Annotated in this window: 47 protein-coding genes and 1 tRNA gene; 36 read left to right on the top strand and 12 right to left on the bottom strand. The window is 60.0% G+C overall.

All coding sequences use genetic code 11. The features are described from left to right. The first annotated feature begins 97 nt into the window (after positions 1–97). Entirely contained in the window at positions 98–4,825 is a 4,728-nt protein-coding gene (locus tag AMM33_RS07770; RefSeq protein WP_228768010.1) for a beta strand repeat-containing protein, read from the top strand. A 660-nt stretch (positions 4,826–5,485) separates the two neighbouring features. Here the strand turns inward: AMM33_RS07770 and AMM33_RS07765 are convergent. Both AMM33_RS07765 and AMM33_RS07760 read right to left on the bottom strand, forming a co-directional pair. Next, entirely contained in the window at positions 5,486–7,000 is a 1,515-nt protein-coding gene (locus AMM33_RS07765; protein WP_090140145.1) for an acetyl-CoA hydrolase/transferase family protein, read from the bottom strand. Between the two features lie 213 nt (positions 7,001–7,213). Further along, a tRNA-Lys gene (locus AMM33_RS07760) sits at positions 7,214–7,289 on the bottom strand. A gap of 270 nt (positions 7,290–7,559) precedes the next feature. On the opposite strand from AMM33_RS07760, the gene AMM33_RS07755 reads away from it, so the two are divergent. From AMM33_RS07755 to AMM33_RS07740, 4 genes are all read left to right on the top strand, one after another. After that, the gene (locus tag AMM33_RS07755; protein ID WP_090140143.1) at positions 7,560–7,889 is read left to right on the top strand and encodes an ArsR/SmtB family transcription factor; all 330 of its coding nucleotides are present in this window, start codon (positions 7,560–7,562) and stop codon (positions 7,887–7,889) included. Positions 7,890–7,974: 85 nt separating this feature from the next. Next, entirely contained in the window at positions 7,975–8,385 is a 411-nt protein-coding gene (locus AMM33_RS07750; RefSeq protein ID WP_090140141.1) for a DsrE family protein, read from the top strand. 50 nt (positions 8,386–8,435) lie between these two features. Next, positions 8,436–8,744, top strand: coding sequence for a c-type cytochrome (locus AMM33_RS07745; protein ID WP_090140139.1), 309 nt, complete (start codon positions 8,436–8,438; stop codon positions 8,742–8,744). 12 nt (positions 8,745–8,756) lie between these two features. Then, positions 8,757–10,031, top strand: a complete 1,275-nt coding sequence (locus AMM33_RS07740; protein ID WP_090140137.1) for an FCSD flavin-binding domain-containing protein — start codon at positions 8,757–8,759, stop codon at positions 10,029–10,031. 99 nt (positions 10,032–10,130) lie between these two features. On the opposite strand, the gene AMM33_RS07735 is transcribed toward AMM33_RS07740, so the two are convergent. Beyond that, positions 10,131–11,195 (bottom strand): YeeE/YedE family protein, encoded by a 1,065-nt coding sequence (locus AMM33_RS07735; protein ID WP_228768009.1) that lies wholly within the window; start codon positions 11,193–11,195, stop codon positions 10,131–10,133. Positions 11,196–11,298: 103 nt separating this feature from the next. On the opposite strand from AMM33_RS07735, the gene AMM33_RS07730 reads away from it, so the two are divergent. Together AMM33_RS07730 and AMM33_RS07725 are read left to right on the top strand one after the other, a co-directional pair. Beyond that, entirely contained in the window at positions 11,299–11,808 is a 510-nt protein-coding gene (locus AMM33_RS07730; protein ID WP_228768008.1) for a thioredoxin fold domain-containing protein, read from the top strand. Positions 11,809–11,876: 68 nt separating this feature from the next. Beyond that, positions 11,877–12,581, top strand: a complete 705-nt coding sequence (locus AMM33_RS07725; RefSeq protein WP_090140135.1) for a Crp/Fnr family transcriptional regulator — start codon at positions 11,877–11,879, stop codon at positions 12,579–12,581. Positions 12,582–12,600: 19 nt separating this feature from the next. Here the strand turns inward: AMM33_RS07725 and AMM33_RS07720 are convergent, their stop codons facing one another. Further along, the gene (locus tag AMM33_RS07720; RefSeq protein ID WP_090140133.1) at positions 12,601–13,179 is read right to left on the bottom strand and encodes a rhodanese-like domain-containing protein; all 579 of its coding nucleotides are present in this window, start codon (positions 13,177–13,179) and stop codon (positions 12,601–12,603) included. Positions 13,180–13,413: 234 nt separating this feature from the next. Here AMM33_RS07720 and AMM33_RS07715 point away from each other — a divergent pair, with 234 nt between their 5' ends. Genes AMM33_RS07715 through AMM33_RS07710 form a run of 3 tightly spaced genes read left to right on the top strand, consistent with a single transcriptional unit; the run spans position 13,414 to position 15,091 of the window. Continuing rightward, positions 13,414–14,559, top strand: coding sequence for an NAD(P)/FAD-dependent oxidoreductase (locus AMM33_RS07715; protein ID WP_228768007.1), 1,146 nt, complete (start codon positions 13,414–13,416; stop codon positions 14,557–14,559). A 36-nt stretch (positions 14,560–14,595) separates the two neighbouring features. Beyond that, complete coding sequence (locus AMM33_RS22395; protein WP_228768006.1) at positions 14,596–14,739, top strand: hypothetical protein; 144 nt, start codon at positions 14,596–14,598, stop codon at positions 14,737–14,739. A gap of 28 nt (positions 14,740–14,767) precedes the next feature. Continuing rightward, complete coding sequence (locus AMM33_RS07710) at positions 14,768–15,091, top strand: hypothetical protein (protein WP_090140132.1); 324 nt, start codon at positions 14,768–14,770, stop codon at positions 15,089–15,091. A gap of 13 nt (positions 15,092–15,104) precedes the next feature. On the opposite strand, the gene AMM33_RS07705 is transcribed toward AMM33_RS07710, so the two are convergent. Beyond that, on the bottom strand, positions 15,105–16,040 hold the full coding sequence (locus tag AMM33_RS07705) for a LysR family transcriptional regulator (protein ID WP_090140130.1): 936 nt from the start codon (positions 16,038–16,040) through the stop codon (positions 15,105–15,107). Between the two features lie 108 nt (positions 16,041–16,148). Between AMM33_RS07705 and AMM33_RS07700 the strand changes: the two genes are divergently transcribed. From AMM33_RS07700 to AMM33_RS07690, 3 genes are read left to right on the top strand one after another with little or no spacing between them, the layout of a single operon-like run. Beyond that, positions 16,149–17,528 carry a ribulose-bisphosphate carboxylase gene (locus AMM33_RS07700; RefSeq protein WP_090140128.1) on the top strand — a complete coding sequence of 460 codons (1,380 nt, stop codon included), beginning with the start codon at positions 16,149–16,151 and terminating at the stop codon, positions 17,526–17,528. Positions 17,529–17,560: 32 nt separating this feature from the next. Next, positions 17,561–18,340 carry a CbbQ/NirQ/NorQ/GpvN family protein gene (locus tag AMM33_RS07695; RefSeq protein WP_090140126.1) on the top strand — a complete coding sequence of 260 codons (780 nt, stop codon included), beginning with the start codon at positions 17,561–17,563 and terminating at the stop codon, positions 18,338–18,340. Continuing rightward, positions 18,324–20,699: a nitric oxide reductase activation protein NorD gene (locus tag AMM33_RS07690; RefSeq protein WP_090140124.1), complete on the top strand. Its 2,376-nt coding sequence runs from the start codon at positions 18,324–18,326 to the stop codon at positions 20,697–20,699. The genes AMM33_RS07695 and AMM33_RS07690 overlap by 17 nt, the downstream gene beginning before the upstream one ends. A gap of 33 nt (positions 20,700–20,732) precedes the next feature. Here AMM33_RS07690 and AMM33_RS07685 read toward each other — a convergent pair whose 3' ends face one another. Beyond that, complete coding sequence (locus tag AMM33_RS07685; protein ID WP_090140122.1) at positions 20,733–21,593, bottom strand: energy transducer TonB family protein; 861 nt, start codon at positions 21,591–21,593, stop codon at positions 20,733–20,735. Positions 21,594–21,681: 88 nt separating this feature from the next. Between AMM33_RS07685 and AMM33_RS07680 the strand changes: the two genes are divergently transcribed. From AMM33_RS07680 to AMM33_RS07610, 15 genes are all read left to right on the top strand, one after another. Then, positions 21,682–22,146, top strand: coding sequence for a rhodanese-like domain-containing protein (locus AMM33_RS07680; RefSeq protein ID WP_090140120.1), 465 nt, complete (start codon positions 21,682–21,684; stop codon positions 22,144–22,146). Between the two features lie 205 nt (positions 22,147–22,351). Next, positions 22,352–22,978, top strand: coding sequence for a peroxiredoxin (locus tag AMM33_RS07675; RefSeq protein WP_090140118.1), 627 nt, complete (start codon positions 22,352–22,354; stop codon positions 22,976–22,978). Positions 22,979–23,071: 93 nt separating this feature from the next. Next, a complete protein-coding gene (locus AMM33_RS07670; protein WP_090140154.1) occupies positions 23,072–23,950 on the top strand; it encodes an MBL fold metallo-hydrolase in 879 nt (292 codons plus the stop codon). Beyond that, the gene (locus AMM33_RS07665) at positions 23,947–24,234 is read left to right on the top strand and encodes a DUF3817 domain-containing protein (protein WP_199233435.1); all 288 of its coding nucleotides are present in this window, start codon (positions 23,947–23,949) and stop codon (positions 24,232–24,234) included. Before AMM33_RS07670 ends, AMM33_RS07665 begins: the two co-directional genes overlap by 4 nt. A 3-nt stretch (positions 24,235–24,237) precedes the next feature. Further along, positions 24,238–26,016, top strand: coding sequence for a SulP family inorganic anion transporter (locus tag AMM33_RS07660; RefSeq protein ID WP_090140116.1), 1,779 nt, complete (start codon positions 24,238–24,240; stop codon positions 26,014–26,016). A 181-nt stretch (positions 26,017–26,197) separates the two neighbouring features. Further along, a complete protein-coding gene (locus AMM33_RS07655) occupies positions 26,198–26,923 on the top strand; it encodes an HAD-IA family hydrolase (RefSeq protein ID WP_090140114.1) in 726 nt (241 codons plus the stop codon). Then, complete coding sequence (rpe, locus tag AMM33_RS07650; protein WP_090140112.1) at positions 26,920–27,606, top strand: ribulose-phosphate 3-epimerase; 687 nt, start codon at positions 26,920–26,922, stop codon at positions 27,604–27,606. Before AMM33_RS07655 ends, rpe begins: the two co-directional genes overlap by 4 nt. Positions 27,607–27,664: 58 nt before the next feature. Next, complete coding sequence (locus tag AMM33_RS07645) at positions 27,665–28,762, top strand: class 1 fructose-bisphosphatase (RefSeq protein ID WP_090140110.1); 1,098 nt, start codon at positions 27,665–27,667, stop codon at positions 28,760–28,762. Between the two features lie 76 nt (positions 28,763–28,838). Beyond that, complete coding sequence (locus tag AMM33_RS07640; RefSeq protein ID WP_090140107.1) at positions 28,839–29,723, top strand: phosphoribulokinase; 885 nt, start codon at positions 28,839–28,841, stop codon at positions 29,721–29,723. Positions 29,724–29,740: 17 nt separating this feature from the next. Continuing rightward, positions 29,741–31,846, top strand: a complete 2,106-nt coding sequence (gene tkt / locus AMM33_RS07635) for a transketolase (protein WP_228768005.1) — start codon at positions 29,741–29,743, stop codon at positions 31,844–31,846. Positions 31,847–31,874: 28 nt separating this feature from the next. Next, positions 31,875–32,540 (top strand): phosphoglycolate phosphatase, encoded by a 666-nt coding sequence (gph, locus tag AMM33_RS07630; RefSeq protein ID WP_090140105.1) that lies wholly within the window; start codon positions 31,875–31,877, stop codon positions 32,538–32,540. A 135-nt stretch (positions 32,541–32,675) separates the two neighbouring features. Next, entirely contained in the window at positions 32,676–33,692 is a 1,017-nt protein-coding gene (gap, locus tag AMM33_RS07625) for a type I glyceraldehyde-3-phosphate dehydrogenase (protein WP_090140150.1), read from the top strand. Further along, complete coding sequence (locus AMM33_RS07620) at positions 33,689–34,897, top strand: phosphoglycerate kinase (RefSeq protein ID WP_090140103.1); 1,209 nt, start codon at positions 33,689–33,691, stop codon at positions 34,895–34,897. The genes gap and AMM33_RS07620 overlap by 4 nt, the downstream gene beginning before the upstream one ends. A gap of 36 nt (positions 34,898–34,933) precedes the next feature. Beyond that, positions 34,934–35,974, top strand: coding sequence for a class II fructose-bisphosphate aldolase (gene fba / locus AMM33_RS07615; RefSeq protein ID WP_090140100.1), 1,041 nt, complete (start codon positions 34,934–34,936; stop codon positions 35,972–35,974). Between the two features lie 228 nt (positions 35,975–36,202). Next, positions 36,203–36,691 carry an RrF2 family transcriptional regulator gene (locus AMM33_RS07610; protein ID WP_194945323.1) on the top strand — a complete coding sequence of 163 codons (489 nt, stop codon included), beginning with the start codon at positions 36,203–36,205 and terminating at the stop codon, positions 36,689–36,691. On the opposite strand, the gene AMM33_RS07605 is transcribed toward AMM33_RS07610, so the two are convergent. The 4 genes from AMM33_RS07605 to AMM33_RS07590 all read right to left on the bottom strand — a co-directional run bounded on the left by AMM33_RS07605 (position 36,610) and on the right by AMM33_RS07590 (position 39,602). Beyond that, positions 36,610–37,230 (bottom strand): class I SAM-dependent methyltransferase, encoded by a 621-nt coding sequence (locus AMM33_RS07605; protein WP_090140095.1) that lies wholly within the window; start codon positions 37,228–37,230, stop codon positions 36,610–36,612. The genes AMM33_RS07610 and AMM33_RS07605 overlap by 82 nt on opposite strands. A gap of 222 nt (positions 37,231–37,452) precedes the next feature. After that, positions 37,453–37,962, bottom strand: coding sequence for a demethoxyubiquinone hydroxylase family protein (locus tag AMM33_RS07600; protein WP_090140093.1), 510 nt, complete (start codon positions 37,960–37,962; stop codon positions 37,453–37,455). Positions 37,963–38,172: 210 nt separating this feature from the next. Further along, complete coding sequence (locus AMM33_RS07595) at positions 38,173–38,646, bottom strand: Dps family protein (protein ID WP_090140092.1); 474 nt, start codon at positions 38,644–38,646, stop codon at positions 38,173–38,175. 26 nt (positions 38,647–38,672) lie between these two features. After that, on the bottom strand, positions 38,673–39,602 hold the full coding sequence (locus AMM33_RS07590) for a ZIP family metal transporter (RefSeq protein WP_090140090.1): 930 nt from the start codon (positions 39,600–39,602) through the stop codon (positions 38,673–38,675). Positions 39,603–39,814: 212 nt separating this feature from the next. Between AMM33_RS07590 and AMM33_RS07585 the strand changes: the two genes are divergently transcribed. Beyond that, positions 39,815–40,249 (top strand): rhodanese-like domain-containing protein, encoded by a 435-nt coding sequence (locus tag AMM33_RS07585; RefSeq protein ID WP_090140088.1) that lies wholly within the window; start codon positions 39,815–39,817, stop codon positions 40,247–40,249. A gap of 189 nt (positions 40,250–40,438) precedes the next feature. Beyond that, positions 40,439–40,888 carry an OsmC family protein gene (locus AMM33_RS07580; protein WP_090140148.1) on the top strand — a complete coding sequence of 150 codons (450 nt, stop codon included), beginning with the start codon at positions 40,439–40,441 and terminating at the stop codon, positions 40,886–40,888. A gap of 137 nt (positions 40,889–41,025) precedes the next feature. Here AMM33_RS07580 and AMM33_RS07575 read toward each other — a convergent pair whose 3' ends face one another. Beyond that, complete coding sequence (locus AMM33_RS07575; protein ID WP_090140086.1) at positions 41,026–41,361, bottom strand: ArsR/SmtB family transcription factor; 336 nt, start codon at positions 41,359–41,361, stop codon at positions 41,026–41,028. A gap of 134 nt (positions 41,362–41,495) precedes the next feature. Between AMM33_RS07575 and AMM33_RS07570 the strand changes: the two genes are divergently transcribed. From AMM33_RS07570 to AMM33_RS07545, 6 genes are all read left to right on the top strand, one after another. Next, positions 41,496–42,572: an efflux RND transporter periplasmic adaptor subunit gene (locus AMM33_RS07570; RefSeq protein ID WP_090140084.1), complete on the top strand. Its 1,077-nt coding sequence runs from the start codon at positions 41,496–41,498 to the stop codon at positions 42,570–42,572. Positions 42,573–42,583: 11 nt separating this feature from the next. Then, positions 42,584–45,799 (top strand): efflux RND transporter permease subunit, encoded by a 3,216-nt coding sequence (locus tag AMM33_RS07565; protein WP_090140082.1) that lies wholly within the window; start codon positions 42,584–42,586, stop codon positions 45,797–45,799. 31 nt (positions 45,800–45,830) lie between these two features. Continuing rightward, positions 45,831–46,040: a YgaP family membrane protein gene (locus AMM33_RS07560; protein WP_090140080.1), complete on the top strand. Its 210-nt coding sequence runs from the start codon at positions 45,831–45,833 to the stop codon at positions 46,038–46,040. A gap of 18 nt (positions 46,041–46,058) precedes the next feature. Then, the gene (locus AMM33_RS07555; RefSeq protein WP_090140077.1) at positions 46,059–47,441 is read left to right on the top strand and encodes a TolC family protein; all 1,383 of its coding nucleotides are present in this window, start codon (positions 46,059–46,061) and stop codon (positions 47,439–47,441) included. 29 nt (positions 47,442–47,470) lie between these two features. After that, complete coding sequence (locus AMM33_RS07550) at positions 47,471–47,851, top strand: rhodanese-like domain-containing protein (RefSeq protein WP_090140074.1); 381 nt, start codon at positions 47,471–47,473, stop codon at positions 47,849–47,851. Between the two features lie 168 nt (positions 47,852–48,019). Further along, the gene (locus tag AMM33_RS07545) at positions 48,020–48,328 is read left to right on the top strand and encodes a c-type cytochrome (RefSeq protein ID WP_090140072.1); all 309 of its coding nucleotides are present in this window, start codon (positions 48,020–48,022) and stop codon (positions 48,326–48,328) included. 120 nt (positions 48,329–48,448) lie between these two features. On the opposite strand, the gene AMM33_RS07540 is transcribed toward AMM33_RS07545, so the two are convergent. Then, on the bottom strand, positions 48,449–48,838 hold a 390-nt coding region (locus AMM33_RS07540; RefSeq protein ID WP_194945322.1), incomplete at its 5' end, for a transposase.

The following is a 48,838-nucleotide window of genomic DNA, read 5'->3' as shown; positions in this document are numbered from 1 at the left end:
CACTGTGTGAATGGAGTTCAAGTGTGCTCTTCCGATCTACGAGGATGTGGCAGCACCCGCAAACGGTGACACCTCTGCAGGAATTGCCGTGAGCGATATGTTCAGTGTGATCAGTGATGTCGATGCGGCTGCGACCAAGGGCATTGCCATCACCAGCGTCAACGCCAACGGAAGCTTGTTCTTCAGCACGGACAATGGGGCAAACTGGCAAAGCGCGGGAGTTGTCAGCAACAGCAGCGCCGTGTTGCTGGATGCCAGCAGCCGAGTGTTCTTCAAGCCCAATGCCAACTGGAACGGGACTGTGGACAACGCCTTCTTGTACCTGGCATGGGACCAGACCAATTCACCGGCAGCCACAGTGGGGACAAAGGTTAATGTTGCTGCAACCGGCACATCTACGCCTTATTCTTTGGAAGTCGGCAAGGTTGGCATCAGCGTCACGGCGGTGAATGATGCGCCCTCCGTGTCTGGTGGCCCAGTGAGCGGGCTGGAGGAAGACAAGGGCGCGATCCTGACCACCGCGCTCAAATTCAACTATGCCGATGTCGACGGCCACACACAAGCAGGGGTGATCTTCACCGAGCTGCCCGATGCGGCCAAGGCCACCTTGTTGCTCAACGGCGTGGCGATCACCGCCAACACCTTGGTCACCATTGCGGACATTGATGCGCTTAAAGTCGAACTCAAACCAGTGGCCAACTTCAATGGTGCGGTGGATCTGAAGTTCAAGGCGGTGGACACCAGCGCGACTCACAACGAGTCTGCGGTGGTGACAAGCACCTTCAACTTCAACAACGTCAATGACACGCCTGTTGGGGTGAATGACACGGCCACCATCGATGAAGCCGGTGGCACGGCCAACGCCATTACGGGCGCAGCCTTGACCTCCACCACCAGCGGCGTGAGCGCCCTGAACGTGTTGACCAACGACACCGACGCCGACAGCGGCGACACCAAAGTGGTGCAGGACATCAAGGCCGGCACCGCCGCGGGTGCCGGCACGGCAGTGATCGCCGCCACCACCAGCGCCAACGGCACGGAAGTGGTGGGCAGCTTTGGCACGATCAAGATCGGCGCTGACGGCAGCTACAGCTACGTGGTGGACCAAGCCAACGCCACGGTCAAAGCCTTGGCGGTGGGCAGCACGGCCATCAACGACGTGTTCACTTACACCGTCAAAGACACGGCCGGTGCCACCAGTACGGCCACCGTCACGGTGTCCATCACTGGTGCGAACGACGCACCCGTCATCTCGGGCGGTACCGTCAATGGTCTGACTGAAGACATGGGCGCGATCCTGAAATCTTCACTCAAGTTCAATTACGCCGACGACGACGGCCACGCACAAAAGGGCGTGATCTACACCGAGTTGCCCGATGCCTCCAAGGCCACCTTGCTGCTCAATGGCACGCCCATCACTTCCGGCACCTTGATCACGATTGAGGACATCAATGCCGACAAGGTTTTACTCATGCCTGTGGCCAACTTCAATGGGGCTGTGAGCCTGAAGTTCAAGGCGGTGGACACGAGCGCGACCAATAACGAGTCTGCGGAGGTGACCAGCACCTACAACTTCAACAGTGCCAACGATGCGCCTGTCATTGGCGCGGGCACCTTGAACTTGCCAACGGTGGACGAGGATGTGGCAGCACCCGCAAACGGTGACACCTCTGCAGGAATTGCCGTGAGCGATATGTTCAGTGTGATCAGTGATGTCGATGCGGCTGCGACCAAGGGCATTGCCATCACCAGCGTCAACGCCAACGGAAGCTTGTTCTTCAGCACGGACAATGGGGCAAACTGGCAAAGCGCGGGAGTTGTCAGCAACAGCAGCGCCGTGTTGCTGGATGCCAGCAGCCGAGTGTTCTTCAAGCCCAATGCCAACTGGAACGGGACTGTGGACAACGCCTTCTTGTACCTGGCATGGGACCAGACCAATTCACCGGCAGCCACAGTGGGGACAAAGGTTAATGTTGCTGCAACCGGCACATCTACCCCTTATTCTTTGGAAGTCGGCAAGGTTGGCATCAGCGTCACGGCGGTGAATGATGCGCCCTCCGTGTCTGGTGGCCCAGTGAGCGGGCTGGAGGAAGACAAGGGCGCGATCCTGACCACCGCGCTCAAATTCAACTATGCCGATGTCGACGGCCACACACAAGCAGGGGTGATCTTCACCGAGCTGCCCGATGCGGCCAAGGCCACCTTGTTGCTCAACGGCGTGGCGATCACCGCCAACACCTTGGTCACCATTGCGGACATTGATGCGCTTAAAGTCGAACTCAAACCAGTGGCCAACTTCAATGGTGCGGTGGATCTGAAGTTCAAGGCGGTGGACACCAGCGCGACTAGCAACGAGTCTGCGGTGGTGACAAGCACCTTCAACTTCGGCAACGTCAACGATGCACCGGTGTTGGCCGACACGACGCTGGCTTTGTCGGCTGTGGCGCAAGATGCACCCGTGCCAACGGGTGCTGTCGGCAGTTTGGTCAGCAGTTTGGTGGGGGGTGTCAGTGACGTTGACGCCTCGGCTTTGAAAGGGGTTGCGATCACAGGTGTGGGCAATGGCACCTTGTACTTCAGCACCAATGGCGGCAGCACCTGGACGGCGGTCACGGGAGCCAGCAATACCAATGCCTTGCTGTTGGGCTCGGATACGGATAACCGGCTTTACTTCAAGCCTGCATCGGGCTACTTCGGGACATTGAACGACGCAGTCACCATCAGAGCCTGGGACCAGACCAGCGGAACCGAGGGCAGCTACGTCAGCACAGCGACTAACGGCGGTGCCACTGCCTTCTCGAACACGACAGACACCATCAGTCAGCAGGTGGTTCGTCCTGTCACGGTCAATACGGTTTCAAGCGACAGCCAGATTGTGATGAACGAAGCTGTTCCCTTAACGGGAACAGCCGACCCCAATGCCACTGTGAACCTCAACATCAACGGCACCATGCGCACTGTGGTGGCCGATGGTTCTGGCAATTGGTCTTACAGCTCCAAGCTGGTACCTTTGATACGCTATGTGATGGTGCGCGATGTGCTCGATGGCACGTCTGGGTCAAGCAGCACGGGATTTTTGTCGCTGTCAGAGCTTCGCGTCATGGTCGATGGTGTGGATGTCGCAGCTGGGCGGGCTGTGACTCACGGAACAGGCAAGGTCTTGGCTGGTGCCACTTTGCCGACGACCAGCCTTTTGACTGATGGTAGCACTGGAACTCATACCGAATATGGAGGCGGTGCAAATGCGGAGGTGTGGGTCGAAGTTGATTTGGGTGATTACTACCGTGTGGACACGGTGGAGGTGATCCATCGTCTCACCTGGCCGGACCGCTTGAATGGTGCCAAAATTTACACGGCCTTGACGCAGCAAAGTCTGGCCACATCGGCCGAGTTGCTAACGGCATCCAACGCAAATCCACCAACTGTGAAGATCTCGACCATCAGTGGTCTTGTGACTAACAACGCTACGCCGTTTGTGGCCACGCAAGCCAATGCCACCGACGATGATCCTTTCGTCAATGGCACCAACGTCATCACCGCTACGCAAACCGCAGGAGGTCTCAGCAGCAGCGATACCGAAAACGTGGTCTGGAAAGCAACTGCTGGTACTACTGACATCACAGCGCCCGTCTTCAGCAGCGGCAGTGCTGTCTCTGTGGCGGAAAACACCTCTACGGCCACCACAATTTATAACGCCCAGGCCACCGATGCGGGTGGTGCTGCTGATGTGGGCATTACCTACAGCTTAGGTGGCGTTGACGCCGCACGGTTCAACATCAACGCCAGCACGGGTGTGGTCACTTTCCGGGTCGCGCCTGACTTTGAGGCCCCCGTCGATTCGGGTGGCAACAACGTATACAACATCATCGTCTTCGCCCGAGACGCCAGTTTCAACAGGAGCAGCCAGGCAGTGACGGTCACAGTGACCGACGTGGCTGCAGCCCCTGTGGTGCTGGACTTGAACCGCGATGGCACCTTCAGTTATGGCGAGGTGGTCATGGATGTGAACAGCGATGGTGTTGTGGATGTGACGATGTGGGCTGCAGCCCAGGACGGTATCTTGGTGTGGGACAAGTACGGGGACGGGATGGTGTATGACCACACGCAGTACAGCTTCACGCTTTATGGGGGAGCAACCGACTTGGCCGGTTTGGCAGCCGGTTTTGACAGCCATCGTGACAACAAGTTCAACGCCTTGGATGCCCAGTTCTCCGAGTTCATGGTCTGGCAAGACCAGGACCAGGATGGTGTGAGCGATGCGGGTGAGGTGCGCAGCCTGAGCGATTGGGGCATCTCCGAAATCGATTTGCTCAGCGACGGGGTGCAACGCACGCCTGCAGAGGGTGTGATCGAGGCTGGCCGCAGCACGGCCTCAACCCGTGATGGGCAGACCCTTTTGGTAGCCGATGCGGCTTTTGAGTACCGCAGCGCCACGCCCGAAGAGTTAGCAGAGCATGCGCTGACTCAGGCTTACACCATGAAGGAGGACCGGTTCCTGGATCTGGGTGCATTTTTGAGTGAACTGGGTAAAGATCAGATTGATACAGGCTTGGGAGCGGCAGATCTGCGCAGGGATGCGGGTGTCAACGAGGTCCGTATGAATTTGTCCGATGTGCTGAGCCTTGATTCGCAGGAAGGGCTGTATCAGCAAACCTTGACCGGTGATGCAAACGATCAGATGTTGTGCACCGAAGGGACTTGGACGACACGGGAGCCCGTGCTGAATCTCGTCGAGCAGAGCTATGTGGTTTACAGCGATGGTTCGAATGCATCGGATCAACTGCTGATTGATCAGCAAATGTCTAGCCAGTACCCATTCTTGTAAGGAGAGAGGCGACAACTATAGATTCGGCCCGATGAAGTCTGAGCCGCGTGTTGCCCGTTGGAAGGAGTTTGTGGGAGCTTCCAGTGAAGCGAAAAGACAGTGGTGCACAAGCGTCTGATCGCCAGCAGGTCTAGCTCTCACAAGGTGCAAGGTTGAAGTCACTCTGCAAACTTCACAGGGCCGGATCAATAGTCTGACGCTGGGGATTACCGACCCGGACTTGGTCCGGCAGGGCGACTGTCCTTCCATCGTGCGCCGCGCTGCCGTGGTCAATACCAAGATCATTTTTGGCACTGGTGTGCGCAATGGTTTGAGCCGTGTCTGAAGCCCGATGACGACTTTCGTCGCATTGAAGACTTGCGCGGCAAAAAGGTGGCCGTGTTAAAGGGCACCAACCTGCACCTGGCCGCCGTGATTGCGCTGGCCGACCATGGCTACAAGGAAAAGAGATCCAGCTGATCAAGCTGCACCTGTTGACCCCCGCGGCGGCGTTGGTGCTGGTGGCGGTCAGGGCATTCTGGGTTTGGTCAATGCGCATGTGGAGGTGGCTAATGTGTTTCGTTTTTATGCGCTGGCAGTTGCTGTGTATCACCGCTACACCTCCAACTGTCGGGCTCTCCGGCCACCGATCTGTGAGCGTTTGTTGCCTCTCGCCAATGCTCACATCTGCCCACACTTCAGATACCGGTTGTGCCAGCTGAGCGCTTCATCCAGCAGGTGCGGCGTGTGCAGGCCTGCGCCGCTGCGTTGGGCTCGGTCCATGTAGTCCAGCAGTTGCGGGCGAAAAGATGGATGGGCGCAGCGCTCCACAACCAAGCGTGCGCGTTGGGTGGGGGCCAGGCCGCGCAGGTCAGCCAGGCCTTGTTCGGTCACGATGATGTGCACATCGTGCTCGGTGTGGTCGTGGTGCGAGACCATGGGCACGATGCATGAAATTTTGCCGTCCTTGGCCACCGAGGGGCTCATGAAAATCGACAGGCGGGCGTTGCGTGCAAAGTCGCCCGAGCCGCCAATGCCGTTCATGATGGACGAGCCCATGATGTGGGTGGAGTTGACGTTGCCGTAGATGTCGGCCTCGATCATGGCGTTCATGGCGATCACGCCCAGGCGACGGATCAGTTCGGGGTGGTTGCTGATCTCTTCCGGGCGCAGCACGATGCGTTGGCGGTAAAAGTCGATGTTGGCGTTGAACTCGGCCAGGGCCGCCGGGCTGAGCGACAAGGCCGTGGACGATGCAAAGGCCAGCTTGCCCGAGTGCAGCATGTCGAGCATGCCGTCTTGCAGAACTTCGGTGTAGGCGGTGAGCTGGTCAAAAGGGCCTTGGTTGAGCCCGGCCAGCACCGCGTTGGCGGTATTGCCCACGCCCGATTGCAGAGGCAGCAGCGCTGCTGGCAGGCGAGCGGCCTTCACCTCGTGCTGCAAAAAGTCGATGAGGTGGGCTGCGATCTGGGCCGACACTTCATCGGGTGCATCAAAGGTCGAGTTGCGGTCCGGGTGATCGGTGATGACCACGGCGACCACCTTGGACGGGTCGCAATGCAGATACGGTGTGCCGACGCGGTCATTGGGGTGGGTCAGGGCAATCGGCTGGCCGTGTGGTGGCATGAGCGTGTTGTGCGGCAGGTCGTGCATGCCTTCAAGCGCCGGGTTCTGGTGCAGGTTGACTTCCAGAATGATCCGCCGGGCCTGGTCGAGCCAAGTGGGGTTGTTGCCCACCGATGTAGACGGAATCAAGCGGCCATCGGGCAGGATGCCGATCACCTCCACCACGGCCACATCGAGCGGGCCCAGAAAACCTGCACGGGCCATGGGCGCCACATGCGACAGGTGCATGTCGGTGTAGAGCATTTGCCCTGCGTTGATCAGTTGGCGGCAGGTCGGGTCTGACTGGTAGGGCAGTCGCATCTGGATGCCATGCGCCTTTGCCAGCACGCCATCCAATTCGGGCGCAGTGGAGGCGCCGGTCCACAAGTTGATGCTGGCATGGGTTTGCCCCGCTGCATGCAGGGCAGACAGCCGGGCGGCCAGGGCTTGCGGCACGGCTTTGGGGTAGCCCGCGCCGGTGAAGCCGCTCATGCCCACATTGGCACCGAGCGGGATCAGGCTGGCAGCTTGCGCAGCAGGCATGATTTTGGACTGCAGCGCGGCATTCTGGATGCGCTTGTGGATGTTCATGAGCACTCCGGAATACGCCTGCGCAATTGGCGTGATGCACTCGTTCAAACCGCGTGGCACAAGGTGAAGAGGTCAAAGTCAGACAAGCTACCCGCCGGGCCAGTTGGCCCACGCTTGGATCGCCCACATGAGGCTACAGCGTGAACAGGGGCTTTGCTACCCCGAAAAAAAACCACTGGGTGCACAGGCACACAGTGGCTTTTTTATTTTATTTGGTGGGACCAGCGGGGGTCGAACCCACGACAAACGGATTAAAAGTCCGCTGCTCTACCAACTGAGCTATGGTCCCACACGAAACCGCGAATTATAGATTGGAAAATGAGCAAAAATGAGCCAGGCGCTGGCAAGCTCACAATTTTCAGAAACCGAACCAGCCAGGACGAAACAATTCATGAGTCACGATGCTGCGGCCCGTAGGCGTTCATGGTCATCGTTGTGCTGTATCGGGTCTGTTCACCTGCAAAGTGCAAATGGATGCCTCGAATTGAGGTGAAAATAGACAAAATGCTCAAAACACAAATCGTTCAGACCTTTGCACGCCGAGATTGAAAAAATACCCATGGCCAAGACCCTATTGACAAAAGACAACGCCCTGACCCAATCAGAGGAGGTTTTTGAAAAAGCTGCCGAGGTGTTTCGCGTCATGTCGGCCCCCATGCGTCTTCGCATCATCAGCGCCTTGTGCAACGGCGAGAAAAACGTGGGCGAGTTGCTCGCCGAGATCGACACCACCCAGCCCAATATGTCGCAGCACCTGAACACGCTCTACCAATCGGGGGTTGTGGGCAAGCGGCGCGAGGGTGTTCAAATTTACTACCGCATCATCAACGACAAGGTCGTTACCCTGTGCCGTGCAGTCTGTGTGCAGATTGCCAGCGAAGCGAGTTGAAAGAACGGCGTCAGTTTGGAGCCGGGTTTTCACGGGCTCGCATCGTGTTGTGATACGGCTAATATTCATCCATAAGGAGTCACGAATGAAAAGTCATCTTTTGCTGATTACTGGCTTACTGGCGTGCGCCCTGTCCTGGGCCGAAATCAAAGTGGTTTATCACCTCAGTGAAGGCATACCGCAGGCTTCGCGTGCCATTGGTAACATTCGCAACCACTTGGCCGCTGATCCAACGGTCAAGATCGTGGTCGTTACGCATGGTTTGGGCATCGACTTTTTGCTCGATGGTGCCACGAACCAAATGGACCAACCATTTTCTGGCAGTGTCAGTGATCTGGTCGGCAAAGGCGTGGAGTTCCGTGTGTGCAACAACACTTTGGTCTCGCGCAAAATCTCCCCTGACAAACTGCTGATGGAAGCCAAAGTCGTGCCCTCCGGTGTGGCTGAAGTGGCCAAGCTGCAAGCCAATGAAAAATTTGTCTATCTGCGCCCCTGATGGGCATTGAGACGTTCAGTCGTTCCGTCCGTTTTTTTCGAGGAAAATCCATGAAGATTCAACACGCTCTGACAGCGGCCGCCCTGGTCGCCTTGTCTGGCCTGGCCCAAGCCCAGGTCGATCCGCTGCATGTGCGCAGCTGGGCCGCATCGTGCGCGGCTTGCCACGGCACCAATGGCCATGCCCAACCGGGCATGATTTCATTGGCCGGTGTGCCCAAAGAAGTCACCATTCAGAAAATGCTGGACTACAAAGCCGGTCGCGTGCCTGCAGCCACCATCATGCACCAGCTCGCCAAGGGCTATTCCGACGAGCAAATCGCTGCCATTGCGGGCTACTTTGCCGCTCAAAAGAAATAAGGAAGAACTGCCATGCAACGTCGTCATTTTTTGCAGACTGGCTCCGCTTTGGGCGCCATGGGACTGGTTTCGGGCTGTGCCACCGTGGGGGGGGGCAGCGGCCCCAAGGTGGTGGTCATTGGCGGGGGCTACTCCGGTGCCACGGCCGCCAAATACCTGCGCATGTGGTCTGAGCACAAGATCCAGGTCACCCTGGTCGAGCCCAGCGATGCCTTCATCTCTTGCCCCATCTCCAACCTCGTGATCGGTGGCAGCAAGACCATCGCCGACATCACCACCCCTTACGACAACCTGACCAAGCGCCACGGTGTCAAGATCATCAAGGACCGCGTCAACACCATCGATGCCGACAAACGCATCGTCAAGCTGGCCGGTGGCACCGAGCTGAGCTATGACCGCCTGATCGTTTCGCCCGGTGTGGACTTCATGTGGGAAACCCTGCCCGGCATGAGCAAAGCCGGTGCCAAAGACAAAGTCATGCACGCCTGGAAGGCCGGTGCACAAACCGTCACCCTGCGCAAGCAACTCGAAGCCATGCCCGACGGTGGCGTGTTCGCCATGTCCATCCCGCTGGCCCCTTACCGCTGCCCACCCGGCCCTTACGAGCGTGCTTGTCAAGTGGCCGAGTACTTCAGCAAGGCCAAGCCCAAGAGCAAAGTGCTCATTCTGGACGCCAACGACGACGTGACCTCCAAGGGCGCGCTGTTCAAAAAAGCGTGGTCTGAGCGTTACAAGGGCATCATCGAATACCGTGGCAAACACAACGTGACCGATGTCGATGCAGCCACCAACACCTTGAAGTTCGAGTTCAACGAAGACGTCAAGGCCAGCGTGCTCAACGTCATCCCCAACATGCGTGCCGGTGACATCGCCGTCAACGCAGGCTTGGCCACCGCCAACAAGCGCTGGTGCGAAGTGGACTTCCTCACTTTCGAATCCAAGGCTGCCAAAAACGTGCACGTTTTGGGTGACTCGATCCAGATCGCGCCGGGCATGCCCAAGTCGGGCCACATGGCCAACCAGCACGGCAAAACCTGCGCGGCTGCCGTGGTGGCCTTGCTGATGGGCAAAGAGGTCAACCCCATGCCCATCTACAACAACACCTGCTACAGCTTCGTCAGCAGCAAAGACGTGGTCCACGTGGCCAGCGTGCACCGCTACGACGCTGAAAAGAAAACCATGCTGACCGTGCCTGGCTCCGGCGGCGTGTCCAGCGCGGCCAATGAACTCGAAGGGGTTTATGCATTGGCTTGGGCGCAAAACATCTGGGCCGACACCCTGGCTTGAAGTCCAATATGCGTGGCTTCAGGCCACGCGGATGAAAAAAACGCCGCAGTCTTTGTGACTGGCGGCGTTTTTTGCTGACGGCAGCGTGTAATCGAGCACTTAAATTTGCCAACCCATGCTTCGGTGGATGCGCCAAGACAAGCCCGCGCCCAGCCAGATGGCGATCAGGGTCAGCCAAGCCGTCAACGAGAACAGCGACCCCCCGGTCATGCCCGCACCCACGGTGCAGCCCCCGGCCAGCACGGCACCAAAGCCCATGAGCACCGCGCCCGTCAGGTAGTGGCCCAGCTTGTTTTCGGTCTTGAAACCCTCGAACTTGAAGTCCCCGCCCACCAAGGCACCCAGCAAAGAGCCCACAAAAGTGGCGGGCAACAAGCCAGCATCAAAGCCCCAGCTGGGAGAGGTGTTGCTGGAGAGTGTCCGCATCAGCATCTCGGCCGAGGCACTGCTGAAGCTCAAGCCTTGAATTTGCACCGCCTCAAACGACTGGGATGCAATGGCTTGCGTCAGGCCCCAGCCCAAAGCAATGCTCAAACCCACCACGATCGCTCCCAACGCCAGGCCCCAACGGCGCTGGTGGGTTTTGAAGAAAAAGTACAAACCAAGCGCCATGGCCAGCACTGCCAGACCCATGCCCCCAAGTGGCCCCAAGCCCGAGATGTGCAGCAAGTCTCGCCCGGGCCCGCCGTCGATGGGCCACCAACTGCCCAAGGCTTGACGGGCCGGAGCCAGCCAACCGGCGATGCTGGCTTGCACCGTGACCGCAAACACCAGGCCCGACAAGAGGGCGCGCAAATTGCCGTTGGCCGACAAAATCAGCAAACGGCTGGCACAACCCCGCGTCAAAATCATGCCCGCGCCAAACAGCAAACCGCCCAGCACCGCGCCGGAGATGCTGCCCGCTGGACCGATGTAACGAGAAGCCGAAGGCTTGAGCCAGCCCATCAACACCAGTGCCTGCACACCCACCAAACAAGCGCCAAAAGCCAACCACCACACGCTGAAGCGGTCGCTCGCGCGGCCGTCACAGCACTCCACCACCGCGGCACGGGCGCAAAAGCGGGTGCGTTGAGCAGCGAAGCCAAAAATAAAGCCCACCAAGGCGCCAGCCATGGCCAAGACATTTGAATCGCCCCAGGTTTCGAGCAAGCTTGCGAGATTCACGGATGACTCCAATAATTCACTGGTTTCTTATATAAAAGGGCATTGCGTGTACAGTTGGATTCAACGCAACGCAAAACCCGCTATTGTCCACGGTTCGTAATTCATGGCCTCTTATATAAGCACATTTCCCTTGTTGGCCCAGCGCCGCCGCGACTGGCTTTTGTGGACCGGTGCATCCTTGTTAGCGCTGCCTGCTGTGGCGCAGGTGCCGCCATCCAAAGGGGCGGCCGCCACTTTGCCCGCCGCTCAATCCCTGCCCGATGAACTGGCCCAAGCCCTGAAAAACAAGCAGCCCCTGATCGTCATGGTCAGCCTGGACGGCTGCGTGTTTTGCCGCCAGGCCCGGCAAAGCCACCTCTCGCCCATGCACCGCTCAGGCACTGTCATCGTGCAGGTAGACATGCGCAACAACCAGCCCGTGCTCGACTTTGCGGGCAAGCTCACCACCCACGACCAGCTCACTCGTCAGTGGAAAGTCTCCATCACGCCCACACTGCTGTTTTTTGGGCCAGGCGGCAAAGAGGTGGCCGAGCGCATGGAAGGGGCTTATTTGCCCGACTTCTATGGCCCCTACTTGGAAGAGCGATTGGTACAAGGTCGAAAAGCGCTTTGATTTAAAAAACCTACAAGGCTGTGCGCTTTCGGTTTTCTGGCGTAGGTGCAGCGTGCTAAATTCAAAACATGATCCCCATCAAGATTGACTCGGCTTGGAAAGGCACCTCGGACTGCCGCAACTGTGGCATCCGCGACATGGTGCTCTTTGCCGACCTGAACGAACAGGACTTTGGCGAAATCCACACCCCCATCGACGACATGGTGTTCGCGGCTGACGCGCCGCTGTACACAGAGGGGCAAACCGCCTTGGGCGTGTTCACGCTGCGCAAAGGCATGGTCAAACTGGTGCGGGCCACCGCCGACGGCCGGGAACGCATCGTGCGCGTGCTGCGCCCGGGCGACGTGATTGGCCTCGAAGCCCTGGCCACCGCCCGCTACGACAGCGAAGCCATCGCCCTGGTCGAAGCCCACGTTTGCCGTATCCCCTTGTCGGTGTTGCACCATTTGTCGGGCAACTCACCACGCCTGCACAAACGCCTGATGCAAAAGTGGCAACAAGCCCTGAAAGACGCCGACGACTGGCTGGCCGACCTGAACTTCGGCTCGGCCCGCCAACGCGTGGCCGCCCTCGCCCTCAAAATGCGCGACCCCGACCAACCCGGCATCACCTCGTTTTTTGCCCGCGACGACATGGGCGCCATGCTCGACATCAAACTCGAAACCGTCAGCCGCGAAATCAGCAGCTTGGTGCGCGACGGAGCCTTAAAACCCTGCGACAAACAGGGCCGGCGCTATGAAATCACCAACGAAGTTTTGTTGCAGCGCCAGTGATTGAAGGTCAGGCAGCTGATTAAAACTCGTCTTTCACGCTGGTCAGGCCCAGGGCGTCCCAGTCCAGCATGCCGCCACGGTAGTAATAAATTTTGTTGGACGGGAAACCATCGCGGGTCATGGCTTTGATGGCCATGGGGCTTTGGGGGCAGACGGGGCCGTTGCAAAAGGCGTAGACCTTTTTGGCCGATGCGCAATCCCACTGGCTGCCATTTTTCTTGCAACCCAATTCGTTCATGCGGGCCGCCACCTCGGTGTAGGGGATGCCGACCGAGCCGGGAATCGTGCCTTTGACGCGGTCGTTGGTGTCGCGCATGTCCAGCACGATGGCGTTGCGGTCGCTCAAGGCTTCGAGGATCTCAATTTCACCCACGGGGTGCACACCGGGCACGGGCACCAAAGGCTGCAAGTTGCCGCCGTTTTTGGCACAAGCGGTCATGGTGCGGGTGATGGTGACGGGGCCTTTGGCGGTTTGAACCACAACCGATTTTTGGGTGTCGATGATGTTCAAAGGCGTGCCCACGGCGATGGTGGCGGCTTGGCCAAAGGCCAGTCCAGAGAGGCTCATGCCCAAAATCCAGGCGGCGATGTTTTTCATGTGTTGTTCCGTTTGAGGGGGCAAAAAAGGGCCTGTGGCCCGGCTTGGTCGGCATTCTAAAAATGGGCGCGGCCAAACGGTTGATGCAAATCAATTCAGGATTCGCCTTTTGTTGGGGCGGGTTGGGATCGTCAAAAAAACGCTGCAAAAAGAGCCTTTGTGCATGAAATTGATCCAGCTCAAATCCGTGGGGCCACACACTGAGAAGATGGCCGCCTTGTCAAAGGAGTCACGATGGAAAACCCAAAAAACAGATCCAGCGCGCTGAGCCGCCGCCAGTGGTTGCTGGGCTCGGCAGGCGCTGCCGTTTTGGCCAGCGCTGCGCCCGCTGCCCAGGCGGCCAAAACCAAAACGCAGGCGCACATCGTGATTTTGGGCGGTGGCTTGGGTGGCATTGCTGTGGCCAACCGGCTCCATGCCTTGCTTGACGGGGCCAAGATCACCCTGATCGACCGCAAGGAAGAGCACAACTACCAGCCCGGTTACACCCTGGTGGCCACGGGCGTGTGGCCCGTGAGCAAGGTGCGCGACCGCAATGCCGACTTTCACCCGCCCCAGCTCAATTGGATCAAGGACATGGTCAGCGAGCTGGACCCGGCCAGCAACACGGTGGTCACGGCTTCGGGTCAGCGCGTCCCATACGACTATCTGGTGGTGGCCATGGGCACGCACCAGGACTGGTCGCTGATCGAGGGCATGGATGTGAGCGCGATTGGCCAAAAGGGCCTGACCAGCGTCTACCCCAGCCCCGAAGCAGCGCAGGCCACTTGGGCCAGCATGGACGCGTTTCGGCGCAAAGGTGGCAACGCGGTGCTGACGCTGCCGGCCACGCCGCTCAAGTGCGCGGGCGCGCCCCTCAAGATGACCTTCATGCTGCGCGACCGCCTGGCGCAGTCAGGCACGCTGGACCAATCCAAAGTCACGTTTTACTCGGCGCTGGGCAATGTGTTTGGCGTCAAGGTGGTCAACGACAACGTGCTCTCGCGCTGGAATGATTTGGGCATCGCGGTCGAGACCACGCAAAAGCTGCAAGGCCTAGACATCGGTGCGCAACGGGCGCGTTTTGTCTCGCCCGAAGGTGACAGCACCGAAGTGCCTTACGACTTCATCCATGTGGTGCCGCCCATGCGTGCGCCCGATGCGGTCAAGAATTCCGACTTGGCCTGGAAAGAGGGCCCCTTTGCCGCAGGCGGCTGGCTGGAGGTGGACAAGGACACCTTGCAGCACCGCCGCTACCCTAATGTGTTTGGCGTGGGCGATGTGAACGGCACGCCGCGTGGCAAGACGGCGGCCACCGTCAAAAAGAGCGCGCCCATCGTGGCCGAGCATGTGGTGGACGTGATCGCGGGCCGCACGCCCGGCCAGAAGTTCGATGGCTAAACCTCGTGCCCGCTGATCGTGAAAGAAGGCTCGGCCATGCTGATCGAGTTCGACTATGCGGGCCATCTCACGCCAACGCTTCCCATGATCGAGCCGCTGCAGGCGGGCTACTTTGCCTGGCTGATGAAATACCGCATGCTCAAGCCTGCCTACATGGCGACGCTCAAGGGCCGGGTCTGAAGCCCAATCACCACATCAGGAGACGCACATGTATGAAATCTGGCTGGCGATGAACATTGCCTTCGAAATCGCTTGGGACCTTTGGCCTGCGCTGTTACCTTTGGCGCTGGTGTGGGCGGCGGTCATGCTGATCAACCGCAAGAAGCTGGCGCTTGTCAGCGCCTCAACGCTGGTGGCTTTGGCCGTGCTGGTGGCGATGGCAGCGGTGCTGACTTTGCCGTCTTTGTCCAAGTCCACACTGGCCGACATGGGCTATTGGGTGGACTGGGCCGCTTTGCTGGGCATGGCCGCAGGTATGGGCGTGGCGGCAGCCGTGCTGCTGTGGCCCGTGCTGGCCATGCGCAAGCGCTGAAGATGCCAAGTGTTCAGGTGGCTTTGGGCCAGTGCATGCCAAAGCGCTGGGCCAGGTGGCTTTCGGCTTCTTCGAGCATGAAGTAGCGAAACGCCTCGGCCGCGGGCGAGAGCATTTTGGATTGGGTGTGCACCACGTTCCATGAGCGCACCACGGGTGCGCCTTCCACATCGAGCATGCGGATCAGGTTGTGCTCCAGCTCCAGGCCAATGGTGTGAAGCGACAAAAAGCCCAGGCCCAGCCCCGCCATCACAGCCTGCTTGATGATCTCGTTGCTGTGCAGCTGGATTTTCAAGCGCGGCTCGACGTGTGTGTCTTCAAAAAACTTTTCCATGGCGGCGCGGGTGCCTGCGCCTTTTTCGCGCACGATGAAGTCATAGGGGCGCAGGTCTTCCACACGCAGGTGATCGCGCTGGGCCAGTGGGTGGTCCACGGACGAGACAAACACATGCGGGTGTGCCGCGAAGGGCTCGGCCCGGGTTTGCAGCTCTTTGGGGGGACGGCCCATCACGGCGATGTCGACCTCGCTGTTTTGCAGCATGCTGACGAGTTGGTCGCGGTTGCCAATCAGGATCTGGATGTCCACGCCTGGGTGCAGATTGCGAAAGTCTGCCAGCATGTTCATCAAAAAATACTTGGCCGTGCTGACAAAGCCGATGGTCAGCACCCCGGTTTCGGCCCTCTGCAAACGGGCCGCAGCGTCTTCGGCGTCTTTCACGGTAGCCAAAATTTTGCGGGCATAAACCAGCATGTACTCGCCTGTGGTGGTCAGGCTCACTTGCTTGCCGCGCCGGTCAAACAGGGGCATGCCCACATGGCCTTCGAGTTCCTTGACCTGCATGGTCACGGCGGGCGGGGTCAGGTGCAAGTTTTCGGCGGCACGCACAAAGCTCAGGTGACGGGCCACCTCGTTGAACACGCGAAGTTGGCGGAAGGTGGCGTTCTTCATTCAGTCTTTGCTTAATTTAGTTGCGATTAATATTGAATTTACCTTATTGCAGAAGATTTTTAAAGTCCAGTCATTGCCTCAACCCACAAATTTGACTGGAGACAGAAAATGGACCAAAGCGCACGTTATGCCGACCTGAGCCTCACAGAAGAGGACCTCATCCAAGGCGGTCGCCACATTCTGGTGGCCTACAAAATGAAGCCCAAAGCCGGTTATGGCTACTTGGAGGCGGCGGCGCACTTTGCCGCTGAATCCTCCACCGGCACAAACGTCGAGGTGTCAACCACAGACGACTTCACCAAAGGCCTGGACGCTTTGGTTTACTTCATCGACGAAGCCACCGAAGACATGCGCATCGCCTACCCGATGGATTTATTTGACCGCAATGTGACCGATGGCCGCATGATGATGGTCTCGATCCTGACTTTGGTCATTGGCAACAACCAGGGCATGGGCGACATCCAGCACGCCAAGATCCACGACATTTATTTCCCCGAGCGTGCCATCCAGTTGTTCGATGGTCCGAGCAAAGACATCTCTGACATGTGGCGCATCCTGGGCCGCCCAGTCAAAGACGGTGGCTACATTGCCGGCACCATCATCAAGCCCAAGTTGGGCCTGCGCCCCGAGCCCTTTGCGCAAGCCGCTTACCAATTCTGGCTGGGGGGTGACTTCATCAAAAACGATGAGCCACAAGGCAACCAGGTGTTTGCGCCCATGAAGAAAACCATCCCGCTGGTGGTCGACGCGATGAAGCGTGCACAAGACGAAACCGGCCAAGCCAAATTGTTCTCGGCCAACATCACCGCCGACGACCACTACGAGATGTGCGCCCGCGCCGACTTCATCCTTGAAGCCTTTGGCCCCGATGCCGACAAAGTGGCTTTCCTTGTGGATGGTTTTGTGGGTGGCCCCGGCATGATCACCACCGCACGCCGTCAATATCCCAACCAATACCTGCACTACCACCGCGCAGGCCACGGCATGGTCACCAGCCCCAGCGCCAAACGCGGTTACACCGCCTTTGTGCTGGCCAAGATTTCGCGCTTGCAGGGGGCCTCGGGCATCCACGTTGGCACCATGGGCTACGGCAAGATGGAAGGCGAAAACGATGACCGCATGATCGCCTACATGATCGAGCGCGACGAGTGCCAAGGACCTGTCTACTTCCAGAAGTGGTACGGCATGAAGCCCACCACCCCCATCATCTCGGGCGGCATGAACGCGCTGCGTCTGCCTGGCTTCTTCCAAAACTTGGGCCACGGCAACGTGATCAACACCTCTGGTGGCGGCTCTTACGGCCACATCGACAGCCCAGCTGCTGGCGCGATTTCTCTGCGTCAGTCGTATGAGTGCTGGAAGTCGGGTGCTGATCCGATTGAGTTCGCCAAAGAGCACAAAGAGTTCGCCCGTGCGTTCGCTTCGTTCCCCGGCGACGCTGACAAGCTCTTCCCAGGCTGGCGCGACAAGTTGTCGGCACACAAGTAAGTCGAGCCGCACGTCCAAAAACAGGAGCCCCTATGACCAGCGAACCCCTGTATCACCCGCAAGGCGATGAGTTGGCTTTGTACGAAGCCGCTTATGCAGCGCGTTTGCCTGTCATGGTCAAGGGCCCCACGGGCTGCGGTAAATCGCGCTTTGTGGAGCACATGGCTTGGCGCTTGGGCAAGCCGCTCATCACGGTGGCTTGCAACGAGGACATGACGGCCTCCGACTTGGTGGGCCGCTATTTGCTCGACAGTCAGGGAACGCGGTGGGTGGACGGGCCTCTGACCCAAGCGGCCCGCATCGGGGCCATTTGTTATTTGGACGAAGTGGTCGAGGCGCGGCAAGACACCACGGTGGTGATTCATGCTTTGACCGACCACCGCCGCTGTTTGCCTATCGATAAAAAAGCCGAAGTGGTTCAAGCCCACCCCGACTTTCAATTGGTCATCTCGTACAACCCCGGCTACCAAAGCGCGATGAAGGATTTGAAGCCTTCAACCAAACAACGCTTTGTGGCATTTGATTTTGATTACCCCTTGCCCGAGTTGGAAGCTCAAATCGTGGTGAGTGAAACGGGCATCGACACAGCCACAGCCACGCAGTTGGTGCGCATCGCGGGAGCCGCCCGTGCGCTCAAGGGTCACGGCCTGAGCGAAGGCGTGTCGACCCGTTTGCTGGTGTATGCGGCCCAGCTCATGCGCCAAGGTGTTGCGCCACGCGACGCTTGCCGCATGGCCATGGTGCGCCCCATCACCGATGACTTGGACATCCGACAAAGCCTGGACCATGCCATCGATGCCTGCTGGGGCTGACCCCGCCCCCAATCCCAACGCCCCTTGGGCGCATGACCCCCAAGTGTTGGCGGGCTGGCAAGCCTTGGACTGTGCTTTGCCCGCCGTGCGCCCTGTGTTTGAAGCCTGCGCACACGAAGCCATTGCGCGTCTGAGCCCGTCCTCTTTGCAGGCCTTTTGGCAGGGTGGTCGTCAGCTGGGCAAACTCGGCCGAGGCGCTGATCCTGTGCTGGCATGGCTGACCTATTGGCCCGAAGTGGTGGAAGCTTTGGGCGAGAGCGATGCGGAGCAAGCCTTCGAGGTTGTGATGGCCTTGTTGCTGCGCATGAACAAGTCGCCCAACAGTGCTGCGATGACTCACTTACTCACCAGCTTGGGGCCTGTGGCCCAGCGTTTGGGTGGTTTGTCTGTGCTGCAAGCGTATTTGCACACGGTGGGTCATTTCATGGATCGCACCACCGGATCTATCCATGGCCGACAAGCCACCTTGCCCAGCGCGGGTTTGCCGGAGTTGCTCTTGCAAGCCCCGCGACTGTTGCAAACATTGTCCTTGTCGGGCTGGCAAGCGTGGGTGGATTTTGGAGCGCGTGCGTATGCGCACCACCCACCCCAACAAGAAGACTACTTTGCCTTGCGCAGCCCCGACAGTTTGGCTGTGTTGCAGCGAGAACGCCACGGCACTTTGTTGCGTGATGCCGAGCGCACGCTCAGCCTGAGCCTGCAAGCCATGTGGCAATTGCAAGCGCATGTGCTGCCCCTGCCCACCGCACAAGTGAGTGCAGAGCACGGGGTGCAGGCCGTGTCGGTCTCACCTTGCTTGTTGCTGGAATCTTCCGACAAAGGGCCCAGCTATGCCATGGGCTTGCCAGATGTATTGGATGGACAGGCTGGGGTCAGCGCTTTAGACCGTTACCGCCTGATGGTGATGCACATGGCCGGACACATCCGTTGGTCCACGCCCTGCATTGCCGACAACTGGAGTCCGATGCAAAGGCTTGCAGTGGAGTGGTTTGAAGACACGCGCATCGATTTGCTTTTGATGCGCACTTGGCCTGGCCTGCGACACAGCTTGCTGGCACTGTACCCACCCGTGCAAGAAGGCGGCTGCAACGAGGCCACGCACGCCTGTTTGCTGCACCGCCTCAGTGTGTGGAGCCGCAGCGTTTTGGATGAACGCTTTGAGGTTCAAGACCCGCAACTGCGCGAGTGGCGTGATCGTTTCATGGCCTTGGTCGATGGGCAAGCACAGGAGCGGGGGCAGGGGACCGAAACGGGCCAGGTGAGCACGGCCCAAGTGGCGCAGTTGGCGCTGCAGTTTGTGGCCCGCACACGCCGCCCTAGCGATGCGCAGGCGCAAGTGCATTTCGAACACACGCAAGTGGACTGGCGTGACGACAACCGACACCTTTGGCAATTCATTGAAGACGGTGACGAAGAAGACACCGCACCTAGCCCCACACGTTTGGCTGATGAAGAGCTCCATAGTTTACCCCCGCAGCTCTACCCCGAGTGGGATTATTTGGCTGGCAGTGAGCGCCCCGACTGGGTGAGGGTGTTTGAATACCTGCACCCGCCTGGCCATGCGGATGACATTGACCAGTTGTTGTTGCGTCATGCCGCACTGTCCAAACGTTTGCAACGTTTGCTCGATCAACTCAAACCCCAAGGCCGCACCCGCGAGCGTCATTTGGAAAATGGCAGTGAGCTGGACTTGGATGTGGCCTTGGCCGCGCACATTGACCTGAAAACGGGCCACACACCCAGTCACCGCGTGGAGCAACACATCAAACCTGTTGAGCGTGATGTGAGTGTGCAGCTGGTGATGGATTTGTCGGCTTCGCTGAATGAAAAAGCGCCGGGCTCGGACCAAACCGTTTTGCAAATCAGCCAAGAGTCGGTGGCTTTGCTGGCGTGGGCTTTGCACCAGTTGGGCGACGCTTTGGCGATTGGCGGTTTTCATTCCAACACCCGACACGATGTGCGCTACATGCACATCAAAGGTTTTGAAGAGCCGTGGGCAGACCCTGTCAAGGCCAGATTGGCTGCGCTGGAGCCCGCTTACTCCACCCGCATGGGCGTGGCCATTCGCCATGCCGCACGAACCTTGATCAAGCGCCAAAGCACCAAGAAAATTTTGTTAGTGCTCACCGATGGCGAACCCTCTGACGTCGACGTGACCGATCCGAACTACCTGATGCACGACGCCCGCCAAGTGGTGCACAGCTTGCAATCCCAAGGCGTTTTTGTGTGGTGCATCCAGTTGCATCCAGCGCACGAAGCGAGTGTGCGCCATGTGTTTGGTGACCATTACACCTTGGTCGACCGCATGGCCCAACTGCCAGAAACTTTGGCCAGTTTGTTCTTCAAGCTGACCCGCTGACCCGCTTGCCAGCGCTCAAGCCCCGTGAGGCGTTCAACGCCCAGTTTTGCTCGATCCCCATTGGTCCATCAGGCGCTGGTCGCTGGCGCTTTCGGCTTCGACGCTGTCCCTAGGCAGCTGGCGCAGGCAGTCGGCCAGCGCTTGCGGGTCCAGTGGGGCGGTCGGTGTGGGCGCAGCCACCACTTGGGGCGATTTACCGTCCCAAGCAAAAGGGTTGCGGAACACGGGCGGCTCGGGCTTGCAGTCGTCCCTGTAAATGGGCGGCCCGTCGGTGGCAAAAGGTGAAAACGAAATCGTCCTGTCAAAAATCAGCGGTTGGCCAGTGGGGGTGGGCGGCAGCGGTGGCATGTTTTGAATGGCTTGGCGGGCGAGCTGTTCGGCCTTGGCCGATGTGGTCCACAGCGTTTGCAGCTGCGTCAAGCGGCCATCCGGGGCGATCTCGATGCGAAAGCGCACCACGCCCTGGTCGGGGCCTTCGACGGCGGTGCCCATCATGCTGCGCACTTGCTGGCCCCAGCTGTAGCGGTAGCCTTTGCTGTTTTTGTTGGTGTAGTTCGCGGCAAAAGCCCATTCTTCGGCGGTGGGTGGCGGGGGCGCGGCCATGCTGGCGCGGGGGCGATCGGGTGAGGGCGCTGGGGCCGGAGCAGCCAAGGCTGTGTCGGGCGGGGGTGGCGTGGTGGGTGCAGTGATGAGCGTTGTGGGGGGCGCTGATGGCGGTTCAGGCTGCGGCTGGCGCGGCGGCGGGATCAGTTCCAGAAAGACGATTTTTTCGGCTGTTTTGGGCGCTTGCGGTGGGATGACGTGTTGGAACGGGTAGCCACTGGCCAGCAGCCACACGGCTGCGTGCAAAGCCAGCGTGAGGAAAAGCGCTGTGAAATTTTTGTCTCTGGACATGTGCGCCGAGGCGTTTGTTGGAGTTCTTGCTGCCGTTCAGCGACAATATTCGTTTTGACTGATATTACCTGACGAAGTGGAGACACCCATGCGCTTGCGTACCCTCGCCCTTGTCGCCGCCACCGCTGGCAGCTTGCTGTTGGCCCCAGCGGCGCACGCCGACAACAAAGCCATTGCCACCGACGAGATGGAGGCGTATCTGGAGTTTGTGGACTACGGCGGCGGTGTGATTTTTGCCGAGCAAATTCCCAAAGACGAGTGGCCCAAGATGGTGGTGATCGATGCGCGTGACCCGGCGCAATTTGCCAAGGGGCACATTCCTGGCGCGGTCAACATGGACTGGCGTCAGGTGCTGGCCAAGCGCAACACCATCCCCAAAAACAAGCCCGTGCTGATTTATTGCAACACCGGGTCGCTGTCGGCCCAAGCCGGTTTTGCGCTGCGCGTCGCAGGCTGGGAGAACGTGCGCATCTTGCAAGGCGGCATGTCAGAGTGGCAGGCCAAAGGCGGTTTTGACGCGGCGGCCAAAGCCGCAGGGCCTGCCAAGCATTGAGGCTTGTGGTTTTGGAGCCATGCATGGCCAAGACCTTGAGGGCTTGCGATGGATCAATTTTGTCGATTTCACGGCCGCAATTGTCACTATGCCATTCATTGCGATAACTCATACCCAATACCTTCAGGGGTATGTACAGTTGACCCCGTCGATTGAATAAATCTCTCGATTTTGAAAACCGATAGTCAACTCAAGGAAACACACCATGTCCATGCCCCTCATCAACGAAGCCGCTCCCGCCTTCAGCGCCAACACCACCCACGGCCCCCGAAGCCTCGCCGATTACAAAGGCAAGTGGCTCATCTTGTTCTCGCACCCTGCCGACTTCACGCCTGTGTGCACCACCGAATTCATCGGTTTTGCCAAGCGTGCCGAGTTGTTCAAGAGCATGAACTGCGAATTGCTCGGCTTGTCGATCGACAGCATCTACTCGCACTTGGCCTGGATGCAAAGCATTCAGAACAACTTTGGTGTGGAGATTCCCTTCCCCATCATCGACGACATCAAGATGGAAGTGGCCCAAGCCTACGGCATGATCCACCCCGGCGCTGCCGACACCCAGGCCGTGCGTGCCACCTTCTTCATTGATCCCGAAGGCAAGCTGCGCGCCATGGTGTACTACCCCATGAGCAACGGCCGTTCGATCGAAGAGTTTGTGCGTTTGTTGCAAGCCATGCAGACCAGCGATGCCCACAAGATCGCCACCCCCGAGGGCTGGACGCCCGGTTGCGACGTGATCGTGCCACCACCCAAAACCCCCGAAGCCATTGCCAAGCGCAAAGGCGAGGGTTATGCCATGAAGGACTGGTATTTTTCGACCAAGTCCCTCTAAGTTGAAGGCTTGCCCCCTTGCCGCACAGCGGCAAGGGGTGCCAAGGACCTTTGTTGTTCCACTGCCAAGGAAGTCACCATGAGTTCAGCCCACATGCACATTGAATCGTTTTTTGATCCGGCCACGTTCACCTTCAGCCACATCCTGGCCGACCTGAGCACCCGGCAGTGCGCCTTGATCGACAGCGTGCTGGACTACGACCCCAAGTCGGGCCGCACCCACACCGCCAGCGCCGACCAGTTGGTGGCGCGTGTGAAGGCGCTGGACCTGCGTGTGCAGTGGATTTTGGAGACGCATGTGCACGCTGACCATTTGTCGGCCGCGCCCTATTTGCAAAAGCAGTTGGGCGGCCAATTGGCCATTGGTTCGCACATCACCACGGTGCAAAACGTCTTTGGCAAGCTGTTCAACGCAGGCACCGAATTTGCCCGCGATGGCAGCCAGTTCGACCGTTTGCTTGGCGATGGCGAGACCTTCCAGATTGGTGCTTTGAAGGCCCAAGCCCTGCACACTCCCGGCCACACCCCGGCGTGCATGACCTATGTGGTCACAGATGCCAGCGTCGATCCTGCGCGGCAGGTGGCCTTTGTGGGCGACACCTTGTTCATGCCCGACTACGGTACGGCGCGCTGCGACTTTCCTGGGGGCAGTGCCAGCGTGTTGTTCCAGTCGATCCAGAAAGTGCTCAGCTTGCCGGACAACACCGAGCTGTTCATGTGCCATGACTACCCGCCCGAGACCCGCCAGCCCCAGTGCGTGACCACCGTGGCTGAGCAAAAAAAGGCCAATGTGCATGTGCACCAAGGCGTGAGTGAGGCCGAGTTTGTGGCCATGCGTGAAAAGCGCGACGCCACTTTGTCCATGCCCGTGCTGATCTTGCCTTCGGTGCAGGTGAACATGCGTGCCGGTCAAATGCCGCCGCCCGAAGACAACGGCCAGCGTTACCTGAAGATTCCAGTGGACGCGCTGTGAAAGCGGTCTTGCGTCCTTTGCGCGTGGCTTCCTGGGCCGAAGGGGCCACTTTGCTGCTCTTGATGCTGGTGGCCGTACCGCTCAAGCGTTTGGCCGACATGCCCGAGGCGGTGAGCCTCATGGGCCCGATCCACGGCGCGGCCTTTGTGGCCTATGTGCTGATGGTCTTGTTTTATGCCTGGAAAGGGCATTTGCGTGCGCATGCCGTGCCCTTGCTGACGATCGCAGCCTTTGTGCCCTTTGGTGCCTTTTTTGTGGGCCCCTTGTTTCGTTCAAAGGCTTGAAACATGAACGCCGTGTCCACACCCACCGCACTGCAGCGCTGGTTCCCCATTCTGAGTTGGGGGCGGCGTTACAACCGCTCGCTGCTCACCGCCGATGGCGTGGCCGCTTTGGTGGTGACGCTGATGCTGATCCCGCAAAGCCTGGCCTATGCGCTGTTGGCGGGCTTGCCTGCACAGGCAGGTTTGTACGCCAGCATGGCCCCTTTGGTGCTTTATGCCTTGATGGGCAGCAGCGGCACTTTGGCCGTGGGGCCTGCGGCGGTGACCTCGCTCATGACGGCGGCCAGTGTGGGCGCGGTGGCGGCGCAAGGCAGCGTGGCGTACACCGAGGCGGCTTTGATGCTGGCCCTGCTCAGCGGGGCCATCATGCTGGTGATGGGCGCGGCTCGGTTGGGATTTTTGGCCAACTTTTTGAGCCACCCGGTCATCTCGGGTTTTGTCTCGGCGTCGGGTTTGCTGATCGCGGCCAGCCAGCTCAAACATTTGTTGGGTGTGCCGCTGCATGGCGAGAACCTCTTGCAACTGCTGCCGCAGCTGTGGCACAACTTGTCCAGCCTGCATGTGCCCACCACTGCGATGGGTCTGGGCGCTTTGGCTTTGCTGCTGCTGGTGCGCCGTCAGCTCAAGCCCGGGCTCAAGCGCTTGGGGGTGTCTGCGGGCGCGGCCGATTTGGCGGCCAAGGCGGCCCCGGTGGCGGTGCTGCTCATGAGCATTGCCTTGTCGGCCGCATGGCAGTTGGCTGAGCAGGGTGTGCGGGTGGTGGGCACGGTGCCGCAAGGCTTGCCGCCGCTCACGCTGCCGGGCGTGTCATCAGGTGCTTCGGCGACAGGTGGGTGGGCCGCCCCATGGGCGTTGGCCCAGGCTTTGTGGGTGCCTGCTTTGTTGATTTCCTTGGTGGGCTTTGTGGAGTCGGTGTCGGTGGGCCAGTCCTTGGCGGCCAAGCGGCGCGAACGCATCGACCCCGATGCCGAGCTGCGAGCATTGGGCCTGAGCAATTTGGGCGCGGGACTCTCCGGCGGCTTTCCGGTCACGGGCGGGTTTTCGCGTTCGGTGGTCAATTTTGATGCGGGTGCACGCACGCCTGCCGCAGGCATTTACACCGCTGTCGGGCTGGCGCTGGCGGCTTTGTTCTTGACGCCTTGGCTCTTTCATTTGCCCCAAGCCACTTTGGCCGCCACCATCATGGTGGCCGTGCTCACCTTGGTCGATGTCGGGGTGTTTGCCCGCACCTGGCATTACGCCAAGGCCGATTTCATTGCCTTGCTCCTGACCTTTGGCCTGACCTTGGCGGTGGGTGTGGAGGCCGGGTTGATCGCGGGCGTGAGCGCCTCGGTGCTGTTGCTGCTGTACCGCACCAGCCGCCCGCACATCGCGGTGGTGGGGCAGGTGCCTGGCACCGAGCATTACCGCAATGTGCTGCGTCACGCCGTGCTGGAGCAGCCGGGCATTTTGGGCCTGCGCGTGGACGAAAGCCTGTACTTTGCCAACGCCCGTTTCCTCGAAGACACCATCGCGGCCCAAGTGGCTGTTCGGCCAGGTGTGCGGCATGTGGTGCTGCAATGCTCGGCGGTCAACGACATTGACGCCAGCGCACTCGAAAGCCTGGAAACCATCAACGCCCGTTTGCAGGCTTCAGGTGTGCAGTTGCACCTGTCCGAGGTCAAGGGCCCCGTGCACGACCGTTTGCAGCGCAGCCATTTGTTGGCACAACTGAGTGGCCAAGTGTTCCTGACGCACCACCAGGCGGTACAGGCCTTGACGTCGGAAGTCTTCAGCGCTTGAGCGCCAGCCCACTGCGGCAGCGCTCAGCAACCGTCAAGTCGGCTCAAAATTGAGGGATCGGTGCTCGAATGGCGAGTGTAGTTAAGCATTTTATTAATTAACTTATCGCCAATATTGAATTGTCCTGAGCCTCAGACCTTCTTAAAGTGGAGCCCTTCTTCCTCACGAAGGGTTCCATCCCATGCTGCAAGCACTGATTTTTGACGTTGACGGCACCTTGGCCGACACCGAAATGGCCCATTTGGCGGCGTTCAACCACGCCTTTGCCGAGATGGGGCTGGACTGGCGTTGGGATGTACCGCTGTACACCCGCTTGTTGGCGGTGTCGGGCGGCAAAGAGCGCATCAAGGCGTATTGGCAAACGCTGGAGACCCAACCCAAGGACATCACGGGCGCTGGCATGCAGGAGACCATTGACCATCTGCACGAGATCAAGACCGCCGCTTACGAGCAAGCCGTGCAAGACGGAGCGGTACAGATGCGCCCGGGGGTGCTGGCGCTGCTGTCGGCTGCCAGTGCAGCCGGGCTCAAGTTGGCCATCGCCACCACCACCTCGCCTGTCAACATTGCGGCCCTGTTGCGCCAGGCCATCGGGCCGGACTGGCAGCTGCACTTTGCGGTGATCGAAGATGCCTCGACCGCGCCGCGGAAAAAACCTGACCCGATGGTCTACCAGCAAACCCTCTCGCGCTTGGGTTTGGCACCCGAGCGTTGCTTGGCGTTTGAGGATTCCGAGAACGGCCTGCGCGCCGCCATGGCAGCAGGTCTGCCCACGGTCATCACGCCCAACGATTTCACGGCCGAGCACGATTTCAAAGGCGCATTGCGCATTGTCCCCAGCCTGCAGGGCGTGGGGCTGGCGCAGTTGCGTGAATGGCACCACACCGCTTTCAAGGCCACCGCATGAGCACCGTCCGCATTGCCCCCTCCATCTTGTCCGCCGACTTTGCCCGTTTGGGCGAAGAGGTCCGCGCCATCGAAGCCGCAGGCGCGGACTGGGTGCACTTTGACGTGATGGACAACCATTACGTGCCCAACCTGACCATTGGCCCGCTGGTGTGTGAGGCGATCCGCCCGCATGTCCAGATCCCGATCGATGTGCATTTGATGGTCGAGCCGGTCGATGCGCTGGTGCCTTTGTTCGCCAAAGCTGGGGCCAACATCATCACCTTTCACCCCGAAGCCAGCCGCCATGTGGACCGCACTTTGCAAATGATCCGCGACCACGGTTGCAAAGCGGGCCTGGTGTTCAACCCAGCCACCCCACTGGAGTGGATGGACCATGTGATGGACCGCCTGGACGTGGTCTTGCTCATGAGCGTCAACCCCGGTTTTGGCGGCCAGAAATTCATCCCATCGACCTTGCCCAAGTTGCAAGCGGCCCGCCAGCGCATCAACACCCATGTGGCCCGGGGTGGCCAGCCCATCGTGCTGGAGGTGGACGGCGGCGTGAAGACCGACAACATCGCGCAGATCGTGGCGGCCGGTTCCGACACCTGCGTAGCAGGCAGCGCCGTGTTCGGTGCGCCTGATGCCGATGGGGGCTACCGGGGGGTGATGCAAGCCCTCAAGCAAGCCGCTGTGGCTTGAGCCAAATTAAGAACTACCGAATTCCCGAATTTTTAAAACTTCAGAGAGTGTTTGCCCCATGTCCTTGAGCCCCCGCACCACGCCCACCTTGACGCAGTACCTGATCGAAGAGCGTCGCCGTTTTCCCGATGCCAGTGGTGACTTCAATGCTTTGATTTTGGATGTGGCCATGGCCTGCAAAGCCATCGCCAAATCGGTCGCCTATGGCGCTTTGGCAGACATGTACGGTAACCACGCGGCCGATGCAGGTGGCAGCATCAACGTGCAAGGTGAGACCCAGAAAAAGCTGGACGTGGTGAGCAACGAGTTGTTCATCCGCATGAACGAGTGGGGTGGTCATTTGGCGGGCATGGCGTCTGAAGAGATGGACTTGCCCTACGACATTCCACCGCAACACCCCCGTGGAAAATACCTGCTGGTGTTTGACCCGCTGGATGGCTCCAGCAACATTGACGTGAACGTGTCGGTGGGCAGCATTTTCAGTGTGCTGCGTGCGCCTGACGCCACCGCAGAAGGTGGGCCTTTGACCGAGGCCGATTTCTTCCAGCCGGGCGCCGCCCAAGTGGCCGCAGGATACGCGCTGTACGGCCCCACCACCATGCTGGTGCTCAGCGTGGGCAATGGTGTGGCCGGTTTCACACTCGACCCGGTGATGGGTGAGTTCATGCTGACCCACCCCGAGTTGCGCGTGCCCGAAGACACCCAGGAGTTCGCCATCAACGCCTCCAACAGCCGCTTTTGGGAAGCCCCGGTCAAGCGCTATGTGGACGAGTGCCTGGCCGGCAAAACCGGCCCGCGTGGCAAGGACTTCAACATGCGCTGGATCGCCTCCATGGTGGCGGAAGCCCACCGCATTTTGATGCGTGGCGGCGTGTTCATGTACCCCCGAGACACCAAAGACCCCAGCAAGCCGGGTCGCCTTCGCCTGCTGTATGAGGCCAACCCGGTGGGCTTCATCATGGAGCAAGCCGGTGGCCGTGCCAGCACGGGTCAGGTTCCCATGCTGGGCGTGCAACCCAGCAGCTTGCACCAGCGCATTGGCCTGGTGTTCGGCTCCAAAAACGAGGTCGAGCGCATCGAGCGTTACCACGCCGAGCCCCCGCGTCAAGACAGTTTTACCCCGCTGTTTGTCGAACGCAGCCTCTTTCGCGACTGAGTGTTGCGCCTACATGCCAACGCACCTGGCTGGCCCCACAAGCCAGCCCCGATGCTTCTAAAAGAAGGAGACCCCCATGTCTGAACGCCACCCCATCATCGCCATCACCGGTTCTTCGGGCGCAGGCACCTCGACGGTGACACGCACGTTTTCCAACATCTTTCGCCGCGAAGGTGTGAAGGCGGCCATCATCGAAGGCGACAGCTTTCACCGCTTTGACCGCAAAGAGATGAAGCAACGTGGCGCGGATGCAGAAAAAGAGGGCAACAAACATTTCAGCCACTTCAGCGCCGAGAACAACTTGTTTGGTGAGATTGAAAACCTGTTTCGCACCTACGGTGCCACAGGCCAAGGCAAATCACGCAAATACCTGCACAACGCCGAAGAGGCCGCACCGTACCAACAAGACCCCGGCACCTTCACACCCTGGGAAGACCTGCCGAACGACACGGACATGCTGTTTTACGAAGGCTTGCACGGCGCCGTGGTCACGCCCGAGCACAACATCGCGCAGCACCCTGACTTGCGCGTGGGTGTGGTGCCCGTCATCAACCTGGAGTGGATTCAGAAACTCTGGCGCGACAAGCACCAGCGCGGCTACAGCACCGAGGCGGTGACCGACACCATCTTGCGCCGCATGCCCGACTATGTGAACTACATCGTGCCGCAGTTCGAGCACACGCATGTCAACTTCCAGCGTGTGCCCTTGGTCGACACCTCCAACCCCTTCATCTCGCGTGACATTCCGTCGGCCGATGAAAGCGTGGTGGTGATCCGTTTTGCCAACCCCAAAGGCATCGACTTTCCCTACTTGCTCAACATGATCAACGACTCCTGGATGAGCCGTGCCAACACCATCGTGGTGCCCGGCGGCAAGATGGAAATCGCCATGCAACTCATCTTCACGCCCTTTGTGTGGCGAATGATGGAGCGCCGCAAACGCGCTCTGGGCCAGGCTTGAAGCGGAGGAACAAGCCCATGAACACCGCTGCAAACACATCCGCCCACCCCAGCCCCGAGATGGCCCGTCGCATGGCCAACGCCGTGCGCATGCTGGCCGTTGACGCCGTAGAAGCCGCCAAGTCTGGCCACCCCGGCGCCCCCATGGGCATGGCCGACATCGCCGAAGTGCTGTGGAACCGTCATCTGAAACACAACCCGCTGAACCCGCAGTGGCCCGACCGCGACCGCTTTGTGTTGTCCAACGGCCACGGCTCGATGCTGATTTATGCCTTGCTGCACCTGACAGGCTACGACCTGGCCTTGGACGAGTTGAAAAAGTTCCGCCAGCTGCACAGCAAGACCCCCGGCCACCCCGAAGTGGACATCACCCCTGGCGTGGAAACCACCACCGGCCCCTTGGGCCAAGGCATCACCAACGGCGTGGGTATGGCCTTGGCCGAAAAGATGTTGGCCGATGAATTCAACCGGGAGGAGGGCGGCCAGCGCCTGGACATCGTGGACCACATGACCTATGTGTTCCTGGGCGATGGCTGCCTGATGGAAGGCATCAGCCACGAGGCCTGTTCGCTGGCGGGTACCTTGCGCTTGTCCAAACTGGTGGCGCTGTACGACGACAACGGCATCTCGATCGACGGCCATGTGGAAGGCTGGTTCACCGACGACACGCCCAAGCGCTTTGAAGCCTATGGCTGGAACGTGATCGCCAAAGTGGACGGGCATGACCCGCAAGCGGTGCACGCCGCCATCGAAGCGGCCAAGGCGCAAGCCCACAGCCCCAACGGCAAGCCCACGCTGATCTGCTGCCAAACCGTGATCGGCATGGGCTCACCCAACAAGGCGGGCACCCACGATGTGCACGGCGCAGCGCTGGGCGCTGCCGAAATGGCCGCCACCCGCGAAGCGCTGAACTGGCCTTATGCGCCCTTTGAGGTGCCTGCCGATGTGGCCAGTGCTTGGGATGCCCGCGAAAGGGGCACACGCGCCGAAAGCCAATGGCGCGAGCGCTTTGCCGCCTACCAAAACCGCTACCCGCAAGAGGCGGCTGAATATGAGCGCCGCATGAAAGGCGACTTGGGTGAGGCCTACGGCCAGGGTCTGGAAAAAGCCTTGGCCGCCATCGTGGCCAAGCCCGATGCCGTGGCCACCCGCAAAGCCAGCCAGAACGCGCTCGATGTGCTGGCTCCCTTGTTGCCCGAGTTTTTTGGCGGCAGCGCCGACCTCACGGGCTCGAACCTGACCAACTTCAAGACCTGTACCAAAGCCGGCCGCGACACCTGGGGCAACCACCTCTCGTACGGCGTGCGCGAATTTGGCATGGCCGCCATCATGAACGGCATGGCGCTGCATGGGGGTTACATCCCGTATGGCGGCACTTTCCTCACGTTCTCAGACTATTCGCGCAATGCCATTCGCATGGCAGCGCTCATGAAAAAGCGCGTGATCCACGTCTTCACGCACGACTCGATTGGCCTGGGCGAAGACGGCCCCACGCACCAAAGCGTGGAGCATGTGCCCAGCTTGCGCATCATCCCGGGGCTGGATGTGTGGCGGCCAGCCGATGGCCTGGAAACCGCCGTGGCCTGGGCCTGTTCGGTGGAGCGCCGGGACGGCCCGAGCGCCTTGGCGCTGTCGCGCCAGAACTTGCCTCAGCTGCTGACCGATGCCGCCGATGCGGCCAAGGTGCGCCAGGGCGGTTACATCCTGAGCGACATGCCGGGGGCCCAAGCCATCATCGTGGCCACAGGGTCCGAGACCTCTTTGGCCATGAAAGCGCAAGCCGAACTGGCCACCCAAGGTGTGGCCACACGGGTGGTGTCCATGCCTTGCACCAACGTGTTTGACCGGCAAAGCGAGGCCTACCAGGACATGGTTTTGCCGCTGGGTTTGCCCACCGTGGCGGTGGAAGCCGCGCACCCTGACTTCTGGCGCAAATACGTGGGCCGCACCGGCATGGTGATCGGCATCGCCAGCTTTGGCGAATCGGCCCCGGCCCCGGCTTTGTACGCACACTTTGGCATCACCACCGAACGTGTGTGTGAAGCTGTGCGCACCTTGGTGCACCGCCACACCCACCGCCAGGCCCAAGCCCTGCCCGCGCACATCGTGCCTTCCGACAATTGAGCCGAGAGCCTTTTAAAGAGCGAAAAAAATGCCAACTCCACAAGCCTATTTCTTTGACCTCGACGGCACCTTGGTAGAAACCGCGCCCGAAATTGCCGACGCGGTGAACGACACCTTGCGCTACTTCGATTGGCCCGAGGTGTCGCAGCAACAAGTCAACGACTGGATCGGACACGGCACCAAAGAGCTGTTGATTCAGGCGCTGGCCAGCGTCACCCAGACCCCGGTGGCCGCGGTGAGGCAAGGGGCCGACCTGAAGCAGGCGCTGCCGATTTTTGACCGCTACTACCAAGACCGTTGTGGCACACGCAGCCACCTGTACCCGCAGGTGCGCGAAGTGCTCGCGGCGCTGCGCGGGCGCGGTTGCAAGCTGGCGGTGGTGACCAACAAGGAAGGCCGCTACACCGACACGGTGCTGCGCGTACACGGGCTGCACGAAGCTTTCGACGTGGTGGTCAGTGGCGATTCCTTCCCGGTCAAAAAACCCGATCCCACCAGCGTGGTGGACTGCTTGAAGCGTTGGGACCTGAAGGCCACACAAGCGTTGTTTGTGGGGGATTCGTCGATCGACGCAGCCACCGCCCGAAACGCGGGTGTGCCAGTCTGGTTGCTGCCTTATGGCTACAACATGGGCGAGTCGGTGCACGCCTGTGCGCCCGACCGCGTGATCGAGGATTTTTCGGCATTGCTGTGATTTTGTAGGAGCCCACCCCGTGGGCGATGGGCGAGGCACACGCCTTTTAAACCATGGCCCACAAGGCGAGCGCCTACAGAAATCTCACTTCCCGCACATTCGAAATTCACTGTTTGAAGAATGAAAGAGACTGACATGAGCACAAAAATTGGCATCAATGGTTTTGGCCGCATTGGCCGCATGGTGTTCCGAGCGGCGTTGCAAAATTTTGACGACGTTGAGATCGTCGCCATCAATGACCTGCTGGAGCCCGAGTACCTGGCCTACATGCTGCAATACGACAGCGTGCATGGCCGTTTTGACGGCGACGTGAACGTTGAAGGCAATACCCTGGTCGTGAACGGCCAACGCATCCGCCTGACACAAGAGCGCGACCCGGCCAACCTGAAGTGGAACGAGGTCGGCGCAGACTTGGTGATCGAAGCCACAGGCTTGTTCCTCGACAAAGAAGGTGCGGGCAAGCACCTGGCAGCAGGCGCCCAAAAGGTGGTGATTTCGGCCCCGTCGAAAGACGATACGCCCATGTTTGTGTTTGGCGTGAATCACGCCAGCTATGCGGGCCAAGCCATCATCAGCAATGCCAGCTGCACCACCAACGCATTGGCCCCTTTGGCCAAGGTGCTCAACGACAAATGGGGCATCCGGCGCGGCCTGATGACCACCGTGCACGCGGCCACCGCCACCCAAAAAACCGTGGACGGCCCGAGCAACAAGGACTGGCGCGGCGGTCGCGGTATTCTGGAAAACATCATCCCCAGCAGCACGGGCGCAGCCAAGGCCGTGGGTGTGGTGATTCCCGAGATCAAGGGCAAGCTCACGGGCGTGTCGGTGCGGGTGCCCACCAGCGATGTGTCGCTGGTCGATTTGACGGTGGAGTTGGCCTCGCCCGCCACCTATGCCGAAATTTGCGCCGAAATGAAGGCGCAAAGCCAAGGGGCTTTGAAGCGCGTGTTGGGTTACACCGAAGCCAAAGTGGTGTCGACTGATTTCCGGGGCGAGATTTGCACCAGTGTGTTCGACGCCGAAGCGGGCATGGCGCTCGACAGCACCTTTGTGAAGCTGATGGCCTGGTACGACAACGAATGGGGTTACTCCAACAAGTGCCTGGAAATGGCCCGTGTGGTGTCCGGCCAATCAGGAGGTGCGCGATGAAAGTTTTGCGTTTTGCCGATGTGGTCAAAAGCGGCTTTGCCGAAAACCGTCGCGTGTTCATCCGTGCCGACCTGAACGTGCCACAAGCCGACGACGGCAGCATCACCGAAGACACCCGCATCCGCGCCAGCGTGCCCTGCATCCAGATGGCGCTGGACGCTGGCGCTGCCGTGATGGTGACATCGCACTTGGGGCGACCGATCGAGGGCGAGTTCAAGCCTGAAGACTCTCTGGCCCCGGTGGCCAAGAGCTTGGGCGAGTTGCTCGGCCACCCTTATGAAAATGGGGTGCCGCTGGTCGCCAACTGGGTCGGTGGTGTGGATGTGCAGCCCGGCCAGGTCGTGTTGCTCGAAAACTGCCGCTTCAACAAAGGTGAGAAAAAGAACAGCGAAGACCTGGCCCGCCAAATGGCGCAGCTGTGCGACATCTACGTGAACGACGCCTTTGGCACTGCGCACCGCGCCGAAGGCACGACCTATGGCATCGCCCAGTTTGCCCCCATCGCCTGCGCTGGCCCCTTGCTGGCCGCCGAGATCGACGCCATCACGCAGGCCCTGGCCAACCCGAAGCGCCCTCTGGCCGCCATCGTGGCGGGCTCCAAGGTGTCTACCAAGTTGACCATCCTGAAAAGCTTGTCCAAAAACGTGGACCAGCTCATCGTGGGCGGTGGCATTGCCAACACTTTCATGCTGGCGGCGGGTCTGAAGATCGGCAAGAGCCTGGCCGAAGCGGATTTGGTGGATGAGGCCAAAGCGGTCATTGAAGCCATGAAGGCCCGGGGCGCTGAAGTGCCGATCCCGACCGATGTGGTGGTGGCCAAAACTTTTGCAGCCGACGCCGTGGCCACCGTGAAAAAAGCCACCGAGGTGGCCGACGACGACATGATTTTGGACATTGGCCCCGAGACCGCCGCCAAACTGGCTGCGCAACTCAAGCAGGCGGGCACCATCGTCTGGAACGGCCCGGTGGGTGTGTTCGAGTTCGACCAGTTCGCCAATGGCACCAAGGTCATCGCCCAGGCGATTGCCGAGTCTGACGCCTTCAGCATCGCGGGTGGCGGCGACACGCTGGCGGCGATTGCCAAGTACGGCATCGAAAAGCAGGTGGGCTACATCTCGACCGGCGGTGGTGCATTCCTCGAGATCCTCGAAGGCAAGACCTTGCCCGCCATCGAAATTTTGAGCCGACGCGCAGCGGCGGACTGACCTCTTTTCATTTTTTACTTTTCAAGGAGCCCCCTCATGGCATTGGTTTCATTGCGCCAGGTCCTCGACCACGCGGCCGAATTCGGCTACGGCATTCCCGCTTTCAACGTCAACAACCTCGAACAAGTGCAGGCCATCATGGAGGCGGCGCAAGCCACCGACAGCCCGGTCATCTTGCAAGCTTCGGCCGGGGCCCGCAAATACGCGGGAGAGGCATATTTGCGCCACTTGGTGCTGGCCGCCATCGAGACACACCCCGACATTCCGGTGGTCTTGCACCAAGACCACGGGGCCACGCCCGCCCAGTGCCAGCAGTCCATCCGTTCGGGCTTTTCGAGCGTGATGATGGACGGCTCGCTCATGGCCGACGCCAAGACGCCCGCCAGCTACGAGTACAACGTGGACGTGACGCAAAAGGTCTGCGAGATGGCCCACGCCGTGGGTGTGTCGGTCGAGGGTGAATTGGGCTGCCTCGGCTCGCTGGAAACCGGCGAAGCGGGCGAAGAAGACGGTGTGGGGGCCGAGGGCAAACTCAGCCATGACCAGATGCTGACCGACCCCGTGCAGGCCAAGGACTTTGTGGCCCAAACCGGGGTGGATGCCCTGGCCATCGCCATTGGCACCAGCCACGGTGCCTACAAGTTCACCCGTCCGCCCACAGGCGATATCTTGGCCATGGACCGCATTGCCGCCATCCATGCCGCCCTTCCCAACACGCATTTGGTGATGCACGGCAGCTCCAGCGTGCCGCAAGAGTGGTTGCAGATCATTCGCCAATACGGCGGTGACATCAAGGAAACCTATGGCGTGCCGGTTGAAGAGATCGTGCGCGGCATCCAAAGCGGTGTGCGCAAGGTCAACATCGACACCGACATCCGACTGGCCATGACCGGTGCCATGCGCCAGTTGTTTGCGCAGCAGCCCTCGGAGTTCGATCCACGCAAAGCCTTGGCCGCTGCGAAAAAAGCGGCAGCGGGGATTGTGAAGGCCCGTTTTGAAGCCTTTGGTTGCACCGGACAAGCCCACAAAATTCGCCCCGTAAGTCTGGATGTCATGGCCTCGCGTTACGGTAATTGAGGCAGATCAAGGCTAATTAAGTAATTTCTTATATAGTTGAGGGTTGTGGTTAAGGGTGTGTTTGGTACACATGCCCTGATTGGGGGGCTTCTTCACAGGAGCCCCCCTTTTTTGAACAATTCCTACACCCCTGAACAGGAGATCATTCATGCGCACTCGTGAGCTGGCTGAGCATCTGCCCGGCAACACACGCCTGTCCACCCGCACACAAGGTGGCTGGTGATGCGGATGAGCAAAGACAGCCAGTTGGCGGTGACCGTCTTGATGGAAGTCGGTCTGCATGAGCACGAGGGCCCTGTGTCTTTGGCGGCCATCCAGTCACGGCACGACATATCGACCACGCGGCTGGAACAAGTGTTCAGCAAGTTGCGCCGATCTCATTTGGTGGACAGTACACGAGGCCCAGGCGGTGGCTATTGCCTGGCCATGGCGTCAGAAAAAATCAGTGTGGCCGATATTGTTTTGGCCATGGAGCCGGCAGAGGCTGGCTTGAGGGCGACACAAGATTTTTTGGTGAGTGACCGTTTGTGGCAACAATTGAACCAAAAAATACACCAAGAACTGCAGGGCATCAGCCTGCGCCAGTTGCTGGGTGCGCAACGGTTGGAAGACGCCCAACGGCAAACGCGCAACGCTCAACGCGGCTTGCGTGCCGTCAGGCCCAACAAGCCTGACATGCCTTGGTGGCCCGTGCCTTCGGCAATCTCTGCCTCGTAGGTGCGCAGGTCCAGGATGTCCAGATCGCCGAAGGCATCCAGCATCAGGGTTTCGTCGTAGAGGTGCGCCAGTTTGCCGGGGCCGCCCGTGTTGAAGTCCAGTTGACGCGGCGTGTAGCCCTGGATGATCAGGGTGCCACCGGGCTTGAGGCTGTCCAGCATGCGTGCAAACAGGGGGCCGCGCTCTTCGGGCGTGGCGAATTGGAAAAAGATGCCCACCACGTTGTCGTAATGCGCTGGCCGCCAGTCAAATGACTGCCAGTCGCTGCAGACACAATGGACTTGCACTTGTCGGCTTTGGGCCAGGGCCTGGGCTTTGCAGAGGGCGTTGTCCGAAAAATCAAAGGCATCGACCTGCAGGCCTTGCTGGGCCAGCCACACACCGTTGCGGCCCTCGCCATCGGCCACGGCCAGCGCATTGCCGGGCGACAGGTGCGCCGCTTGTGATTGCAAATAGGCGTTGGGCGCCTCGCCAAACACATAGTGCTCAGCGGCAAAGCGTTGGTTCCAGGTCTCTTGGGGGTTTTGAAAATGGCTCATCGGTGTGTCCTGAAAATGAAGAGGCGCAGGGTGCCAGAGGGGGGTTAAGTATATTGGTCACGGCTGATGGATCAGGCCAGCGCAGCCCCTAACCCGCAAGCCTGTCCATGTCGGCGAATTGTCCGCACAACACCTGGCGTCCTGCCTTTGTCCAGGACGACGCACGCTGATGGCCATGGCATGGGCTGGTGTGCGGGTCTTGTTGATCAGGCGACAGAGGCTTCAAATGCGCCGCGCCAGCACCACAGCAAAGGCCGATCCCGATCCGACCACCGAACACCACAGGTGCAAGAGCCAAGGGGTGTGCGAGCCTGCCAGGGCTGCGGCCTCGTCGCGGTGGTGCTGTTCGTCGGCTTGGCAGTGCTGCAACAAGGGCAGCAGGCCTTCGGGGCCGCCGTGCACCTGCAGGTGGTCTATTTGCTGTTGGTAATGCACGTCCACAAAGGTCTCGACCGCAGCGATGGTGCCGTAGACGGCGCGGCGGCCAAACAGCGCGGGCAGCGCCCCGGTCAGCCAACCCGCCATGCGCCAGAGCAGCAGCAAGCGGCTGGGACGATAAGCGGGCAACCATGCTTCGAGCAGGCGCAAGTGGTCCGCTTCGGTGTCGCCGTGCTGGTGGGCAAAGGTCAGCAATTGAGCGTCTTGCCGCCAGCGGGCCACGGCCGTGATGCCTTTGTAAATGTAGACCGCGCCGGCCTCGCCTGCGTGGTCCGAGCGCAGTTCGCGCACCATGTGCCTCGACAGCTTGTTTGAAGGATGTTCAGGAGGTGCAGGGTTTTTCACGGCAGGGATGGCATGGCGGTCGAGTTTCGACCCGGAGGTGCATCCTATCGGTCAAACCTTGTCCCTGAGCCGCCGGGGTGCATCGGTGTTGATGCGTGTGTGAACACCGCCCGGCTGCATGGCACGCTGGCCGGTGCTGGCTGCCCCGGCCTGTGCGCTTCACTCTTCGAGCAAGCTGCGCAACATCCAGGCGGTTTGCTCGTGCACGGCGATACGCTGCGTCAGCAAGTCGGCGCTGGGCTCGTCTTTGGCTTGTTCCACCACTTCGTACAAACCGCGTGCGGTGCGGGCCACGGCCTCGTGACCTTGCGCCAGGATGGCGACCATCTGCAGGGCTTTGGGGGGCAGGGCGGGTGCGTCGGGCAGCGAGCTGAGCTTGGCAAACTGGGCATACGAGCCTGGCGCTGGGTGGCCCAGTGAGCGGATGCGCTCGGCAATGGGGTCCACCGCGTTCCACAGCTCGGTGTACTGCAGCATGAACATGTCGTGCAGGCTGTTGAACATGGGGCCGGTCACGTTCCAGTGGAAGTTGTGCGTGGTCATGTACAGCGTGTAGGTGTCGGCCAGCAAGTGGCTCAAGCCCTCGGTGATGGCCTGGCGGTGCGATTCAGAGATGCCAATGTCGATTTTCATGGTGTTTCCTTTTGGTTGAAAAATGGTCAGCCCAAGCTGGTGTCCAGCACCATCATGAGCGCAAAGCCTGCCATCAGGCCCAGGGTGGCGGTGGTTTGGTGGCCGTTGCGGTGGGTTTCGGGAATCACTTCGTGTGAAACCACAAACAGCATGGCACCAGCGGCAAGGCCCAAGCCCACAGGATAAGCCAGCGCCGAGTTGCCCACCAAGCTGACGCCGATCAGGGCGCCAATGGGTTCAAGCAAGCCGCCCAAGGCAGCTATGCCCACGGCCTTCCAGGCTGGGGTGCCGATGGCCCGCAAAGTCATGGCCACCGCCAGGCCTTCGGGGATGTCTTGCAAGGCGATGGCCGTGGCCAATGGCAGGCCCACCGACAAGTCGCCTTGCGCAAACCCCACCCCCACGGCCATGCCTTCGGGCAGGTTGTGGATGGCCACCGCCATGACGAACAACCACACGCGCTGGCAGCGTTCATGGCCGGGGCCGCAGGGGCCGGTTTTGTCGTGTTCGTGGGGCGTGAATGCGTCCAGCCCCAGCATGAGCAAGACGCCCAAGCCCATGCCCATCACCACCAGGCCAGCGCCTGTGAAGGCATGGCCCGTCAGTTGGGTGCCCGCTGCGATGCCGGGCAGCAGCAGAGAAAAAGCCGCAGCGGCCAGCATCATGCCCGCCGCCATGCCCAGCATGGCGTCTTCGTGCTGGGCTTTCAGGCGTTTCAGTAAAACAGCGGGCAAAGCCCCGAGAGTGGTGGCAGCCAGGCCCGCGCTGCCGCCCCACAAGGCCCAGCGCACCACCTCGTGTTGTGTGGCCTGGGCCAGCCAGACCTGACCTTGCAGCAGCAAGACCAATATGCCCGTCAAGGCGATGCCCAAGCCCAGCAAGATCCGAGGGCGTTGGCGAGCGTGCTGAGCCAGCAAATGGGGCCAGGGCCGTGGGGAGTGTGGAAGGGTGATCATGTTCGTGTTGTTCGTTCAATGGGTGAATAATAGTCTTAATAAATCAAAATTGAATTTTGTTTTATTTAATCTATCTTTAGCCAAAAGCTATGAACGGATGTCGCCATTCAAACTGTAGATCGATCACTTGTCTGTTCGGCGGCCCGCCTTGCGGTCGGTCCATGGGCATTTGCGAATAAATATAATGAAGGACTGATATTTAAAGGGTTCACATGTTTGCTCGCTTGTCGCGTCGGTTCGGGGTGTTGATCGTCTTGGGTGTGTCGTCTTTGTTGCTGCAAGCTTGTAGCCCCGAAGCAGCACTGCCCAATGTGTCGCTGGAGCAAGCCCGCGCAGAACACGAGGCGGGCCAGGTTTTGATGATCGACATCCGTGAATCGCAAGAACACGCCACAGGCGTGGCGCAAGGTGTGGTCTTGCTGCCCATGAGCCAGGTGGCGCAGCGCGTGGCCGAGATCCCCAAGCAAGCCGATCAGCCAGTGTTGTTGATTTGCAACACCCAAAACCGCTCGCGCGCTGTGACCGAGGCGCTGCAAGAGCAGGGCTTCACCAACATCCGTTACGTGAACGGCGGCATGAGCGAGTGGGCCAAGCGCGGCTGGCCTATGGTCAAGCCGCAAGACCTTGTGGGAGCGCCCAAGTCTTGATGTAAGGCAAGTCGCGGCTAGAACTGGAGACATAGACTGAAATTTATACAAGGCCATTCGGTGCGTCCCAATGCACCCGGCTTGCATTCAGTTTGTAGCCACCCCAGGAAAGGTAAGTCCCATGAGCACATTTGGCCACCCCGGCTTGATGCAAGGCAGCAAGGAATGCCGCCGAAGCAGAGCTGCGTCATGAGCGAAAAACTGATTTCGGTCACGCTGACCCAGCAGCAAGATTACCGCTTCGACATCCGTTTTGACGACAGCGTGCCCGTGCTGACCAGCGATGAGCCTGCACCATTGGGCACGGGCCTGGGGCCATCACCCGTGCAATTGCTGTGTGCGGCGGTGGGCAATTGCCTGAGCGATTCGCTGTTGTTTGCCTTGCGCAAATTCAAGCAAGCGCCCGAGCCTTTGCGCTGCGAGGTGCAAGCCCAGGTGGGCCGCAATGGCGATGGCCGCATGCGCGTGCTGGAGATGGTGGCCACTTTGCACTTGGGGGTGAGTGCCGCCCAGCTGGAGCAACTTGACCGTGTGCTCGGCCAGTTTGAAGGTTTTTGTACCGTCACCCAAAGCGTGGGGCAGGGCATCCCGATTCAAGTTCGGGTGCTCGATGCCGATGGGGTGGTGCTCAAATCCTGAGGACTTTTGACGGTGCTGGTCTCAGGCGATTGGGATTCAGCAGGTCGTTATCAGATGGGGCGCTGACCAGGAGTCCATGGTTTGGCGCTTGAAACCGCAGCCGGTCGAATCGACAACTTTGCAGGCTGGCGAAAGGTTCACAGCGGTGTGAACATGGCCCGGTCGCTGGAAGATTGTTCGTACTGCCGGGCGATGTTGGCGCAGACCAGATCGCACAGCGCGTAGATGGAGGGGTCGCTTACTTTGTAGAACACGCTTGCACCCCGGCTTTCTCGGGCGACGATGCCGTGCTGCGCCAGGTAAGAAAGGTGGCGTGAGACGTTGGCTGCCGAATAGCCGCTGAGCTGCGCCAATTCGCCCACATTGTGTTCGGCATCACGCAGCAAATTCAGGATTTTCAGGCGTGTGGGCTCCGACAGCGCCTGGAAATAGGCGGCAATCTGATCGAGTGCTTTGGCTGGCAAATCTTTCATGGGTGCTCCACATCACATTGTAAGGACGTCAGTCATCAGAGAATGTTTGACGAGCCGTTGAATTTGATTGTATCATTACGCATGTGCGCAAACAACCAAACGTGTAAGCCTAATGGTTTGATGGAGATGCTTTGATGAACAGACGATTTCTTTTGGCTACGGCCATCACACTCACAGGCTTGGGCACTGCCCCTGTTTGGGCCAATGCCGATGCGGCAGCGGTCAAAAGTGTGGCCGCCCAAGCCAGTGCGGCAGGAGCTCAAGAGGTCAGCCTGGATGCTGTGGTCGAGGCGGTGCGCCAGGCCACTTTGTCAGCCCAGGTCCCCGGGGCCATTGTCAGTTTGAACGTGAAGGCCGGTGACCGGGTGCGGGCCGGCCAGGAGTTGCTGCGCATCGATGCCAGCGCTGCCCAGCAAAATGTGGCGGGCAGCAGCGCCCAGCTCGAAGCCTCGCAGGCCAATTTGCGCGTGGCCAGCAAAGAGCTGGACCGCCAAAAGCAACTCTTCCAAAAGCAATACATCAGCCAGGGCGCACTTGAACGCGCCCAAGCTCAGTACGAAGCCGCTCAGGCCCAGGTGCAGGCCCAACAAGCCCAAACCCGCGCGGCCCAAACCCAGACGGGTTTCTTCAGCGTGCGTGCCCCTTTTAATGGCGTGGTGTCCGATGTGCCCGTCACCTTGGGCGACATGGCCATGCCGGGCCGCCCCTTGGTGACCTTGCACGACCCCTCGGCTTTGCGCGTGAGTGCAGCCGTGCCGCAGTCGATGATTCAAGGTGTTCGCAACCAGTTGAAATCGGTGCGTTACGAGATCGCGGGCCACACCAGCGTGGCAGCGGCCAGCGTGCAACTGATGCCTTCTGTAGACCCGGTGACGCACACCGCACAGTTGCGTGTGGCATTGCCCGCGGGCGTTGAGGGCTTGGTGCCCGGCATGTTCGCTCGGGTTTGGGTACCTGGCAGCTCAGCCAGCGTTGCGGCCCAGAACGGTACCAAGGATGCAGCTCAAGGAGGCCGCGTCTTCTTGCCGCTCACAGCCATCGTGCGCCGCGCCGAGATGACCGGTGTGTACGTGATGGACGCACAGGGTAAACCGCGTTTGCGCCAAGTGCGCTTGGGGCGCACCGCGGGCCAGACCGTCGAGGTGCTGTCCGGTGTGAGCGCGGGTGAGCAGGTGGTGACCGAGCCCGCCAGCCTTGGCAAGAAACTCTGAAAGCGAACCCCATGAGCGAGCAAAAAATGGGCATTTCAGGCCGCATTGCAGCGGCCTTCCAGAGTGCGCAGATCACGCCCTTGCTGGCGCTGGTGGCGTTTTTGCTGGGCGTGTTTGCCGTGATGGTGACGCCTCGCGAAGAAGAGCCGCAAATCAACGTGACCATGGCCAACGTCATCGCGCCGTTCCCAGGTGCGTCGGTGCGCGATGTGGAGCAAATGGTGGCGATCCCGGCCGAGCAGGTGCTATCCAAGATCGCGGGTGTCGAGCATGTGTATTCGGTCTCTCGCCCCGGCGTGGCCATCTTGACCGTGCAGTTCAAGGTGGGCGTGCCGCGCACCGAGGCGCTGGTCAAGTTGCACGACACCATCCGCGAAAACGCCGACTGGTTGCCCCGCAACCTGGGTCTGCCTGAGCCTTTGATCAAGCCCAAGGGCATCGACGATGTGCCCATCGTATCCCTGACCTTGCATGGCAAAACCGCAGACGTGAGCGCCTTTGATCTGGAGCGCGTGGCGCACAGCATCGAGGCCGACATCAAGCGCGTGCCCGGTACCCGCGATGTGGTCACCATTGGCGGCCCGCGCCGCGCGGTGCTGGTGCAGATCGACCCGCAGCGCATGAACGGCTCGGGTGTCACGGTGCACGACTTGCGCATGGCCTTGCAGTCGGCCAACCTCGGCTTGCCAGTCGGTGAGTTGTTGGGTGCCAACCAGAGCGTGGCCATCGAAGCCGGCCCACACCTCGCGCAAGCCAGCGACGTGGCCGATTTGGTCGTGCAAGTGGTGCAGGGCAAGCCCGTCTTTTTGAAAGACGTGGCTGACGTGAAAGACGGCCCCATGCCGGCTGAGCGTTATGTCTGGCACGGCAACAACGCCCAAAATGGCGGCGAAGAGTTTGCCGCCGTGACGCTGTCGATCACCAAAAAATCGGGCGAAAACGCCATCGATGTGGCCAATGGCGTCAAGAGCCGCGTCGAGAAGCTGCAGGGCACCGTGATCCCTGACAACGTGCAGGTGGTGGAGACCCGCAACTACGGTGAAACCGCCAACGACAAGGCACAAAAACTGATTCAGAAGTTGCTGTTTGCCACCGCTTCGGTGGTGGCGCTGGTGTTCATGGCGCTGGGTCGCCGCGAAGCTGCTATCGTCGGCGTGGCGGTCATCTTGACGCTGACGGCGACTTTGTTCGCCTCTTGGGCCTGGGGCTTCACGCTCAACCGCGTGTCGCTGTTTGCCTTGATCTTTTCCATCGGCATTTTGGTGGACGACGCGATCGTGGTGGTGGAGAACATCCACCGCCACCAGCAGCTCTACCCGGGCAAGAGCATCCGCGAGATCATCCCCGGTGCGGTGGACGAAGTCGGTGGCCCCACCATCTTGGCCACCTTCACCGTGATCGCGGCTTTGTTGCCCATGGCGTTTGTGAGCGGCTTGATGGGCCCCTACATGAGCCCGATCCCGATCAATGCCAGCTTGGGCATGTTGTTGTCGCTGGCCATTGCCTTTGTCATCACGCCCTGGTTGTCGGGCATGTGGATGAAGCCGTCTTCGGGTCATGCGCATGACGCGGCAGGCGGGCACAGCGGTCTGAGCGCCAAGCTCGAACCTGTGTTCGAAAAAATCTTCAAACCCTTGCTCGACACCCGCACCGGTGGGCGCAACCGCAAGCTGCTGGGGCTGGGTGTGGCCGGTCTGATTGCCTTGTCTTTGGTTTTGCCCGCCACGGGTTTGGTCATGCTCAAGATGCTGCCCTTTGACGACAAGTCGGAGTTTCAGGTCGTGGTGGACATGCCTGCGGGCACACCGCTTGAGAAAACCGCTGCCGTGATGCGCGAGCTGGGCGGCCACTTGGCCACCGTGCCCGAGGTCATGCATTACCAAGCCTACGTGGGCACAGCTTCGCCCATCAACTTCAACGGTCTGGTGCGCCAGTACTACCTGCGTGCAGGCGCTGAGCTGGGCGATATTCAGGTGAATCTGGTGGGCAAGTCCGATCGCAGCGACAAGAGCCATGTGATTGCCACGCGTGTGCGTCCGGCCTTGCAAGAGATCGGTCGCAAGCACGGTGCCAACGTCAAGGTGGTCGAAGTGCCACCAGGCCCGCCCGTGATGTCGCCCATCGTGGCCGAGATTTATGGGCCCGATGCCGAAGGCCGTCGCCAAGTGGCCAAGTTGGTGCGCGCCGTGTTCGAAAAGACCGAAGGTGTGGTGGACATCGATGACAGCTCGATTGCCGATGCACCGCGCAAGCTGCTGCTGGTGGACCGCCGCAAAGCGGCCGTGTTGGGTGTGTCACAACAAGCCATCGTGACCACCTTGCGTGCCGGTTTGGCGGGCGAGTCTGTCACGTATTTGCATGACGGCAGCAAGTACCCGGTGCCCGCCTTGATTCAGCTGCCCGAGCAGTTGCATGGCGATCTGGATGCCTTGCTGCAGCTGGGCGTGAAAAGCGCCACGGGCAAGGTGGTGGCCATGCGCGAGCTGGTCACCGTGAGTGACACTCTGCGTGAGCAGCCCGTCATCCACAAAGACATGCTGCCCGTGAATTTCGTCAATGCCGACATGGCCGGTAAGGTGGACAGCCCTTTGTACGGCCTGTTCAAGATGCGCGGCGACATTGCGCAGATCAAAGGCCCGGACGGTGAGCGGATTGAAGAGTACTTCATCCACCAGCCCGACGACGCCTGGCGCGGCTACAGCATCAAGTGGGATGGCGAGTCGCAAATCACGTATGAGACCTTTCGCGACATGGGCGCGGCCTATGGTGTGGGTCTGATCCTGATCTATTTGCTGGTGGTGGCGCAGTTTGGCTCTTACCTCACGCCTCTCATCATCATGGCACCGATCCCGCTGACCATCATTGGCGTGATGCCAGGCCACGCCTTGCTGCACGCGCAATACACCGCCACCAGCATGATCGGCATGATCGCGCTGGCGGGCATCATCGTGCGCAACTCGATCTTGTTGGTGGACTTCATCAACCTGCAGGTGCAAGGCGGCATGGACTTCAAGCGGGCGATTGTGCAGTCGGCCATCACCCGCGCCCAGCCCATCATGCTCACGGGCCTGGCGGCCATGATCGGGGCCTTCTTCATCGTGGACGACCCGATCTTCAACGGCCTGGCCATTTCGCTGATCTTTGGCATCTTCGTGTCCACGGTGTTGACGCTGGTCGTCATCCCGACTTTGTATTACGTGGCGTACCGCAAAAAGTACGGCGCTTGAGTTTTTTCTTTAACCCTTTGGAGTTTGAATCATGAAATCTTGGCAAATCGTTCGTTTGCTCGCTGGCTTTTTTGTCTTGTTGTCTTTGGCTTTGGGCGTGCAAGGCAGTCCCGTTTTTGTGAGCGAGTGGTGGCTGGCCTTCACAGCTTTTGTGGGTGTCAATTTGTTCCAAAGCGCGCTGACCAAGTGGTGCCTGATGGAGTCCATTTTGAGCAAGCTGGGCGTTGAGCGTGGTTGCTGAACAGACGGCATCAACGACATGCGCACCCCACTGTTCAAACCCCGGCCCCTGAGCGGCTGGGTGCTGGCGGCCTTGCTGGCCGCTCCATCCGCGCAAGCCCTGGATCTGCTGCAAACTTGGGAAAAAGCGCGCCAGCACGACCCCCAAATGCAGGTGGTCGCCGCCACACGCTCATCGGTGCAAGCCTTTGAAGATCAGGCCAAAGCCTTGTGGCGGCCTGTGCTGATGGGCAGCGCCACGGTGGGTGGTATGTCGGCGGATACCAGCACGCAGGGTGCGCAGTTTTCGATGGGTGGACCACCCATGTCAGGGAACTTCGCAACCTCTGCCAACGCCGCCACCTCCACTCGTTGGTCATTGCAGGCCAAGCAGCCGCTGTACAGCCCCGAGCGTCAGGCCCAACAAGCCCAGCTGCACACCGCAGCGGGCGTGGCCGAACTGCGTGCCGACCTGGCCCAGCAACAGTTCATGCTGCTCACGGTGCAACGGTATTTCAATCTGCTGCTGGCCGAGCGCCAGCAGCAGGTCTTGAAAAGCCAACATGCGGCTGTGAGCCGATCGCTGACCGAAGTGCAAGACCGTTTTGCCTTGGGCGACTTGCCAGTGACCGATACGCACGAGGCCACGGCCCGTGCCGCCGGTTTGCAAGCGCAACTGTTGGCCGCAGACAGCGAAGTGCACATGGCCCGCAGCGTGCTGGCTGACTCCACGCGCTTGAGTGCAGACGCTTTGAAGCTGCAAGCGCCCAAAGCCGAGGCGCCAGCGTCTACTGTGCCTTCTTTGGAGCAGGTGCTGGCCCAAGTGCAACAAGCCAATACAGGCGTGCTGCTGAAAAAAGCCCAACACGATGTGGCCCGCCAAGAGCTCAAAAAGCACGCGCGCAGTGGCGGCGTCACGCTGGACTTGGTCGCTTCCCTTGGACGCGACCGTTTGAGCGGCGAGGGTGACTTTGGGACATCGTCCAACATGCAAAACCAGCAAATGCTGGGATTGAGCCTGAATGTGCCTTTGTACACAGGCGGTTGGCGCAGCGCCAAACTGCAAGAGGCGCTGAGTGCGCAGGCCCAAGCGGCGGCTGAAGCCGACATGGCCCTGCAACAAGCGCAGCAACAAGCCCGTTCTGTATGGTTGGTGCTGCAAACCGGCCCCGCCCGTTTGTCGGCCATGCAAGCGGCATGGAAAGCCAGCACAGCGCGCCTGGACGCCACCCGTCTGGGGCGGCAAGTGGGAGACCGCACCACGCTCGAATTGTTGCAAGCTGAAAACGACGCGGCCCAAGCCGAGTTGGCTTGGTTGCGTGCACAAACCGAATTGCTCAGCACCCGCATGCAACTCGATGCCTTGACCGGCAGCCTGTCGGTGCAAAGCCTGCAAACGCTGAACGCGCAATTGCAGCCTTGACATCCAGTTTTTAACGAAAGAGATAAAGCATGAAAAACGCCCAGGATCTGGTGATGCAGGCCAAAGCCGCCATTCACGAAGTTACGATGGCAGATGCAGAAGATGCCATTCGCCAAGCTGATGTACTGATCGACGTGCGGGAAGCTGACGAGTTTGCCGCTGGCCATTTGCCCGGCGCGGTGCTGGTCCCCAGGGGCTTGCTCGAGTTCAAGCTCAGCGGCACGCCCGCCTTGTCTGGGCGCGACTTGAAGGTGGTGCTTTACTGCAAAACCAGCGGCCGCGCTGCATTGGCCGCGCAAACCATGCAAGCCATGGGTTACCTGAATGTCAGCTCCATTGCGGGTGGTTTTGATGCCTGGGCTGCCGCAGGCAAAACGCTGGTCAAGCCTGAAGAACCCAGTTTTGGTTGAGCCTGATGGCCGCGTCAGCGGCAAGGCTTTGCAAATGTTTGGGGTGTTTTTGCAGGGGTGCACTCAGTAAAATCCCCAAGGCAAAACCACCTCGGTTGAGCACAAAGACGAGTTGATTTCGGTTAAATTAGCGTCTGGTTATATTTAAACCCCCCATTTGGAGTTCTCATGAAATTGATTTTTGCTGTTACCGCTGTCGCAGCGCTGGCTTCTTCCCCCGCTTTTGCCAACTTGGACATGGCCAAGAAAAACGCCTGCATGGCTTGCCACGCGGTGGACAAGAAACTGGTCGGCCCTTCTTATCAGGACGTGGCCAAAAAATATGGCGGCCAAAAAGACGCCGCAGCGACTTTGGCCAAGAGCATCAAGGCCGGTGGTTCGGGCAAGTGGGGTCCTGTACCCATGCCTGCACAGGCGGCTTTGAGCGACGCCGACGCGCTGACTTTGGCCACCTGGATTTTGGCCGGTGCCAAATGAACGCAAGCCTTGACAGGCTTGATGAAAATTGAATGATTTAGAAAGCTCGATTGGTACTCGTGGCTTTTTTTTGCCGCTCAGGGGTTCGCCCTTGAGCGGCTTTTTTGGCTCTGATGAATTTCAAGTGGGTTGCCCAGCATGAGGATTGATAGCGTGGAAGTCGAGTCTCCCGGCGATCAAGAAGATGACAGTCTTGATCGTTGTGATTCGCGTAAACCCACGCGCACGACGCTTGGATGCCTGGAACAAACCGTTGATGGCTTCGAGGAATCCGTTGGTCTGGCGTGTCTGCGCCCAGGCCACGATGCCTTCCATATGAGCGCGGATCATCTTGGCAACGTCCTTCATCGGTTCGACCTTGGAGCGCATCACGCATGTGCACCAGTGATCCAGCATGGTTCGCACAACGTTGATCTGCTTTCGATCAAGGATCTCACGCAACTGCTCTTTGTAGGACCACGCCCTGGCCGTGCGTTTGACGGTCATCTTGGCCATCAACGCATCCAGTTC

The organism is Limnohabitans sp. DM1 (genome assembly GCF_001269385.1).
Classification (GTDB): Bacteria; Pseudomonadota; Gammaproteobacteria; order Burkholderiales; family Burkholderiaceae_C; genus Limnohabitans_A.
This window is presented reverse-complemented; position numbering and strand designations above follow the sequence as displayed.

What these genes read in the sequence shown, in the direction of transcription:
- AMM33_RS07675 (WP_090140118.1), top strand. Translation starts at nt 22,352, where the DNA reads ATGTCCATGCCCCTCATCAACGAAGCCGCTCCCGCCTTCAGCGCCAAC.
- AMM33_RS07730 (WP_228768008.1), top strand. Translation starts at nt 11,299, where the DNA reads ATGGCCTCTTATATAAGCACATTTCCCTTGTTGGCCCAGCGCCGCCGC.
- AMM33_RS07645 (WP_090140110.1), top strand. Translation starts at nt 27,665, where the DNA reads ATGTCCTTGAGCCCCCGCACCACGCCCACCTTGACGCAGTACCTGATC.
- AMM33_RS07610 (WP_194945323.1), top strand. Translation starts at nt 36,203, where the DNA reads ATGAGCAAAGACAGCCAGTTGGCGGTGACCGTCTTGATGGAAGTCGGT.
- gap (WP_090140150.1), top strand. Translation starts at nt 32,676, where the DNA reads ATGAGCACAAAAATTGGCATCAATGGTTTTGGCCGCATTGGCCGCATG.
- AMM33_RS07565 (WP_090140082.1), top strand. Translation starts at nt 42,584, where the DNA reads ATGAGCGAGCAAAAAATGGGCATTTCAGGCCGCATTGCAGCGGCCTTC.
- tkt (WP_228768005.1), top strand. Translation starts at nt 29,741, where the DNA reads ATGAACACCGCTGCAAACACATCCGCCCACCCCAGCCCCGAGATGGCC.
- AMM33_RS07580 (WP_090140148.1), top strand. Translation starts at nt 40,439, where the DNA reads ATGAGCGAAAAACTGATTTCGGTCACGCTGACCCAGCAGCAAGATTAC.
- AMM33_RS07570 (WP_090140084.1), top strand. Translation starts at nt 41,496, where the DNA reads ATGAACAGACGATTTCTTTTGGCTACGGCCATCACACTCACAGGCTTG.
- AMM33_RS07575 (WP_090140086.1), bottom strand. Translation starts at nt 41,361, where the DNA reads ATGAAAGATTTGCCAGCCAAAGCACTCGATCAGATTGCCGCCTATTTC.
- AMM33_RS07755 (WP_090140143.1), top strand. Translation starts at nt 7,560, where the DNA reads ATGGCCAAGACCCTATTGACAAAAGACAACGCCCTGACCCAATCAGAG.
- AMM33_RS07750 (WP_090140141.1), top strand. Translation starts at nt 7,975, where the DNA reads ATGAAAAGTCATCTTTTGCTGATTACTGGCTTACTGGCGTGCGCCCTG.
- AMM33_RS07705 (WP_090140130.1), bottom strand. Translation starts at nt 16,040, where the DNA reads ATGAAGAACGCCACCTTCCGCCAACTTCGCGTGTTCAACGAGGTGGCC.
- AMM33_RS07720 (WP_090140133.1), bottom strand. Translation starts at nt 13,179, where the DNA reads ATGAAAAACATCGCCGCCTGGATTTTGGGCATGAGCCTCTCTGGACTG.
- AMM33_RS07590 (WP_090140090.1), bottom strand. Translation starts at nt 39,602, where the DNA reads ATGATCACCCTTCCACACTCCCCACGGCCCTGGCCCCATTTGCTGGCT.
- AMM33_RS07555 (WP_090140077.1), top strand. Translation starts at nt 46,059, where the DNA reads ATGCGCACCCCACTGTTCAAACCCCGGCCCCTGAGCGGCTGGGTGCTG.
- AMM33_RS07560 (WP_090140080.1), top strand. Translation starts at nt 45,831, where the DNA reads ATGAAATCTTGGCAAATCGTTCGTTTGCTCGCTGGCTTTTTTGTCTTG.
- AMM33_RS07690 (WP_090140124.1), top strand. Translation starts at nt 18,324, where the DNA reads ATGCCTGCTGGGGCTGACCCCGCCCCCAATCCCAACGCCCCTTGGGCG.
- AMM33_RS07685 (WP_090140122.1), bottom strand. Translation starts at nt 21,593, where the DNA reads ATGTCCAGAGACAAAAATTTCACAGCGCTTTTCCTCACGCTGGCTTTG.
- AMM33_RS07680 (WP_090140120.1), top strand. Translation starts at nt 21,682, where the DNA reads ATGCGCTTGCGTACCCTCGCCCTTGTCGCCGCCACCGCTGGCAGCTTG.
- AMM33_RS07585 (WP_090140088.1), top strand. Translation starts at nt 39,815, where the DNA reads ATGTTTGCTCGCTTGTCGCGTCGGTTCGGGGTGTTGATCGTCTTGGGT.
- AMM33_RS07670 (WP_090140154.1), top strand. Translation starts at nt 23,072, where the DNA reads ATGCACATTGAATCGTTTTTTGATCCGGCCACGTTCACCTTCAGCCAC.
- AMM33_RS07765 (WP_090140145.1), bottom strand. Translation starts at nt 7,000, where the DNA reads ATGAACATCCACAAGCGCATCCAGAATGCCGCGCTGCAGTCCAAAATC.
- AMM33_RS07710 (WP_090140132.1), top strand. Translation starts at nt 14,768, where the DNA reads ATGTATGAAATCTGGCTGGCGATGAACATTGCCTTCGAAATCGCTTGG.
- AMM33_RS07655 (WP_090140114.1), top strand. Translation starts at nt 26,198, where the DNA reads ATGCTGCAAGCACTGATTTTTGACGTTGACGGCACCTTGGCCGACACC.
- AMM33_RS07640 (WP_090140107.1), top strand. Translation starts at nt 28,839, where the DNA reads ATGTCTGAACGCCACCCCATCATCGCCATCACCGGTTCTTCGGGCGCA.
- AMM33_RS07550 (WP_090140074.1), top strand. Translation starts at nt 47,471, where the DNA reads ATGAAAAACGCCCAGGATCTGGTGATGCAGGCCAAAGCCGCCATTCAC.
- AMM33_RS07725 (WP_090140135.1), top strand. Translation starts at nt 11,877, where the DNA reads ATGATCCCCATCAAGATTGACTCGGCTTGGAAAGGCACCTCGGACTGC.
- rpe (WP_090140112.1), top strand. Translation starts at nt 26,920, where the DNA reads ATGAGCACCGTCCGCATTGCCCCCTCCATCTTGTCCGCCGACTTTGCC.
- gph (WP_090140105.1), top strand. Translation starts at nt 31,875, where the DNA reads ATGCCAACTCCACAAGCCTATTTCTTTGACCTCGACGGCACCTTGGTA.
- fba (WP_090140100.1), top strand. Translation starts at nt 34,934, where the DNA reads ATGGCATTGGTTTCATTGCGCCAGGTCCTCGACCACGCGGCCGAATTC.
- AMM33_RS07660 (WP_090140116.1), top strand. Translation starts at nt 24,238, where the DNA reads ATGAACGCCGTGTCCACACCCACCGCACTGCAGCGCTGGTTCCCCATT.
- AMM33_RS07545 (WP_090140072.1), top strand. Translation starts at nt 48,020, where the DNA reads ATGAAATTGATTTTTGCTGTTACCGCTGTCGCAGCGCTGGCTTCTTCC.
- AMM33_RS07740 (WP_090140137.1), top strand. Translation starts at nt 8,757, where the DNA reads ATGCAACGTCGTCATTTTTTGCAGACTGGCTCCGCTTTGGGCGCCATG.
- AMM33_RS07715 (WP_228768007.1), top strand. Translation starts at nt 13,414, where the DNA reads ATGGAAAACCCAAAAAACAGATCCAGCGCGCTGAGCCGCCGCCAGTGG.
- AMM33_RS07770 (WP_228768010.1), top strand. Translation starts at nt 98, where the DNA reads ATGTTCAGTGTGATCAGTGATGTCGATGCGGCTGCGACCAAGGGCATT.
- AMM33_RS22395 (WP_228768006.1), top strand. Translation starts at nt 14,596, where the DNA reads ATGCTGATCGAGTTCGACTATGCGGGCCATCTCACGCCAACGCTTCCC.
- AMM33_RS07600 (WP_090140093.1), bottom strand. Translation starts at nt 37,962, where the DNA reads ATGGTGCGCGAACTGCGCTCGGACCACGCAGGCGAGGCCGGCGCGGTC.
- AMM33_RS07605 (WP_090140095.1), bottom strand. Translation starts at nt 37,230, where the DNA reads ATGAGCCATTTTCAAAACCCCCAAGAGACCTGGAACCAACGCTTTGCC.
- AMM33_RS07695 (WP_090140126.1), top strand. Translation starts at nt 17,561, where the DNA reads ATGACCAGCGAACCCCTGTATCACCCGCAAGGCGATGAGTTGGCTTTG.
- AMM33_RS07745 (WP_090140139.1), top strand. Translation starts at nt 8,436, where the DNA reads ATGAAGATTCAACACGCTCTGACAGCGGCCGCCCTGGTCGCCTTGTCT.
- AMM33_RS07700 (WP_090140128.1), top strand. Translation starts at nt 16,149, where the DNA reads ATGGACCAAAGCGCACGTTATGCCGACCTGAGCCTCACAGAAGAGGAC.
- AMM33_RS07620 (WP_090140103.1), top strand. Translation starts at nt 33,689, where the DNA reads ATGAAAGTTTTGCGTTTTGCCGATGTGGTCAAAAGCGGCTTTGCCGAA.
- AMM33_RS07595 (WP_090140092.1), bottom strand. Translation starts at nt 38,646, where the DNA reads ATGAAAATCGACATTGGCATCTCTGAATCGCACCGCCAGGCCATCACC.